Genomic DNA, 53,896 nt, shown 5'->3' with positions numbered 1-53,896 from the left:
TTGAGCGTCTCGACCAGAGAGATCAGCGCCGCCTTCGTCGCACCGTACACGGCCAGGCCGGCCTCGGCGTAGACGCCGGTGATCGACGACAGCGCAACCACTTTCGCACCGCGGCCTGGGGCGGCGGTCGCGGCCTTGCGCAGCAGCGGCAACGATGCCTGGATCAGGGCGAAGGGGGTCTCGAAGTTGACGGACACCGTCTTGCCGAAGCGCCGCATCGGGAACTCGGCGATGGTGCCGGCGGTGCCGACGCCGGCGTTGAGCACGAGCGCCCGCATGCTGCCGAACGTCTCCTCGTGCGCCGCGACGACGCGTGCCGCGGTGTCCGGGTCGCCGAGGTCGGCGGCGACGACCCGGACCTCGGGCGCACCGGCGTCGCGCAGGCCGGCGGCCACCGCGTCGAGCCGCGCCTCGTCGCGCGCGGTGAGGGTCAGACCGTAGCCCTGCTCCGCGAGGCGGGTGGCGACACCGAGCCCGATGCCGCGGGATGCGCCGGTGACCAGGGCGCTGGGGTTCACGAGATCGGTTGTCACGCTGCGCCTCCCCGCAGTGCCTCCAGGCCGGCGGCCGCGAAGACCGGTACGGCCTCCCCTGCCCGGTCGAAGCCGTCGCCGACGGTCGCCCCCACGCGCCAGCGGTGGTTGATGCCCTCGGCGATGACGGCGAGCTTGAAGTTCGCCAGGCCCATGTAGAAGTTCCAGTGGGCGAGTTCGCGGCCCGTCGCCACCGCGTAGCGCTGTGCGAGGTCGTCGGCCGACGGCAGGCGCGGGCTCGTCCACGCGGCGGATTCGCCGAGCACCTGATCGAGCGCGGGGTTGCGGTACACGCACATCAGGGCGACGTCGGTGAGCGGGTCACCGAGCGTGGACAGTTCCCAATCCACCACCGCCGCAATCTTTCCGGCATCGGCCGGATCGAGAATGGTGTTGTCGATCCGGTAGTCGCCGTGCACGATCGACGCCGCCGACGACGCGGGGATCGCGTCGGCGAGGGCGGCGTGGAGCCGATCGAGGTCGTCGAGGTCGCGAGTCTTGACCCGGTCCCACTGGCCGGCCCACAACTTCACCTGCCGGGTGACGTACCCGTCGGGGCGGCCGAGGTTTCCGAGGCCGACGGCCTCGTAGTCCACCGAGTGCAGGGCGGCGAGCACGCGGACGAGCTCGCCGGTGCACGATTCGATCTCGTCGTCGCTCAGGGTGGCGAGGTCCTCGGTCGTGCGGATCACCCGCCCGGTGACGTGCTCGACGACGGTGAACGGCGCGCCCATCACGGAGTCGTCCTCGCACAGGACGACGGTCTGCGCGACCGGCACGCCGCAACCCTGCAGCGCCGACGTGATGCGGAACTCGCGGGCGACGTCGTGTGCGGACGGGGTGAGCCCCGCCGTCGGCGGCCGGCGCAGCACCCACCGCGACGTGTCGTCGAAGATCGCGTACGTCAGATTCGACTTGCCGCCGGAGATGAGTTCGGCGCGCAGTTCGCCGTCGAGGGCGATGCCCGAGTCCTCCAGGTAGCGGTGCAGGGCACTCAGGTCGAGTCCCTCGTGCTGTGCGGTCTTCATGCCCGGCTCTCCTTCGCGGCGGCGGCCTTCTTCGCGGCGCCGACGGCGCGCTTGGCGATGGCCCAGCGGTGCACCTCGGAAGGCCCGTCGTAGATGCGGAACGGGCGGACCTCGCGGGCGAGCCGCGCGACGGGCAGGTCGGCGGAGACGCCGAGGCCGCCGCACATCTGCATCGACCGGTCGACGATGCGGAACACCGCCTCGGCCGCGAAGGTCTTGGCGATGGACGTGGAGTTGGACGCGTGCGAGCCCTGGTCGAGTTCCCAGCACGCCTGCGTCAGCAGGGCACGGGTGGCGGCGATGTCGATCTCGTTGTCGGCGACCATCTTCTGGATCATGCCGAGGTCGCCGAGCTTGCCGCCGAAGCCTTCCCGCTCGGCGACGCGGGCGACGGCGATGTCGTGGCCGCGGCGCGCCGCGCCGAGCCAGCGCATCACGTGCGTCATGCGGGCGGGCCCGAGCCGTACCTGCGCGTAGGCGAAGCCCTGGTCGACCTCACCGAGGACGGCGGAATCCGGCACGAACAGGTCCTCGAAGAACACCTCGCAGTGACCGCCGATCATGGCGCGGTCGATGGTGTCGATGTGCCGGCCGACGGTCAGGCCCGGGGTGTCGGCGGGGGCGAGGAACATCGTGGCGCCGCCGCGCTGTCCGGGTTCGCCGGAGGTGCGGGCCATGATGATGAAGAATCCGGCGCCGTCGGCCCCGGTGATGAAGTACTTGCGGCCGTTGATCTTCCAGCCGCCGGGGACCTTCTCGGCGCGGGTGGTGAGCGCGTTGGGATCGGACCCGGCGCCGGGTGCCGGTTCGGTCATCGCGAATCCGGACCGCACGTCGCCGTGGGCGAGCGGCGCGAGGAACTGCTCCTTCTGTTCCGGGCTGGCGATGTGCGCGAGCATGTGCACGTTGCCCTCGTCGGGGGCGGCGATGTTGAGTGCGATGGGCCCGAACAGCGAGTAGCCCGCCGCCTCGAACACCGGGGCGCGGTCGACCATGCCGAGTCCGTGGCCGCCGTACTCGACGGGCGCGTGCGGCGCGAAGACGCCGGCGTCCTTGGCCGCCTGCTGCAGCTTCACCCGCAGGTCGTCGCCCCCGGCGGCGGTGATGTCACCGTTGTGGGCGTCCTCGACGGGCAGCACGTGCTCCCGGACGAACTCCTCGGTCCTCGCCACCAGTGCCTGGACGTGTTCCGGGTACGACAGATCGACAGCCATCGCGATTCCTCCTCCTCACCCCGACCGATCGATCGCTCGGTTACGACAACCGTGACACACCCCACCCCGCGCGGTCAACCCGGACGATCTACCGGGCGCCCACACCGCAGTCCCTACCGGGCGCCCACACCGCAGTCCCTACCGGGCGCCCACGGCGCAGTCCCTACCGGGCGCCCACGGCGCAGTCCCTACCGGGCGCCCACGGCGCAGTCCCTACCGTGCGCCCACGGCGCAGTCCCTACCGTGCGCCCACGGCGCAGTCCCTACCGTGCGCCCACGGCGCAGCGCGCGATGGCGAGGTAGCGGTGGACGACCTCGTCGGGAGCAAGCGGCCCGTCCGGTCGGTACCACCCGGCGACGGCGACGCACATGGTGGTCACCGCCCGGCTCGCGTCCTCCGGGAACTCGGTACCGAACTCCCCGCTCGTCACCCCGTCCCGGACGATCTCGTCGAGCATCCGCTGCTGCTCGTCGCGCAACGCGATGTAGGCCTTCCTGCTGTCCGGTTCCATGCTGCGCATCTCGGTGGAGGCGACGAAAGCCTGATTGCGCCGGAACATGTGGAACCGCAGCAGGGACTCGACGACCGCGTCGAACCGCTCGGAGGCCGTGGGGCCGGCCTCCGCCAGGGCCTGCCGGCTGCGGTCGAGCAGATCGCCCATCACCGCCGTCGTCAGCGAGACCAGCAGCGCCTGCTTCGACGGGTAGTGGTGGTACAGGCCCGGCACCGACAGCCCGGCCCGGGCGGCGATCTCCCGGATCGAGGTGCCGTCGTAACCGCGCTCGGCGAACGCCTCGAGGGCGGCCTCGAGCGGCTTGGGCAGGGTCGACGGCCCGTACTGCCGCCACGATCCCGATTCGACGGCTTCCTCACGCGTTTCCATGGCATCACCGTAGGCGACCCCGGCGGGCCGGCCGAACGTCACCGCCGGCCGGCCCGTCACCGGATCGCGGTGCCGGTGCCGGCTCCCGTCAGTAGTCGTCGTCGCCGTAGAGCACCATGCCGCGCAGGTTTCGGCCCTCGTGCATGTCGGCATAGCCGTCGTTGATGTCCTCGAGCCGGTATGTCTTGGTGACCAGCTTGTCGAGCTCGAGCTGTCCGCTGCGGTAGAGGTCGAGCAGCTTCGGGATCTGCGAGCGCGGGCCGATACCACCGAAGATCGCGCCCTGCAGGCGCTTCTGCAGCAGGGTCAGCTCGAACAGGCTCAGCGTCACCTGGGTGTCGGCGGCGCTGCCCATGCCCACCACGACCACCTGGCCGCCCTTGCCGGTCAGCGCCATCGACGGGGCGATGATGTCCCCGTGGATCTCACCGACGGTGATGATCGTGACGTCGGCCATCGCACCCCAGGTGATCTCGCCGATCACCGGCAGCGCCTCCTCGATCGAGGCGAACGTGTGGGTCGCCCCGAACTTCTTGGCCTGATCCCGCTTGAACTCCACCGGGTCGATGGCGACGACGTGCCGGGCACCCGCGTGCGCGGCCCCCTGCACCGCGTTGATGCCCACGCCGCCGATGCCGATCACGACGACGGAGTCGCCCACCTTGGTGCCGCCGATCGCCGTCGCGGAGCCCCAGCCCGTGGCAACGCCACAGCCGAGCAGGGCGGCCTTGTCGAGCGGGATGTCGTCCTCGATCTTGATGACCGAGGCCTCGTGCACGGTGACGTAGGGCGCGAACGTGCCGAGCAGGCACATCTGGATGACCGGATCACCATTGAGGGTCACCCGGTGCGTCTTGTCGGCGATGGCCTGCCCGGTGAGGAGGTTCGCCCCCTCGTCGCAGATGTTCTGCAGGCCCTTCGCGCACGCGCGGCATCGCCCGCACGCGGGGATGAAGGCGAGCACGACGTGGTCGCCCTCCCGGATGTTGGCCACTCCCGGCCCGACCTTGGTGACCACGCCGGCGCCCTCGTGCCCGCCGAGGACGGGGAAGGACGCCATCGGCGTCGCGCCGGAGCGTAGATGTTCGTCGGAGTGGCACAGTCCGGACGCGGCCAGACGCACCTGCACTTCACCGGCGACCGGGTCTCCGAGGTCGATCTCCTCGATCTCCCATGGCTGATTGAGCCCTTTGATCACCGCAGCCTTGGTCTTCACGAACCCTCCCACCGGATCCACTGTGAACTGTGTCACCATGAGTAGAGCAGGACGAGCGTCCGCATGGACGACTTTGAGGATCTCCCCGGGACGCGAGTTACCTGATACCGTGGGTAACGGAAATGTCCTCATGGAGGTACACGATGATCCACATCCGCCACACCGCCGTTGCGGAGGTTCCCCTCGAGGTGGCGTTCGCCTACCTCGACGATCACCGCACGGTCCCCGAATGGATGTACGGCGTCAACCGCTTCGTGCCGGTGGGACCGCAGGTCAACGGCCTCGGCGCGGTCTTCGACGCGACCATGCAGATCGGACCGAGGGGCCTCGACTCCCGCCTCGCGATCGTCGACTGGGAACTCGACCGCAGGATCGTTCTCGACTCCATCGCGGGGTTCCGCACCGCCTCGTCGTGGGAACTCGCCGACCTCGGCGACGGGCGGATCCGCCTCGACGTCGACTTCGGGTACCAACTTCCCGGCGGCCTGGCCGGACGGGCGCTCGGCAAGCTCATCGAACCGGTGGTGGGCACCGCGATCCGCCAGACCGAGCAGGCGCTGCGCTCGAACCTCGGCCGCGTCGCCTGAGCGACGCGCCACCTGCGCAAGGATCCGATCAGCGGGAGGATGCGTACCCTCGCACGGCGATCGGCACGGACACGGCAAGGATCACCGCCGTCCAGGCGAAGGCCGCGACGACCGGATGCTGCATGGGCCAGGCCGCGTCGGCGGCGACCGTCGTCCCGGATCCGAACAACTGCCGCAGGGCCGCGACCACGGCGCTGACGGGGTTCCATTCGGCGATCGTCGCGACCACGGCCGGCATCGTCTCGGTGGGGACGAAGACGTTGGAGAACATGACCGCCCCGAAGATCAGCGGCGCCACCTGCTGCAGCATCTGCTCGTCGCGGATCGAGGCGCCGAGCACGATCCCGAGCCACGCGAGCGCGAACCGGAACGCGAGCAGCAGCAGCACGGCAAGCGCCACGTCGGCGGGGGTGGCCTCGACCCGCCATCCCGCGAGAAATCCCACGGCGGCCATCGTCGCCAGCGCCGAGGCGCCGGTCACCGTCTCCGCGAGTGCGAGGCCCGCCGGCACCGCGACCGGCGGGACGGGCAGGGCCCGCAGCCGGTCCGTCAGGCCGCTGCGGAGGTCGGCGTTCACGGTCGACGCGGTGACGACGATCCCCATGGCCGCGACGAGGACGAGGACTCCGGGCGTCAGGTACGACCGGTAGGCGGCAGCGTCGGATCCGCCGGCGAGCGCGCCGCCGAATACGAAGCCGAACAGCAGCATCATTCCCAGCGGTGCCGCGAGGGTCACCGCGAGCAGGCCGGGCGCGTTCCGGTACGTCGCGGCCACCCGCAGGAACAGAATCCAGGCACCCGCCGCCGGCGAGACGGTGCGGGTGGCGGTGGGGGCAGTCATGCGGGAATCCCTTCGGTCGGGCGACCGGTAAGTGCGAGGAAAGCGTCGTCCAAGGTGGCGCGCCGGCGGCCGATGTCCTGCACCGCGATGCCCTCCGCGTCGAGGGCGCGCAGGATCGGCAGCAGGGCGGCCGGCTCGCCGTCGAATCCGAACGTCAGCCGCAGCGGCGCATTCTCGTCCCGGGCCGGCGAGTCGACGGGTCTTCCGCCGAATCGCTCGACGATCGCGGCGACGTCGCCCCGCCGGTGCGGATCGAGCACGACGACGTCGAGGCCGCTGCCCACGGTGCGGGCTATCGCGTCCGGCGTCCCGGTGGCGACGACCCGACCGGCGTCGAGGATGGTGACCGTGTCCGCCAGCCGCTCGGCCTCGTCGAGGTACTGGGTCGTGAGCACGACGGTGGTGCCTTCCTCCACGAAAGACCGTACATACCGGTAGATCTCGTTGCGGCTGCGGGGATCGAGGCCGGTGGTGGGCTCGTCGAGGAAGAGCACCGCGGGACGGACGACCATGCCCGCGACGATGTCGAGCCGCCTTCGCATGCCGCCGGAGTACGTGTGCACCTGCCGGGCCGCGGCGTCGGTCAGGTCGAAGCGCTCGAGCAGGTCGTCTGCGTGCCGGCGGGCGCCCCGGGCGCTATACCCGTTCAGGCGGGCAACCATCGTCAGGTTCTGGGTGCCGGTGAGGCGGGGGTCGACCGCGTGGTACTGGCCGACGAAGCCGATGTTGCGCTTGACGTGAGCAGCCTCGCGGACGGTGTCGTGACCGAGGATCCTGGCGCTGCCGGAGGTCGGTCGCAGCAGGGTCGCCAGCATCCGCACGGTCGTGGTCTTGCCGGACCCGTTGGGGCCGAGCAGCGCGTGCACCCGACCGGCGGGCACCTCCAGGTTCAGCCCGTCGAGCACGAGATGGCTGCCGTACCGCCTGGTGAGCGCCTCGGTTTCCAGAACCGTCATTCCGACCTCCACGATTGGGAACATCGTTCGCAATTACACCGTACGCGTCTGCGAACGTCGTTCGCAACTGTCCGGGTAGTGCATGCTGGCACCCATGCCGCATGCCGAACCCCCGACCTCGCTGTGGTTGCGTGCCGACGACCCCAGGCCCGGGCCGCGCCCTGCCCATACGCTCGAGCAGCTCGCCGAGGCGTGCGTCGGCCTCGCCGACGCAGACGGGCTGCGTGCCGTTTCGATGCGGCGCGTCGCGCAGGAACTCGGGACGGCGGCCGCCTCGCTCTACCGCTACGTCGCAGGCAAGGACGATCTCGTCGCTCTCATGGTCGACCGCGTCGCCGCGGAGTACCGGTACCCGCCCCTGACCGGGGACGTGCGGACCGACGTCCTCGACCTCGCGGAACAGGCCCGGCAGCTGCACCGTCGGCATCCGTGGTTGAGCGTCGCGGGCACGACGACACTGGGTCCGCACTCGATGCGATACCTCGACCACATGGTCGGCGCCCTCGCACCGACCGGCCTCGACGCCACCGCGACCATGATGGGAATCGCCCTGCTCTCAGGCTGGGTCACCACCTTCGCCGCGCAGGAGGCGGCGGGGTTGTCCGCCCCCACCGCCGGTGGCGGCGCCGAGCACATCACCGCCATGCTGGCCCACGGCGACTACCCCCACCTGGCCGGCCTGCTCGCTTCCGCGGGCGGGAACGCCGGCGCCACACCCGTCGACAACGATGCCGCGTTCCGGGCCGGGATCGAGGCACTGCTGTTCGGCATCGCGCCGCACCCGTGAGCGAGCCCGCTCGCTTCGGGCGACAAATCCTTGGAGAACAAGGGAATTCACGCGCCCTTCCGGAATCCGCCCACACAGTTGCGCGGGCGGATCCCGGAGACGCGAGCAACTCCGCTAGGTTCACCGGCGGAGGTGCCGCCGGATGACTGACGATCGCCGCATGATCCACGTGTGCCACGACGGCGTGGCGCACGTGGACCGCCAGGCCGCCTTCGCCTACGTCGCCGATCACCGCACGGTCCCGGAGTGGATGTTCGGAGTCACCCGCTTCGAGCCCGTGGGTGATCGGGTCCGCGGCGTGGGCGCGCGCTTCGACGCGAGCATGCGGATCGGGCCGGCCACCTTCGACTCCCGGCTCGAGATCGTCGAGTGGGAAGACAACCACCGGATCGTGCTGAGCTCGATCTCCGGCTTCCGCACCCTGTCGTCGTGGCAGTTCGACGATCTGGGCGACGGTCGCATGCGTCTCGCCGTCGACTTCGGCTACCGGCTGCCCGGCGGCGCGGCCGGTCGCGCGGCGGGGCTGCTCATCGAGCCGCTGGTGGGCACGATCGTCCGCCGGACCGAGCACGCGCTGCGGGAGCAGGTCAGCCGGATCTCCTGACCCGCCGCGCGTCCGGTCAGAAGTTGCCGCGCGCCGCCTGCTCGCGCTCGATCGCCTCGAACAGGGCCTTGAAGTTGCCCTTGCCGAAGCCGAGCGAACCGTGCCGCTCGATCAGCTCGAAGAACACCGTCGGGCGATCGGTGATCGGCTTGGTGAAGATCTGCAGGAGGTAACCGTCCTCGTCCCGGTCCACGAGGATGCCACGCTTCTGCAGTTCCTCGATCGGCACCCGCACGTTCCCGATCCGCGCGCGCAGCTCGGGGTCCTCGTAGTAGGCGTCGGGCGTGGCGAGGAACTCCACGCCCTCCTCGCGGAGCCGGTCGACGGCGGTGAGGATGTCGTTGGTGGCCAGCGCCAGGTGCTGCGCGCCGGGACCACGGTAGAAATCGAGGTACTCGTCGATCTGCGAGCGCTTCTTCGCGACGGCCGGCTCGTTGAGCGGGAACTTGACGCGGTGGTTGCCGTTGCAGACCACCTTGCTCATCAGGGCCGAGTAGTCGGTGGCGATGTCGTCACCGATGAACTCGGCCATGTTGGTGAAGCCCATGACGCGGTTGTAGAAGCCGACCCACTCGTCCATGTGGCCGAGCTCGACGTTGCCGACCACGTGGTCGAGGGCCTGGAAGATCCGCTTGGGCGCGCCGTCGCGCTTGCGGTAGGTCGACGACTTCTCCACGTAGCCGGGCAGATACGGGCCCGTGTAGCGGGACCGGTCGACGAGCGTGTGGCGCGTCTCGCCGTAGGTGGCGATCGCGGCGAGCCGCACCGTGCCGTACTCGTCGCTGATCTCGTACGGCTCCTCGAGGACCGTCGCGCCCTGGGCCCGGGCATGCGCGATGCACTTGTCGACGTCGGGCACCTGCAGCGCGATGTCCACGACGCCGTCGCCGTGCCGGCGATGATGCTCGACGAGCGGGCTGTCCGGATCGACCGCACCCTTGACCACGAACCGCACCGCCCCGCTGCGCAGGACGTAGGCGTGGTGGTCGCGGTTGCCGGTGGTGGGACCGGAGTAGGCGATCAGTTCCATCCCGAACGCGGACTGGTAGTAGTGCGCGGCCTGGGTGGCGTTGCCCACCACCCACACCACCGCGTCCCAGCCGCTGACGGGGAACGGGTCCCGCTCGGCGTCGTACTCGACGAGGCCGACGAGCTGCCGCAGTTCCTCGGGGTTCAGCTGGGCGAGCTTCTCGCTGTCGGTGAGGGTGAACTCGAGAGTCATGGCAATTCCTCCTGCCGCCGGACGCGGCGCCATCGGTGTGTCGTGTGTCACCAGGAAAAACCCCGTCGCGGCGACGGTGCAATCTCGCCTCTCCCAGCTGATCGACCTGACTGGAAAAGGCGGGATGCCGGGCGAGCCGCTATACAATCGGCACAGTTTCCGCCGCCTCTTCGGAAGGAACGGCCATGCGTGACGCCGTGCAGCTGGACGAGTTGGATTTCGCGCTCCTGGACACGCTGCACACGGATCCGAAGATCGGCGCCCTGGAGCTGTCCCGGAGGTTGCGGGTGGCGCGCGCGACGGTCTCGGCACGGCTGCGCCGGCTCGAGGAGTCCGGGATCATCGCCGGCTACGAACCGCGGCTGGACCTGGCGGCCGCCGGATTCGAGGTCCAGGCCTTCGTGACGATGGAGATCGTCCAGGGCGCGCTCGAAGCGATCACCGATGTCCTCGAAGCGATTCCGGGGGTGCTCGAGGCGTTCGCGACGACCGGCGCCGGCGACATTCTGTGCCGGATCGCCGCGGACTCCCACCTCGGTCTGCAGCAGACGCTGATCGAACTGAACCGGTCGTCGATCGTCGCCCGGTCGACCAGCGTCATGGTGCTGTCGGAGGTGGTGCGGTACCGGGCCATGCCGCTGCTCCGCACGCTGCAGCCGGGCAAAACCGCCAAAGCGCCCGCCTACCGTCGGTAGAGCTGAAGGTCGGCGCGCTCGCCCCCGCCCGCCGAAAACGTCGAAACAGCTCTGCACACTGCACAGAAAAACGACGGGCGGCTGCGCTACAGCTCTTCAGCCTGACCAGTAGTGCAGGCCGCACTTGCGCCCCCTCTGTAACCACGGTCACAGTCTTCTTCATTCGCCCGCTCCCCGGGCATCGCACCGTCCCGACTCCCGAGAGAAGACATGAAGAACCTGCTGACCCGTTTCGAGGACAAGGCCCCCGAGATCGTCTTCGAGTGGCACGACACCGAGACCACCGCCCGCGGCTGGGTCGTCATCAACTCCCTGCGCGGCGGCGCGGCCGGTGGCGGCACGCGGATGCGCCGCGGCCTCGACCGCCGCGAGGTCGAGTCGCTGGCGAAGACGATGGAGGTCAAGTTCACCGTCTCCGGTCCGGCCATCGGCGGCGCCAAGTCCGGCATCGACTTCGACCCCTCCGATCCCCGCAAGGACGGCGTGCTGCGGCGCTGGTTCCGGGCGGTCGCGCCGCTGCTGCGCGCCTACTACGGCACCGGCGGCGACCTGAACGTCGACGAGATGACCGAGGTGGTGCCGCTCACCGAGAGCAACGGGCTGTGGCATCCGCAGGAGGGCGTCGTCAACGGGCACTTCGCGGCGGACGACCGCGAACGCGTCCAGCGGGTCGGGCAGCTGCGGCTCGGTGTCGCGAAGGTCGTCGAGGACACCCGGTTCACCCCGGCACCGGATGCGAAGTACACGGTGGCCGATCTGATCACGGGCTGGGGCGTCGCCGAGTCGGTGCGCCACCACTACCGCATCTACGGCGACCCCGCCGGCAATCACGGGCTCGGGGGCAAGCGGGTGATCGTCCAGGGCTGGGGCAACGTCGGCGCGGCCGCGGCCTACTACCTGGCCCAGGCCGGGGCTCGCGTGGTCGGCATCATCGACCGCGACGGCGGCATCCTCGACACGGCCGGTCTCGACTTCGACGAGGTGCGCACGCTGCTGCTGAACAAGGACGGCAACGCGCTCCGCAGCGACCGGATGCGTCCCTTCACCGAGGTGCACGACGCGATCTGGGACCTCGGCGCCGAGATCTTCCTCCCCTGCGCGGCCTCCCGCCTGGTCACCCGCGAACAGGTCGACCGTATGGTCGCGGCCGGCCTCGAGGTGATCGCCAGCGGAGCGAACGTGCCCTTCGCCGACGACGAGATCTTCTACGGCCCCACCTACGAGCACGCGGACAAGTCCGTCTCCGTGATCCCCGACTTCATCGCCAACAGCGGCATGGCCCGCGCCTTCGCCCAGCTCATGGAGGGTGACGTGGAGGTCTCGGACGCGGCGATCTTCGGCGACGTCTCGGACACCGTCGCGGGTGCGCTGCAGCGCTGCCACGACCGCTGCGCCGACCATACGGGCGTCGCGGCCACCGCGTTCGAGATCGCCCTCGACCAGCTGGTGCCGGCCGGGGAGCGCATCGATGACTGACACCTTGGCCACCACGCCGGCCACCACCACCGAGCCGGCGCCGCGGGCGATGCTGCACCAGGCGATGCGGCCGCGACAGCTGGTGATGATGAGTCTCGGCGGCGCGATCGGCGCGGGACTGTTCGTCGGCTCCGGCGCCGGCATCGCCGTCGCGGGCCCGGCCATCCTCGTCTCGTTCCTCGCCGCCGCGGCTCTCGTCGTCCTCATCATGCGGATGATGGGCGAGATGGCGGCCGCGAACCCCGCCAGCGGCGCCTTCTCCGTGCACGCGGAGAACGCCCTCGGCTCCGTCGCCGGCCGCACCATCGGCTGGCTGTACTGGATCCAGGTGGTCATCGTGATCGCGGCGGAGGCGACCGGCGCCGCCGCCATCACCGCCGCCTCGATTCCCGGGATCCCGCAGTGGGCCGCGGCACTGTTCTTCATGGTGGTGCTCACCGGCGTGAACCTCGTCGGCGTACGCCGGTTCGGCGAGGTCGAATTCTGGTTCGCGGCACTGAAGATCGTCGCCATCGTCGCCTTCCTCGCGATCGGCGTCGCGATGATCGCGGGATGGGTGCCCGCCTTCGACAGCACCGGGTTCGCGAACCTCACCGCGCACGGCGGCTTCGCGCCGACCGGTATCGCCGGTATCGCCGCGGGCCTGCTCATCGTGGTGTTCGCGTTCGGCGGCACCGAGATCATCGCCATCGCGGCCGCCGAGACCTCCGATCCGCGCCGCAACGTCGGCCGCGCGGTGCGCACGCTGATCTGGCGCATCCTGGTCTTCTACATCGGCTCGGTGCTGATCATGGTGACGGTGCTGCCGTGGACGTCCGAGGATCTCGTCACGGGCCCGTTCGTCGCGGTGCTGAACGCCGGCGCCGTGCCGGGGGCGGCCGCCGTGATGACCGTGATCGTGGTGGTGGCGCTGCTGTCCTCGCTCAACGCGATGCTCTTCAGCGCCTCACGGATGATCTACTCCCTCTCGCAACGCGGTTCGGCCTACCCCGCGTTCGGCCGGGTGGCCGCCAACGGGGTGCCCCGCAACGCGGTCCTCGCCTCGGTCGCGTTCGGATTCGTCACCGTCGCACTCAACTACGTGCGTCCCGACAAGGTGTTGCCGCTGCTGCTCAACGCCGTGGGCTCGACCATCCTCGTTCTGTGGACGTTCGTGGCGGTCTCGCACCTCGTGCTGCGCCGGCGGGCCCGGCGCGACGGCACCGAAGACGCCCTGCCGCTGAAGATGTGGGGCTTCCCGTACCTGTCGTACGCGACCCTCGGCCTGCTCGCCGGCATCGCCGTGCTCGCGCTGTTCGACACGGCCGCCCGCACCCAGCTCATCGCGACGGGCGCACTCACCGCCACGATCGCGGGCGCGTGCTGGCTTCTGCACCGCCGGCAGACGGTCCGGCAGCCGTAGCCGACCGCACAGACGACGACGCCGTGCGTCCTCCCGCAGGGGGGAGGGACGCACGGCGTCGTCGTGGATCGGTCCCCGCCGTCAGTCCTTCGGACCACCGGCGACGTAGATGACCTGACCCGACACGAATCCCGCACCCTCGCTCGCGAGGAACGAGGCGGTGTGCGCGATGTCGTCGGGCTTTCCGGTGCGGGCGACGGGGATCTGCGAGGCCGCGGCGGCCTTGAAGTCCTCGAACGACATGCCCATCCGCTCGGCCGTCGCAGCGGTCATCTCGGTCTCGATGAAGCCGGGGGCGATCGCGTTGGCGGTGACGCCGTACTTGCCGAGCTCGATCGCGAGGGTCTTGGTGAAGCCCTGCATGCCGGCCTTGGCGGCGGAGTAGTTGACCTGACCGCGGTTGCCCAGCGCGGAGGTGCTCGACAGGTTGACGATGCGGCCGAACTTGGCCTCCACCATGTACTTCTGCGTCGCCCGGGACATGAGGAACGCGCCCCGCAGGTGCACGTTCATCACGGCGTCCCAGTCGTCGACGGTCATCTTGAACAGCAGGTTGTCGCGGGTGATGCCGGCGTTGTTGATCAGCACCGTGGGATCGCCCAGCTCGTTCGCGACCCTCTCCACAGCCGCGGCGACGGACTGCTCGTCGGCGACGTTCGCACCCACCGCGAGGGCCTTGCCGCCGGCCGCCTCGATGGCCGAGACGGTGTCGCCGCATGCGGACTCGTCGAGGTCCAGGACCGCGACCTGGAATCCGTCCTGCGCCAGCCGCTTGGCGACTGCGGCGCCGATGCCGCGCGCGGCCCCGGTGACGATGGCGGTGCGGGTGACTGTTTCGCTCACTGCTTACCTCCGTGCTGTTGTGGTTGGAAACTTCAGTTGATGGTCAGGCCGCCGTCGACCGCAATCGTCTGGCCGGTGACGTAGCCGGCGGCCTCCGAGGTGAGCCACACGGCGGTGGCGGCGATCTCCGCGGGATCACCGGTGCGGCCCAGGACGATTCGCGGCTTCATGCTGTCGAGGTAGCCGGGCTGGTACTCGTCGGTCATCTCGGTCTCGAAGAATCCCGGCGCGATGGCATTGACGCGGATGCCCTTGCGTGCCCCCCACTGCTGGGCCAGGTCCCGGGTCAGGCCGATCACGCCGGCCTTGCTGGCGGCGTAGGCGGCCTGCGGCAGTCCCGCGGTGGTGAGGCCCAGGACGGAGGAGATGTTGACGATGGAGCTGCCGGGCTGCATGACGCGCCCGGCGGCCTGCGCGGCCCAATAGGAGCCGTTCAGGTTGATGTCGATGACGCGCCGGAACTGCTCCGGGGTCTCCTTGGTGGCCGGGACGGCCGTGCCGATGCCGGCGTTGTTGATGAGGATGTCGACCTTGCCGAAGTGCTCGACCGCGGCATCGACCATCCGTTGCGCCTGCTCGGGCTCGGCGATGTCGGTCTCGACGCTCAGCGCGCGGCGGCCGGCGGCGCGGACGAGTTCGGCGGTCCGCTCGAGCCGGTCGGCGCGACGGGCCGCGAGCACGACGTCGGCCCCGGCCTCCGCGAGAGCCTGGGCGAAGGCGACGCCGAGGCCCGAGGAGGCGCCGGTGACGATCGCGACGCGGTCGTCGAGGCGGAACTTGTCGAGCACGGACATGTGTGTAGTCTCCTCCGATAGTCGATACCTATGCGAATTGTATAGTTGAATTCGCGCTCGAGTTCAAGACTTGATATTCGAAAAAGGCGCGGCCACAAGCCCTTTCGGGCCCGCGACCGCGCCTCATCCGACTTCCCGGTCCGAGGGGGACGATCAGCTCAGGCGCTCGAGCACCATTGCCATGCCCTGACCGCCGCCGACGCACATGGTCTCCACGCCGAACTGCTTGTCGTGGGTCTGCAGGTTGTTGAGCAGGGTGGCGGTGATCCGCGCGCCGGTCATGCCGAACGGGTGACCGAGGGCGATCGCACCACCGGAGACGTTCAGCTTGTCCTCGTCGATGCCGAGCTCGCGGGCGGAGCCGAGCACCTGCACGGCGAACGCCTCGTTGATCTCGAACAGGTCGATGTCGGAGATGGTCTTGCCGGCGTGGGCGAGCGCCTTCTTCACGGCCTCGATCGGGCCCAGACCCATGATCTCCGGCGACAGGCCGGACACGCCGGTCGAGACGATCCGCGCCAGCGGGGTCAGCCCGAGCTCCCTGGCCTTGGTGTCGGACATGATCACCAGGGCCGCGGCGCCGTCGTTGAGCGGGCAGGCGTTGCCGGCGGTGATGGTGCCGTCGGGGCGGAAGACCGGCTTCAGCTGGCTCACGGCCTCGTAGGTGGTGCCGGGCCGCGGCCCGTCGTCGGTGGTCACGACGGTGCCGTCGGGCAGGGTGACGGGGCTGATCTCGCGCTCGAAGAAGCCCGACTTGATGGCTTCCTCGGCCCGGTTCTGCGACCGCACACCCCACCGGTCCTGGTCCTCGCGGGAGATGCCGGTGAGCGAGGCGACGTTCTCCGCGGTCTGGCCCATCGCGATGTAGACGTCGGGCAGCAGGGCCTCGCTGCGCGGGTCGGTCCACGCGGTGCCGCCCTCGGCGAGCGTGGCGGTGCGGGCCTCGGCGTCGGCGAAGAGCGGGTTCTTGGTGTTCGGCAGGCCGTCGGCGTTGCCGGTGACGAAGCTGGAGACGGACTCGACACCGGCGGAGATGAACACGTCCCCCTCGCCGGCCTTGATCGCGTGCAGCGCCATGCGGGTGGTCTGCAGCGACGACGAGCAGTAGCGGTTGACGGTCACGCCGGGCAGGAAGTCGTAGCCCAGCTGCACGGCGACGACGCGGGCGATGTTGAACCCGGACTGGCCGGCGGGCTGGCCGCAGCCGAGCATCAGGTCGTCGATCTGGGCCGGGTCCAGCTCCGGCACCTTCGCCAGGGCGGCCGCGACCATCTGGGTGGCCAGGTCGTCCGGACGCACCGTCCTGAGCGACCCCTTCATCGCCCGCCCGATGGGAGAACGGGCGGCGGACACAATCACAGCTTCGGGCATCACGTGCTCCTTGTTTTGTGTTGACGCTTCGAGTCTCTACAGGCCCAGATCGCGGCCGATGAGTTCCTTCATGATCTCGTTGGTGCCGGCCCAGATCTTGGTGACGCGGGCGTCCTTCCATGCACGAGCCACACGGTACTCGTTCATGAAGCCGTAGCCACCGTGGATCTGCACGCACGCGTCCAGGACCTCGGACTGCGTCTGCGCGGTCCACCACTTGGCCTTGGCCGCGTCCACGGCGGTGAGCTTGCCGTCGGCGTGGGCCTCGACGGCCTGATCGACGTAGGCCTCGGCCACCTCGATCTTGGTGATCAGCTCGGCGAGCAGGAACTTGTTGTACTGCATGGCGCCGATGGCCTGGCCGAACGCCTTGCGCTCCTTCGCGTACTCGATGGTCTCGAGCAGGATGTGCTTGGCGTGGTGCACGTTGTTGACCGCGGACCCGAGCCGCTCCTGCGGCAGCATCTTCATCATCGAGATGAAGCCCATGCCCTCCTCGCCGATGAGGTTGGCGTGCGGGACGCGGACGTCCTTGAAGAACAACTCTGCGGTGTCGGCCTCGGGCTGGCCGACCTTGTCGAGCTTGCGACCGTTCTCGAAGCCCTCCATGCCGCGCTCGACGGCGAACAGGGAGATGCCCTTCGCGCCCTTCGACGGGTCGGTGCGGGCCGCGACGACGACGAGGTCGCAGTTGTAACCGTTGGTGATGAAGGTCTTGGCGCCGTTGAGGATCCAGTCGTCACCGTCGCGCACGGCGGTGGTCTTCAGGTTGGCGAGGTCGGAACCGCCGGAAGGCTCGGTCATACCGATGGCGCAGATGAGCTCACCGGTGGCGCAGCGCGGCAGCCAGCGCTCACGCTGCTCCTCGTTGCCCAGGTGGACGATGTAGGGAACGGTGATGTCCGAGTGGATGCCCATCGACGACGACAGCGCCATGTTCGCGCGGGCGAACTCCTCGCCGAGGATGGCGTTGAAGCGGTAGTCGTTCGCCTCCATGCCACCGAAGCGCTCCGGGATCTCGAGTCCCAGGAAGCCGGCCTTACCGGCCTCGATCCAGATGTCACGGGGAATCTCGTGACGTTCGATGAGCTCCTCCGCACGGGGCATGACGAACCGGTTCACGAACTCGCGCGCCGACTCGCGGAACGCCTCGTGATCGGGGCCGTACAGGGTGCGTTGCATCAACCGCTCCTCAAATCTGTAAGCATCTGCTTATTTTCTAAGCGTGCGCTTATAGTGAACCGCGGCCGCTATCTTGTCAACCAGGGCCGTAGCAGGAACGGGAGCAGGACGTGAGCACATCGAGGGACGCGGTGATCAGCGGATCGAAGGCCGCGGCCCGCCTACGCGAGGCGGCCGTCGAGGTGTTCGCCGAGAACGGCTACGGCGGCACCACCACCAGGCTGATCGCCGCCCGCCTCGACATGAGCCCGGCCGCGATGTATCCCCACTACAAGTCCAAGGAAGAGCTGCTCTACGCGATCAGCTACGAGGGCCACGACCTGGCCCTCGAGGTCGTGCGCGACGCCGACCTCCCCGGCGAGGACGCCACCACTCGGCTGGCCAACGTCATCGGCCGGTTCGCCGAGTGGCAGGCCGAGCACCATCGCCGCGCCCGCGTCGTCCAGTACGAGCTCACCGCCCTGACGCCCGAGCACTACCGCGTCATCACCGGCCTGCGGCGGCGCACCACCCAGGTCGTCCGCACCATCGTCGACGCCGGCGTCGCCTCGGGTGAGTTCACCGTCCCCGACACCGAGGGCGTCACCCTTGCCCTGATGTCGCTGTGCGTCGACATCTGCCGCTGGTACCCCTCCGGCCGCTACCACGAGCCCCACGCCCTCGCGCACCTCTACTCCGATCTCGCCCTCCGGCTCGTGGGCGCCGTCCGCTAGCATCTGTCCCCACACGACGGATCGGGGGGTCCATGGGTGGGGGGCAATGTTCGCGCGGCCGTCGGTCGTCCGCGCCCGCAATCGACGTCGCGTGCGACCGGGAAGCGAGCGAACGAGAGCGACGACGACACCTGCGCACTCGCGGATGGATCGTCGCCCTCGTCGCGGCGGCGGTCAGCGCGTGCACCGCCGTCACGCCCGCGGCACCCACGGAACCACCCGCCACCACCACGACGACACGCACACCCCGCATCGTCGACGAATCCGACCGCCCCCCAGTCACGTTCGACCCCTGCCTCGACATCCCCGACCGAGTGCTCGTCGAGGCAGGCTACGACCCGAGGTCGGAGGAGATCAGCGACTTCGCCGCGACGCACTTCACCTTCCTCGGGTGCAGCTATCACGGCACGCTGCGCATCCCCGGCGTTCTCCGTCGCTACGGACTCAATCTCAACTCCGGCAACATCACCTTCGCCGAGGTGCAGGAGAAGGTCGCCGAGTACGCCACTCCCATCGAGATCAACGGACGACGCGCCCTCCTCGAGGTCGACCCGAGCTTGCGTCAGTCGTGTGCCGTCACTGTGGAGACGTCGTACGGGGTTCTCATCATCTCCCGTGTCTATCTCCCCGACCACGGCAATGGAGTCCCCGAAGTGGAGTGGTGCGCCGGACTCGAGGACACCTCCTCTCGGATCTCGGCCCTCATCGACGACAGATCGAAAGGACCAGCGTGAACAGGCCACTGCGACTCGCACCGCACACGATCGACGAGATCGTCGCACTCTGCGACAGCATGCTCGCCATCCTTGGCGAAGCCATCGTGCGATCCGAGGACTTGACCAGAGCCGGAAGCTTCGGGGGGTTCGAATCCGCCGAGGCACTGCGGCAAGGTTTCCTCACCAAGGCCAGAGGCACCCCCGAGTCCGCCTACGAGCGTCTCACCCAGTTCCACGAGGTGCTCTCCCGCATGCGCGATACGTTCGCCGCCGGTGGACAGGGCTTCCTCGACGCCGACTACGACTGGGCCCGGCAACTCGGCACCACCGACTCCGCGTGAACCGCCGCCACTGCGCATCACTCCGAAACCCGGAGAATTCCACGAGTCGTGCTGTATCCGCGCGGGCGCCAGTCGTCCGCGAACACAATTGGGGGAGCGCATGACTGGAAAAGTCGCGGATGGCTGATGCCGTTCGTTCCTCGGCACGACTCGCCACGAGACCGCACGGTCCGCTACGATGCTGCGCACTACCACGGAATCGGGGGGACTCCATGGACACGTCACTTGATGTTTCGCACGGCACCGGAAGACGCACGGCGCAGCACGTCGCGACCGTGAGCGAAAGCACCGAATAGGGTGCCGGAGAACGAGAATCCCGTCGCAGCGATGCTCGAACCGCTGCTCGAGCATCGGGTACCGGAGCGGGTCGGCGCGCTGGCGGACTGGCACACCAGACTGGTGGCACGGCTCGAAGGCAGCTTCGATCCCGACTACGCCACCGCATTCGAGAACTTCCACAGCATGGAGCACGACGCCATCTATCGAGACGTCCAGAGAATGGACCCGGGCGCGATGCGAAGCCTGGCGGAGAGCTGGCGCAAGATCGCGACCGACATGAGCGTCGGTTTCATCTTCGGAACCCAGATGATCTGCAACAAGATTGCCGAGGGGTGGGATGGTGACGCGGCGCGCCGCGCCGTGGCGGCGACCCGCTCCTTCGCGAGGTCGACCGAACAACTCGTGACCGCGCTGCTTGCGGTGTCGACCAAACTCGCTGCGGCATCGGAGGTCGCTTCGGCTGTGCGGAACAACGTGCCACCACCGCCGGCGCAGATTCCGATGCCGTTGGGCGTGGTGGTGCCCCAGGACACGGCCGAGTTCGCGCGGGCGGCGGAGGCGGCGCACGCCGAGGCGGTACGCGTCATGGAATCGCTCTACGTCCCGCATTACCGTGAATCCGGCACGGCGGTTCCGGTCCTGCCGTCGCCGCACGAGGCGACGGCAGGATCCGGTCCGGTCGGGGCAGACCTGTCGCGCCACCCCTCGGGCAGCGCGGAGGGCCGGGGCGGCGGCATCGGCCCCTCGGCCTCGGTGGCCGGCGCCGACGACGGGCAGGTCACGGACGCTCCGTCCCGCGGCACCTCCGCGACAGACGGGGAAGCAGACCCGGGCGGCCCCGCGCCGGGCGCCGGCGAGCCTGCAGCCACCACCCCGGCCGCGACGACGACGGCCGGCGCGACGTCGGGCCCGGAGCGGTACCCGGGTTCGGGTGGACCTCCGGGCGGACCCGGTGGTCCAACGTCCGGAGGCGCCGGCGGTGGAAGCGGCGGCTCCGGCGCTGCCGGTCCCGGCGGGCTCGGACCCGTGGGTGGCCTACCGGTCGCGAACGGTACGACGAACCCGGCGACGTCGGGCGCCGGCGCCCGCGCCGGGTCGGCCCGTCCGGGCGGCATGTACCCGGGCATGCTGGGCGCCCCGGCGCGTCCTGCGCGCGACGACGAGGCCGCCCGCACGGTGCCCAGTTATCTGGTGGGCACCGACAACGGGAACGAGCTCGTCGGTCCGATGCCGCTCACCGCGCCGCCGGTGCTGGGGGTCGATCCGGCATGAGGTGGCGGCTCACCCCCGACCGGTTCCTGGCCCTGTGGACCGCGACGGGACTCGACGAGATTCCGTTTCCTCTGCGCTACCGCTCCACCGCGCTGTGGGAGGACGAGCACGCCGCGAACCTCGAGGCGGCCCACCGGTGGCGGCGCACGAATCCCGACGAGCGGCTCACCGCGGCGATAGCGACGATGCGATACGCGGAGGTCGCCGTCGAGGTATACGGGCAGTTCTCGGAGGGCTCCGAGTTGCGGCTGCGGGGATGCATCAGGCACGACTCCGCCGTTCTGGCGCGGCAGGATCCGGGACGTGCCGGCGATCTCGTCGTGACGGCGACCGCGGCGCACACACTGGCGGAGGCGGTCGTACAGTGCCTACCCGGCGCGCCCCCGGGTACGGCGCCGGCGCTGTCGGCACCCACCGCGGAAGTGGCGGAGTTCGCGCGCCCGACGCAGGTGCTCCGGACCGCGCAGGCGCCCCCGGCCGTCCGGTTGCGGCGGCTACTGACCGATCCGCGGTCCGGGACGGGCAGCGTGCGGGTGCTGTGCTCACCGGACGGTCTGAACTTCACGCCGGTCACCGATCTCGGCTGGTTCGACGTCGCAGGCGACGGGCGGTACCTGTTCCGGACCGGCCACCACACCCACGTCTGCCCGGCCACCCCGGAGCTGCTGCGCGACGAGCTGGCCTACGCGGTCGACGAGGCGCGCGAGAAGCGGGGTCGCGTCGGCGCAGCCGGTTTACGCTGGGTGCATGGCTGAACGGGATCGAACGGTCGACGGCAAACCGCAGAACGCCCGCCCGCGCGACGCCCTGGGGCGCCCGTTGCCCTACGGCGAGGAGGGAGTCGAACGGGTCCCGGAGGACCTGCAGCTCGAGCCCGACGAGGCGATCACCGAGGCGCAGCGGCTGCTCGACCACGGGTATCCGTTCCATGCGCACGAGGTGCTGGAAGGCACGTGGAAGTCGGCGCCGGCCGACGAGCGGACGCTGTGGCAGGGCTTGGCGCAGCTCACCGTGGGGCTGACGCATCTGCTGCGGGACAATCCGGCCGGGGCCGCGTCGCTGCTACGGCAGGGGGAGGCTCGGATCCGCCATTACGAGGACGAGCCGCCGCACGGGCTGGACATAGACGGCCTCGCGGCATGGGCGGAACACCTGTTGACGGAGATCGCGCGCGGCGAGCCGATCCCGGCGCCGCCGATACCGCGGCTGCGGCTGCCCTGATGCCCGTGCTCCCGATGTTCCCGCTGGGAACCGCGCTGCTTCCGGGCGACGCCCTTCCACTCCACGTGTTCGAACCGAGGTATCGCGAGCTGGTCCGGGACTGCCTCGCAGATCCGGACGGGCCGCGGTTCGGCGTGGTGCTCATCGAGCGAGGCCACGAGGTGGGTGGGGGCGAGACCCGCCACGACGTCGGCACGGTCGCGCGGATCGTGATGGACACCGAACTCGACGACGGTCGCTACTTCCTGGAATGCATCGGCGAGGAACGCATCCGGGTGATCGACTGGCTACCGGACGACCCGTATCCGCGGGCGGAGGTCGAGCCGTGGCCGGACATGGAGTCCGGTCCGGTGGACTTCTCCGGCCTGAGCGTGGGGCTCGGCCGGCTGTACGGTCTGCTCGACCGCCTGTCGGGCGGCCGGATCGAACCCCCGAGCATCACCGAACTGCCCGACGAGCCGGGTGCCCGGCTGTTCGCGCTGGCACGCTTCGTCCCTATGGGTGAGGCCGACCGGCTGCAGGTACTCACGGCGCACGGACCCACCGAACGATTGGCCGTGCTGACCGAATGCATCTCGAACGCTGTCCAACTCGCGCAGTGGCGCCTCGACAGTACGTAAGGGCGAGGGCGAACCGCCTCGCGGACAGCGCATGACCTCCCTCGACCGCACCCGCGCGTCTGCCGGTCAACCGCTGCCGCACCCCGTCGGTCGCCAGGACGACCGCGCACGTCGCCGACGGTTGCATCCCGACAGCCGGGAACGAACACACGACGATCCGGGTATCTGCGCGGCCCAGAAAAGCTCAATCCCCATGCGGAACACATCAACTGGTATGGTTCTGCCGTCGATAGGGGGGATCGAACAATGTCGAAATGGGGCGTCGTTGTCCTTCAGCTGGCCAAGGTGGCGTTGTGGTACGTGGGGGGCTTGCTGGCCATCGGTGGAATATCCGCAGCAGCGAGCCTGCTGAGGCCGGACCTTCCGGATTCCGGCTGGGCGCCACCACCACCGATCACGACGACACGCACCGAGTCGCCCACTGCCGCAACACCACCGCGCGAACTCCCCCCGGGTTTCCCGTCGATGGAGCGCGCTCCGCTCCCGCCGGAGGTTCCCGAAGGGCAACCGCAACCGGTACCGACACGGTTCGGGCTCACGTACACCACTCCAGCCGGCTGGTTCGGGCAGGGCCAATCGGTCATGGGCTGGAGAAGCCGGGACGGTGCAGCGATGATGATCGGTTCGGCATCCGCTTTCGGGAAGGAGTACTGCGAGGCGGACGACATGTCGATGCTGGCCGCAGTGGGGATCACGGGGCGCCCAGCGGGCGACCTCCTGACCGTCGCTGCTCACGAAGTCCGGGCGGTCGAATGGATGTACTCCGACGACGGACGACTGCCGACGATCAACTATTCGGACCCCGTCCATTTCGAGATTGCCGGAAACCCGGCAGTCCGGATCACGGCTCTGGTGTCCGACATCCCACCCACCGACGAATGTGACCCGCCGGCAGCGCGGTTGGACGTCGTGGCCACCACCGGCCTTGCAACAGCGGAGGTCGCGGTCTTCGTCGTCCGGGCGGATCGCGGTGTGGCCGGACAGCTCGACGACAGCTCTATCGATGATCTCGTCGCGTCGCTGAGGAGATCGTGATGTCCGGGACGCACGAGGAATTCTCCGCCACCACACGCCGGATAGCCGGCGCTGCCGTCGCCGTGCAGGAGATCGGACACGATGTTGTGCGGGCGAACCGGTATCTCGCCGTCCACGGTGAGCCGAACGGCAATTTCGACGGTGTGCTGTTGCAGACGATCCGGGCCGGGTTCCAGGCGGTTCTCCCGTCGGCACAGTCTCGATACTTCCAGGTTGCCGATCTCTGCCTGAAGACCAGCATCGAACTGAACCGGTGCGCGTGGATGTACGACGACACCGAGGCACGGAATTACGAACGGCTCAATGCCAACATGCTCTTCCCGGAGTCGGTCGACGCATTCGATCCCGACACACCGGCGCCCGGTCCGGCGCGGCCGTATCCCGGCACCTTCCCGCATGGCGGTCCGGACCGGATCGAACTCGGTCACCCCGAAACCCTCCCCGAGGACGTCCGCCAGGTCGTCGCGGATGCAGCCGGTTGGCTCGGCGATGTCGACGAGGCGATCGACATGCTGACCGGGTGGAGCCCGATCGCGCAGGTCGTCGAACCGCTGGGCGGAAACTGGAACGAACTCGAGCGCCTCGGCGACGCCTATCGCATCGCCGGGGAGGCGGTAGAGACCAGCGGCGGGAACCTCGCCGCCGTCGTCCGGACCCTGGATCCCCACTGGGGCGGGCAGGCCGCCCGGGCGTTCACGGACTACGCCGACCGCATCGTCGATGCCCTCCGATGGGAGGGACCGGTCGGACGCGTCATCAAGGAGACGTGCTACCTGGTTGCGGAGAAGATCCGGGAGGGGATCGTCACGGCGGTTCGGTCACTGAAGGAGATGCTCGAAGAAGAAGTGGCATTCGACGACGCGTTGCAGAAGTTGAAGTTCCTGCTGAAGAAGACTCCGTTCGTCGGTACGGCCGCACAGATCGTCACGATCACCAAAATCGTTCAGAACACGATGGAATTCGTCGACGATGTAGTGGACCGGATCCGCGAGCTCGCCGACGCATTGAAGGAATTCCTCGACGCACTGTCGTCGCCGGCGGACGTCCTGAAGGATCGGGTCGAGCAGAAGCTGGCGCCGCTGACCGAGGCGCACGAGCGCACCGAGCACAGGGCGGAGGTGGCCATCGACCTCGCCGGCGTCGCAGACGTGAGCGGCCCCGTGAACAAGCCCTCCAGCGCGTATTCGGTCGGTGAGGACCCGTGGGCGGATGCGATATGAGGGAAGTACCGCCGCACCTCGACAGTCCACTGCGGCGAATCCACCAGGCCGTGACCGACTTCGAAGCTGCCGTGATCCGCGCACGAGGGTTCGCCGGCGCCGACCGGGACCGACGCATCGAGGTCGACGATGCGTTGATGGAACAACTCGCAGCGACCGCGGAAGCGTCCCCCGAGTTGCGGCTGTATGCGTCGAGAGTCGCTGCCGGACAGTGCCGGTGGTCCGAGATCGAGGTGACGGCGCGTCCGGTTCCGCCGGAGGTGGCCGAACTCAAGACGAATCCGCGGCTCCGGTGGTTCCCGGAACCGCCGCGTACCTCGACTGCGGAAGGGCAGGAATGGGAGTCCTACCGGATCCCCTGGCAGTAGCTCCCCTACCCGTGGTGGCCGCGGCGGTGTGTCCTTCGGGCTGTCCTGGCAGCCCGAAGGACACACCGGCCGTGTCAGCGGCCGATGAGTGCGAGGCGTTCGATCTCGGCGAAGTCGGTGCCGGCGGCCTCCGGCCGGGAGCGGCCGACCAGCGAGCCCACATAGGCCAGCAGGAATCCCGCCGGCACGGACACGAGGGCCGGGATCGTGAGCGGGAAGATCGGGTCGATCCCGTGGATCAGCCCGGTGGGTCCCAGGATGTTGGGACTGATCGCCACCAACCCGAGGCTCACTGCGAGGCCGCCGACCAGGGCCCAGGTCGCGCCGACGCGGTTGAATCCGCGCCAGTAGATGCTCAGCAGCAGCACAGGCAGGCTGGTGCTCGCGGCGACGGCGAACGCGACGTTGGCGAGGAAGCCGAGGTTGAAGCCCTTGGCCCCGAGCGCGAGGAACATGGCGACGACGGCGATGCCGAGCAGTGACAGCCGGGCCACCTTCAATTGCTGTTCACCGGTGGCCTTTCCGCCCTTGACGACGTGAGTGTAGAGGTCGTGCGCGAACGCTCCGGAGGTGGCGATGGCGACGCCGGCGAGGACCGCGAGGATCGTGGCGAGGGTGATGCCGATGATCACGGCCTCGAGGGCAGGACCGCCGAGGGCGCCGGCGAGCTGAACGACGGCGAGGTTACCCTGTGGATGCGCGGCGGCGATGGCGTCGGATCCGAGGGCGCGGATCGCGCCGTATCCGACGAACGGCAGCACCACGTAGAAGGCGCTGAAGATCCACAGTGCGACCACACCGGATTTGCGGGCGGCGCGGGCGTCCTTGACGGTGAGGAACCGGACCATCACGTGCGGCAGACCCATCACGCCGAGGGCAAGGGCGAGCTGCTGGGAGATGATGTCGAAGGTCTTGGTGGTGTTCTGCGGGTGCGACGACGTGACCGAGTCCGGCAGCGGCTCGACGACGTGCAGCGGGCTCGGCCCGTACTTCGCGAGCACCAGGAACAGGATGAGAGCGGTGCCGGTCAGCAGCAGCCCGGTCTTGAGCACCTGCACCCAGGTGGTGGCGAGCATGCCGCCGAACATGGTGTAGACGACCATGAGCAGCCCGAGGACGATGACGGCGACCCAGAACTTGATGCCCAGCAGGGCCTGCACGAGCAGTCCCGCGCCGACGAACTGGATCACCATGTACATCGCGGAGATGACGATCGTGGTGACGGCGAGAGCGGCGCGCAGTCCGCGGCCGTCGAACCGGGCGGCGACGGCGTCGGCGAGGGTGAAGCGGCCGAGGTTGCGCAGCGGTTCGGCAATGATGAGCAGCACCAGCAGGTACGCCAGAGGCACCGCGGTGGCGTAGTAGAAGCCACTGAACCCGGCGATCCCGATCATGCCGGTGATACCGAGAAACGAAGCGGCCGAGACGTAGTCGCCGGAGATGGCCAGTCCGTTGCCGACGGGCCCGACCTGCCCCTCGGCGACGTAGTGCGAGTCCGTGGAGGTGTTGCGCTTGGCGGCCAGGTAGGTGATGCCGAGGGTGACACCGATGATGGCGACGACGATCGCGACGCTGAGTCCCATGCCGGTCACCGCCCTTCCAGCGCGGCAAGGTGCGCATCGACGACTGCATCCATGCGGCGCGCCCAGCGGGTGTAGATCTGCGCGACGACGAGGATCGCGGCGAAGACGGCGAACCCGACCCAGTACGCGATGCCGAGTCCGCCGAGGCGGCCGGACAAGACCGTGGTGGAGGTTGTCAGGACGATGTAGCCCATGAACACCGCGAGCAGGACGGCTGCGGAGCCGAGCGACAGGCGTCGGCGTTGCCGAGCAAGGGCGAGGACGGCGTCGAGACCGGCGTCGTCCGGCCGGGTCGTGCCGCCGCCGGCGGCCGTGGAGATGTCGAGCGACATGATCACCTCAATGGGGTGTGAAGGGATCAATCAATCAATGCTTTGATTGATTGGCTGCCCTACCGTAAGTGAGGGTCATCACAAAGCGCAAGTACTCCGGCGCCGCGACTCAGTCGCGGGTGTGGATATCGAGGTCGTCGGCCGCGGTGGCGAGCTTCTCCAGCAGGCCGATCAGGATGGTCTGCTCGGGCTTGGTCAGCACGCTCGTCCAGGTCCGTTCGCGCTTGTTGTGCGCCGCGTAGGTGCTGGTGATCGCGTCGACGCCGGCCTGGGTCAGACTCAGCTCGACCGAGCGCCGGTCGCGCTCAGAGCGCCGCCGGGTCACGAGGCCGTCCCGTTCCAGCGTGTTGACCAGCGCGGACACGGCGGCGCGGCTCATACCGGAGAGCTGGGCGACCCGCTTGGCATCGCTCGGCCCGGACAACCACAGCATGAACAGCACCCGGAAGCCGGGCCAGCTCCAGCCCTGCGGGCGGTGCACGGTGGACTCGAGGTCGTAGACGAGTGCACTCGCGACCCGGGTCAGTTCGAGCACGAGCCGCATCGACTGGGGATCGACCTCGGGCATGACGCGCGTCGTCTTGCGCACGGCGAAGTCGACAAAGCTCAGAAAGTCCAGGTTGTCCACGTCGTCCGCAGGCTCGCTCACCCCGCCAGCGTAGAGGTGGCGCCGCATGCACCGTGCCGAAGTGGTCAAAGGCTTGCGCATCCGGTGTGACGCCACTTACATTGGTCACAGATTCGTTCAAACCTTTTACTAACTGGGGTGGTTCCATATGACCGCACTGTCCTTCGCTTCCTCCGCCGATCTGGGCGAGAAGGAGCAGACCCTCGAGATTCTCGCCGACGGGGTGTACGCGCTGACCGCCGAGGGCGATCCCAACCTCGGGGCTGTCGAGGGCGAGGACTTCCTCGTGTGCTTCGAGGCGCTCGCCACCCCGGTCGCGGCGCGCGACTGGCTGGCCAAGCTGCGTGAGCACACCGACAAGCCCGTGCGCTACCTCGTGCTCTCGCACTACCACGCGGTGCGGGTGCTGGGAGCGTCCGCCTTCGACGCCGACACCATCGTCGCGCACGAGAACACCTACAACCTCATCGCCGAGCGCGGCCGGGAGGACTGGGAGTCCGAGTTCGGCCGCATGCCGCGCCTGGCCAAGGGTGCCGACTCCGTGCCCGGCCTGACCTGGCCGACACTGACGTTCAGCGACCGGCTCACCATCGACCTCGGTGGCGACCGCGGCAACCTGGTACTCCAGCACCTCGGCCGCGGCCACACCGAGGGCGACATCGTCGCGTGGCTGCCGCAGCAGAAGATCCTGTTCGCCGGCGATCTCGTCGAGGCGCAGGCCGCGCTGTACACGGGCGATGCGTTCCACCGCGACTGGTCCACCGGCACACTCGACCGGATCAAGGCGCTCGGCGCCGAGGCGCTCGTCGGCGGGCGCGGCGCGGTCAGCCGCGGCCGCGAGGAGGTCGACGCCGCCATCGAGCAGACCCGGCACTTCCTGAACGTGATGCTCACCGAGGTAGAGACCGTGCAGCGGCGTGGCGGCACATTGAAGGAGGCGTTCGAGGCGACGCACGCGGCACTGTTCGACCGCTATGGGCACTGGCCGATCTTCGAGCACTGCCTGCCGTTCGACGTCTCCCGGGTGTGGGACGAACTGTCCGGCATCGAACGGCCCGTGATCTGGACCGCCGAGCGCGACCACGAGGTCTGGGCCCAGCTCCAGAGCTGACCCCACCACGGTACGAGAAGGAAATGTGATGACAGTGCGGAACATTCACAACGGCACCGTCGCGGTGCTCGGGAACGGACCCGTCGGGCAGACCACCGCCCTGCTGCTCGCCCGGTGGGGCATTCGCGTGATCGTCCTGGACGCTCGCCCCGAACGCGACCCGATCGGCTCGAAGGCGATCTGCCAGCAACGCGACGTGCTCGAAGTGTGGGCCGCCGTCGGTGTCGGCGAGCAGGTCGCCGCGGAGGGCGTCACGTGGGACACCGCGAGCACCTTCTACCGCGACAAGAAGCTGTTCACCCAACCGTTCGTCGACAACGGCCGCTCCGCGTTCCCGCCGTTCGTCAACATCTCCCAGGCCCGCACGGAGCAGCTGCTCGACGAGCGCATCGCCGAGGAACCGCTCATCGAGGTCCGGTGGGGTCACCATGTCGACGGTATCGACCAGGACGACGCCGGCGTACGCGTGCTGTGCACGACCCCGGACGGTCCCGCCGTCGTGCCCGTCGCCTACGCGGTCGCGACGATGGGGGCGCGGGCCGACGGGTTCCGCACGCACCTCGGGCTGGACTTCGCGGGTCGCACGTTCGACGACAAGTTCCTCATCTGCGACATCAAGGCCGACATCCCCGACTGGGCACACGAGCGCAGGTTCTACTTCGATCCCGAGTGGAATCCCGGACGCCAGGTGCTCATCCACCCGTGCCCGGATTCGACGTTCCGCATCGACTGGCAGGTCCCCGGCGACTACGACCTCGAGGCCGAAACGGAGAGCGGCGCCCTCGACCGCCGGATCCGCCGGATCATCGGCGCCGAGCTGCCCTACGAGATCGTGTGGAAGTCCGTGTACCGCTTCCATGCTCGTCTCGTCGACCGGATGCGCGTGGGCCGCGTCCTCGTCGCCGGCGACTGCGCTCATCTCGTGTCGCCGTTCGGTGCGCGCGGCCTGAACTCCGGGGTCGGCGACGCCGAGAACGCCGCGTGGAAGCTCGCGTTCGTGCTGCGCGGCTGGGCCGACGAGTCGCTCCTGGACACCTACGACCTGGAGCGGCGGGCCGCGGCGCGCGAGAACATCGAGGTCACCTCCGCGACAATGGATTTCCTGGTGCCGCAGACCGACGAGCAGCGCGCACACCGCCTGCGTATCCTCGAGGCGGCGGCCGACGACGCCGACGCCCGCGCCCAGGTCGACTCGGGCCGCCTCGCGGAACCGTTCTGGTATGCCGACTCGCCACTGACCACCGCGGACCCGGCCCGTCCCTTCGCTGGTCGGCCCGCCAGGGGTGTTGCTCCACAGCCTGTTCCGGGCGTTCTGCTGCCGGACATGCCGGTCGCGGTGTGCGGTCGGGCCACGCGCCTGCGTGCGCTGGCCCGGGCGGGAATCCTGCTCCTGCACGGCCGCGACGTCGACGCGACCACGCTGCGCACGCTCGCGCTGGACGCCACGAGCGCGCCGGTTCGGATCCACGCCCTCGACGACATCGACGCGACCGGCGCGCTCGCCGAAAGCCTTTCCGCGGCAGCGCACGAGGTGTGGGTTGTCCGGCCCGACGCGCACATCGCCGCGGTCGTCGACACCGCGGACCCGGCCGTGCTGACCGATGCGATCCGCACCGCCACCGGACGGCGGGTCGTGGCCCCGCTGGTGGCCGCGGTGTGACACAGAGGTGGTACGCGCTCCCCGGTCACGGAACCGGGGAGCGCGTCCGCGGTCAGCGCCGGGTGCGGCGTTCCCGCTCCGACAGACCTCCCCACACACCGTGCCGCTCCCTGCTGAGCATCGCGTGGGTTCGGCACTCCGTCAGCACCGGGCAGCTCGCGCAGATCCGCTTCGCGGCGGCCTCGCGCCGGCGCCGGACGTGCGATGGTTCGTCGTCCGGGGCGAAGAAGTAGAATTCACCGGCGGATCGGCAGCTACCGCGGAACCGCCAGCCGAGGGCCGGCCGGGTGTGCTCGCTCAGCAGGCTCACCCAACGATCACCACGTCCAGGGTCCGCGGACCGTGCACACCCTCGACTCGTTCGAGTTCGATGTCGGAGGTTGCGGACGGGCCGCTGATCATGGTGGTGGGCCGCTCCGGCACCAGCCGGGCCAGTGCCTCCGGGACCCCGACCTCGACGTCGGCGAGCGGCACCACGCACACGTGCAGGTCCGGCACCAGGGTCAGCGCACGCCGCCCCTGGCCCGGGCTTCCGTCGAGGAAGATCGTGCCGGTCTCGGCGCACGTGACGGCGGAGGCGGTAACGACGCCGTCGAGTGCGCCGAGGTCCGGCGCGGGGATCTCGGCCGAGTCCACCACCACGTCACCGTCGAACCGCGCCAGCCACGAGGGATCCAGTCCGGCGGGAATCCCCACGCGCCGCACACCCCTCTCCGCGAGGACCCGTGCGAGCACGTCGGGCAGGTCGCCGGGCGTGCACTCGTGGACGTGTGCCTTGTAGTCGACGAGCCGGTCCACGAGCAGTTCCCGGCGCTGCGCGTCGGGCAGGGTGCGTCCGGTGCGATAGTCGCGCGGAACCTGCACGGGCTCCGGCGGAGCCAGGGTCAGGGCGTCACGGATCCGGCCGAGGATGACATCCCGGGTGCTCACTGCTGTCGTCCCTTCTCGCGAGCCTGCGCCAGCGCGGCCCGCCCCTCGTCCGAGTTCCACCATTGCCGGAACGTCTGTTTCGGTGGTGCCGGAATATCACGCGCCTCGGTCCAGCCTCCCAGCGGCCCGGGCAGCGTCGTGATCTTCCCCTTCCTCCCGGCGAGGAGCCGGCCGAGTCCGGCGGCCTTCTGCGCGGCCGTCCACCGGCGCGACGACGACATCGCCAGCGAGGCCGCCTTCATCGCCGCGGCCTCGACCCCGAACGGCGCGTGCTCGACCTTCTGGTGCCGCAGTTCGACCAGCAGCGACGGGATGTCGATCTTGACCGGGCACGCGTCGAAACATGCTCCGCACAGGCTCGACGCGAACGGCAGGGTCGCGTTGGGGTCACCCGGTGTGTCCATGCCGGCGAGTTGCGGGCTGAGCACGGCGCCGATCGGCCCGGGATACGTCGAGCCGTAGGCGTGCCCGCCGGTGCGCTCGTACACCGGGCACACGTTAAGGCAGGCCGAGCACCGGATGCAGTGCAGCGCTTCGCGTCCCACCCCGTCGGCGAGCGCGGCGGTGCGGCCGTTGTCGAGCAGCACGAGGTGGAACTCCTGCGGTCCGTCGCCGGGGGTGACGCCGGTCCACATCGACGTGTACGGGTTCATCCGCTCCCCCGTCGACGACCGCGGCAGCAGTTGCAGGAACACCTCGAGGTCCCGGAAGGTGGGCAGCAGCTTCTCGATGCCCATCACCGTGATGAGGGTCTGCGGCAGGGTCAGGCACATGCGACCGTTGCCCTCGGATTCGACGACGGCGAGCGTGCCGGTCTCGGCGATCCCGAAGTTCGCGCCCGACACCGCGACCGGCACGGTCATGAACTTCCGGCGCAGGAACTTGCGGGCCGCGGCCGCGAGATGTGCCGGGTTGTCGTCGAGATCGGGTTCGACATCGGGCATCTCGCGCAGGAAGATCTCGCGGATCTCGGCACGGTTGCGGTGGATGGCGGGGACGAGGATGTGCGACGGCTTGTCGTGACCCAGCTGGACGATGAGTTCGGCGAGATCGGTCTCGTAGGCCGTGATCCCCTGGTCCTCGAGATGCTCGTTGAGCCCGATTTCCTGCGTGGCCATCGACTTGACCTTGATGACCTCGTCCGAGCCGGTCTTGCGGACCAGGTCGGTGACGATGGCGTTGGCCTCGGTGGCGTCGGCCGCCCAGTGCACGACGCCACCGCGGGCGACGACCGCCGCCTCGAGCTCGATGAGCAGTTCCGGCAGCCGGCCGAGCACGTCGCGCTTGACGGCGGCGCCGGCGTCGCGGAGCTGCTGCCAGTCGGGCAGTTCGTCGGTCACGTTCAGCCGCTTGGCCCGGATGGTGTGGGTGGCCTTGCCGATGTTGCGGCGCAGCTGGGTGTTCGCGAGTTCGTGATGCGCTGCGGCGGGGAATTTCTCGGTGCCGCGCAGATTTCCGGAGCCGCGCGGGGGGACGGCGGGCATGCCGAGGACGGTCATGCGGGCACTCCCTTCGGCGCGACGGCCGGTTCGACGGAGGCGAGGATCTCCGCGAGGTGGATGGTGCGGGCCCCGGTGCGCAGGCGCGAGAGCCCACCGCCGATGTGCATCAGGCACGACGAGTCGCCGGCGCTGCAGTATTCGGCGCCGGTCGCGGTGATGTTGCACAGCTTGTCCGCGAGCATCGCGGTGGAGGTCTCGGCGTTCTTGATCGCGAACGTGCCGCCGAATCCGCAGCAGGAGTCGGCCTCGGGCAGTTCGACGAGGTCGATCTCGCGGACCGCCCGCAGCAGTTGCAGCGGTCTGTCGCCGACGCGCAGCATGCGCAGCGAATGGCAGGTGGGGTGATAGGTGACCCGGTGCGGGAAGTAGGCGCCGACGTCGGTGACGCCGAGGACGTCGACGAGGAACTCGGACAGCTCGTACGTCTTCGCCTTCACCGTGTCGACGCGGCCGCACAGCGCCGGCGAGCCGTAGCGGGCGGCGACGATCTCGTGCTGGTGCCGCACGGAACCGACGCAGGACCCGGACGGCGCGACGATCGCGTCGATGTGGGTGTCGCCGAAGGTGTCGGCGTAGTTCTCGACGAGGGGCAGCGCGTCGGGTTGGTAGCCGGTGTTGACGTGCATCTGGCCGCAGCAGGTCTGGCCTTCGGGGAAGACGACGTCGTGGCCGAGCCGGGTGAGGAGCAGGGCGGTGGCCGAGACGGCACCGGGGAACATCGTGTCCCCGAGGCACGTCGCGAACAGGGCGATTCGCATGTGGATCTCCGCATCGGGTCTGTGTGGTCAGACCACAGTAACGCATGGTCGGTGCGGTGCGTCACCCCCTCGGCCGAAATTCCCCCGGATCCCTCCGGCACTCGATTGTGACCGGGGTCATGGTGTACGGTCCTGTGGTCTGACCACAGAACCCGCCGCGGTCCGCGGCGCAAACCGGGAGTTTCATGTGGAAACCGAACTGCTGGCGGTGACGTACACGCCGTCGACCACCGCCGTCGCCGGCAACCTCACCGCGACGGCCCTGCTGGGCCTGGTCCCCCTGCTGACGTTCTTCGTGCTGCTCGCCGGCCTCAAGCTCAAGGCCTGGTACTCCGGGCTCGGCGCGCTCGCCGTCGCACTCGTCGTCGCCGTCGTCGGCTTCGGCATGCCGGCGCCGCTGGCCGGACTGTCCGCGCTGCAGGGCATCACGTTCGGCCTGTTCCCGGTCATGTGGATCGTGGTGACCGCAATCTGGTTCTACGAACTCACCGTTGTCAGTGGACGTTTCGAGGACTTGCGGCACGTGTTCAACTCGGTCGGTCACGGCGACATGCGCATCCAGGCGATGCTCATCGCATTCTGCTTCGGCGGCATGCTCGAGGCCCTCGCCGGATTCGGCGCACCGGTCGCCATCACCGGCGCGATGCTCATCGCGATCGGAATGCCCCCGATCCGCGCCGCCGTCACCGTGCTCGTCGCGAACACCGCACCGGTTGCGTTCGGCGCCATGGCAATTCCGATCACCACCGCCGGCAACCTCACCGGCATCCCGTCGACCGAGATCGCGGCCGTCGTCGGCCGGCAGACGCCGGTCCTGGCGTGGTTCGTGCCGTTGCTGTTACTGCTGCTGGTCGACGGCCGGCGCGGCGTCCGGCAGGTGTGGCCGATCGCGCTGGTCACCGGTTTCGCCTTCGCGGTCGCCCAGTACTGGTGCTCGAGCAACTTCTCGTACGAACTCACCGACGTCGTCGCGTCCCTCGTCGGGCTCGCCGCCGCCGTCCTCATGCTGCGGTTCTGGCGGCCCACCACGCCCGAGGACCAGCATTCGCACGTCACGGCCGAACCGATCGGCGCCGTGCGCACGGCAATGGCCCTGTTCCCGTACCTGCTCGTCATCGTGGTGTTCGGCATCGCCAAGCTGTGGACCCTCGGCCTCGACGTGCCGAAGTGGCTGTCGGGCACCGACATCAAGATCGAGTGGCCCGGGCTGTACGGGAATCTGCTCACCGCGAGCGGGGATCCGTCGACCGGGGCGATCTACACGCTGCCGTGGCTGTCGAATCCCGGCACACTCCTGCTGCTCTCGGGGATCATCGTCGGCGTCGTGTACACGGTGCGCAGCGGCGACGGGCGGTTCCCGATGACCGTCCGGCTCACCTTCCGCACCTTCGGCGAAACACTGTGGAAGATGCGGCTTTCCATCGCCACAGTGGCGACGGTGCTCGGACTGGCGTACGTGATGAACCACTCCGGGCAGACCGTCGCGATCGGTACGTGGCTCGCCGGCACCGGCGCGATCTTCGCGTTGCTGTCGCCGATCCTCGGCTGGCTGGGTACCGCCGTCACCGGCTCGGACACCTCGGCGAACGCGCTGTTCGCGCGGCTGCAGCAGACAGCGGGCCAGGCCGCGGGTATCGATCCGACACTGCTGGTCGCGGCGAACACCTCCGGCGGTGTCGTCGGCAAGCTGATCAGCCCGCAGAACCTCACCATCGCGGCGACCGCAGTCGCCCGGCCGGGCAGCGAGCCGCTGCTGCTGCGCAAGGTCGTCGGCTACAGCGTCGGGATGCTCGCGCTGTTGTGTGTGCTGGTGTATCTCCAGTCGACTCCGGTGCTGTCGTGGATGCTGCCGTGAGCCGGCACTACCGGGGCGGGTGCAGCCCGGTCAGCTCGTAGTGCAGTGTGGGCGTGCGCATGACCTTGTGGGCGGCACGCACCAGGTAGCGCTGCAGCACCGGATACTTGCGGTCGATCGCGCGACTCGGCGCCCGACAGCAGCCGGGCGGTGGCCTCGACCGCGGATCCGGTGACCCGCCCCCGCCACGTGCACGGGCTGATGCGTACCTCGGGAAAGTTCTTCAACCGCTTGTTCTTCGATGCCCGCCCGGGCGTACGGAAATAGGCGCGATCGCCCCGCACCGCGATGTTGACGGGGGTGTCGACCCAGCTGCCGTCCCGTTTCCGGGTCTGCAGCAGCACCACCTTCTCAGCGACGAACGGTTCGAGCTCGGGAGGAATCGGTTCGGTCATGACTGCTCCTCACGAGGATCACTGTCTCCCAGGATCCGCGCGTTCGGTGCGACCGGCAAACGGCATAGGCTCGCACCATGTCGCAGTCCGAGCCCCGCGCATGGGAGACCGTGTTGAACCACCTCGAGCAGCAACTGGTCTCGGGACACCTCGCCCCCGGCCAGCGGTTGCCCGGGGAACGCGTCCTGGCCGCCGAGCTCGGGGTGGGCCGTTCGTCGGTGCGGGAGGCACTGCGCGTGATGGAAGCGCTCGGGTTGCTCACCGCGCAGACCGGCTCCGGGCCCACCGCGGGCGCGATGATCGTCTCGCGGCCCACCGGCGGCATGTCCATGCTCATGCGCCTGCAGGTGGCAGCGCAGAATTTCCCGGTGTCGGACGTGGTGCAGACCCGTCTCGTCCTCGAGACCGAGGTGATGCGCGCGCTGGCCGCGAGCGACCCCACCCCGGACCTGTCGCACGCCGAGCAGCTGCTCGACGCGATGGACGACGCGACGCTCGCCGCACACGAATTCCTGGTGCTCGACGCCCGGTTCCACATCGCGATGGCGGACGCGGCCGGAAACCAGGTGATCGCGGCGATGATGACGGGCCTGCGCGACTCGATCGAAAGCTACGTGCTCGCCGGCGCCCCTCTGACCACCTGGCCCACGACGTGCACCCGGCTGCGCTGCGAGCACCGCGGGCTGCTCGAAGCCGTTCGGGCGGGCGATCCCGAGCTGGCCCGCGCCCGTATCGTCGAGCACATTCGCGGCTACTACGCGGAGAGCCTGGGGCGCCCGGACGCCCCTGAACGCGAGCACCCCCGACCTCGTGTATAGTTGGCGATGCAACGCGGGGTGGAGCAGCTCGGTAGCTCGCTGGGCTCATAACCCAGAGGTCGCAGGTTCAAATCCTGTCCCCGCTACCACCACCGGCCCGGACTCTCACGAGTCCGGGCCGGTTTCGTTGTCCCGTGCGAACCCTGTGGGCCGAGCGAATGTATCGCTCATCTCGACAGCGGTAGCGACCGATACATTCGCTCCGAGCCACGGCGGGCAGGCGAGTACATTCCCGCTGTGTACGGAACAGTCGGGCGACCGCGGAGTGTGCGATGAGCGAGGACGACCCGGGCGGGCGACCGGCGCAGCGTGAGAACGCCGGCCGGCGTGCTCCCCGCTGGCTGCGGCCGGCGATCTTGTACGTGCTATTCGCCGTCGCCGCCTACCAGCTCTCGGGTTGGCTGTTCCACAACCTGCGCGGGTTCCTGGGCCTGCTGTTCCTGGCGTGGTTGCTGAGCATCACCCTCGAGCCGGTCGTCGACTGGCTCGAACGCGTCGGCATGCGGCGCGGCGCCGCCACCGGCCTGGTGCTCTTCTCTCTGCTGGCCTTCGCGATCGGGTTCGTCGCGCTGTTCGGCACCCTGCTCGTCGAGCAGCTGGGCCAGCTGTTGAAGGCCCTGCCGGACGCCCTCACCGCGGTCACCGAATGGGCCAACCGCGTCTTCGACACGAATTTCGCCACCGGTCCGGAGCTCCTCCGCCTGACCCCGGAGACCGTCCGGGAACTGGTCCAGCGGTTCACCCCCGGGGTCGTGGGGGTGGTGTCGTCTGTGGTGGGAGTGGTCTTCCAGGCCATGACGATGCTGCTGTTCGTGTTCTACATGTCGGCCGAGGGACCGGCGATGCGCCGCACGATCTCGAGCTGGTTCCCGGCCCGGCAGCAGCAGGTGATCTCGACGGTGTGGGAGACCTCCGTCGAGAAGGCCGGCGGATACGTCGTCTCGCGGCTCATCCTGGGTGCGGTCAGCGCCGTGGGCACCGGCATCTTCCTGATGGCGATCGGTGTGCCGTACTGGCTGCCGCTCGCGCTGTGGACCGGGGTCGTGTCGCAGTTCGTGCCCACCCTCGGGACGTATCTCGCGATCGCGCTGCCGGCGATCATCGCCGCGGCCAACCAGCCGATCGACGGGCTGTGGGTGGTGTTGTTCGGCACTGCCTATCAGCAGGTCGAGAACTACGTGCTGCACCCGCGGATCACGTCGAAGACCGTGTCGATCCACCCGGCCGTCGCATTCGGTTCGGTGATCGTCGGCGCGTCGCTGTTCGGTGCGATCGGGGCGCTGGTGTCGGTCCCCGTCGTCGCCGTGCTGCAGGCGTTGGTCGAAACATACGGACGCCGCTACGAACTCGTCGTCGACCCCACCGGCAGGACGAAGCCCGAGCCGGAACCCCGCGACGACGAGGACGGCTGAACGTTACTGCCGCGGCACCCGGCCCATGAGATAGAACTCGGGATTGGGCATCATCCCGGTCACGCTGGCCATCTTGTTGCTCAGGCCGAAGAACGCGGTGATCGCGGCGATGTCCCAGGCGTCCTCGTCGGTGAAGCCGTGGGCGTGCAGGGCCGCGAAGTCGGCGTCGTCGACGTCGTAGGCACGCTCGTTGACCTTGGTGGCGAAGTCGAGCATCGCGCGCTGCCGCGGTTCGATGTCGGCGGTGCGGTAGTTGACCGCCACCTGGTCGGCCACCGTCGGCTTCTTCTCGTAGATCCGCAGGATCGCGCCGTGCGCCACGACGCAGTACAGGCAGTTGTTGGCGGCGGAGATCGTGGTGACGATCATCTCCCGGTCGCCCTTGGTCAGGCCGGAGTCCTCCCGCAACATGATCGCGTCGTGGTACGCGAAGAAGGCCCGCCACTCGGCGGGACGTCGCGCGAAGGTGAGGAACACGTTGGGCACGAACCCCGACTTCTCCTGCACTTCGAGGACGCGCTCTGCGATGTCCCCGGGCAGATCCTTCAGTTCCATGGCGGGAAAGCGCGTGCTCACAAGGTCTCCTGGGCCGGTCGGGACAACGGACCCTGAAGTTAACCGGAATTAACCGAGTTGTCCAGAACGCCGCGCCACGGCGGTCACCGGTCGAACCACGCCTGCGCGTCGAGACGGAAGCCCTCCGCGCCGGCGACCGTGCGCAGATCGGCTTCGAGCTGCCGCAGGCGCTCGGAGCCCAACGTCCGGCCCCACCGGCCACGGAGTTCGTCGAAGATCACCGCGGAGCGCCGGAGGCAGTCGAGGCCTCGGTCGGTGAGGACGACGGTCTTCGCGCGCGCATCGGACGGATCCGCCTCCCGCCGCACGTACCCGAGTTGCTCGAGCCGATCCACCGTCTTGCCCGCCGCCTGTTTGGACACGCCGAGACGGCGGCCGATCTCGCTGGCCGAGGCACCGGCGGTTCCGATGGCCTGCATCGCGAAGCCGTGCGCGGGGCGCACGTCCGGATGCCCCTCCTCGGCGAGCTGCCGATGCAGAGCGTCGACCAGGGCACGGAATCCCGCGAACAGCAGGAGTGGCAGCTCGTAGCCGGGGCCTTGCGCGGATTCGACAACTTGGTTTACCGTTCCGTCAACCATGTTGTCTATCTTAACGGAGGACGGTTCGATGCCCACCACCTTCACCCGCCACAGCCCCGAGACCGCGCCGCCCGCAGCCCGGCCGATCATGTCGGCGATCGGACGAGAGTTCGGATTCGTGCCCGACCCCGTCGCGCTCATGGCCGAATCCCCCGAACTGCTGTCGGCCTTCACCCGCGCCAACGCACTGTTCGAGCGCAGCAGCCTCGGCGAGATCGAACGGGAGGTGCTGGTGCTGACGATCGCCACCCGCAACGAATGCCACGTGTGTGTCGCCCTGCACAGCGCGAAGCTCACCAGGATGGGCGCACCCGGGGACCTCGTCGACGCACTGCGCACCGGCCGGGCCCTCGCCGACGAACGACTCGAGGTCCTGCGGAGGTTCACCCTGGCGGTACTCGATTCGGCCGGTGCGGTGCCCGACGACCGGTGGGCCGAGTTCACCGCGGCGGGGTTCACGGCGCGCAACGCCCTCGAGGTGGTCCTCGGCGTCGGCACCTTCACCCTCTCGACGCTCGCCAACCGACTCACCGCCGCCGAGCTGGACCCGCCGCTCGCGCTGTTCGCGTGGCGACGCGAGGAGGTCGCCCCGTAAACGCAGACGGCCGAATGTCACACGGGTTCAGTCAGATCGAACCCGTGTGACATTCGGCCCGTCAGGGGAGGAAGGGTCAGACGATGAGCTTCGCGGCGGTCGCGGCCAGAACGTCGTCGACACTCACGCCGGGCGCGGTCTCGACGAGCTTCAGGCCGTCGTCGGTGACGTCGATGACCGCCATGTCGGTGATGATCCGCTGGACGCAGTGCTTGCCGGTGAGCGGCAGGGTGCACTCCTCGAAGATCTTGGGCTCGCCCTTCTTGGTGACGTGCTCCATCATCACGATGACGCGCTTGGCGCCGTGGACGAGGTCCATCGCGCCGCCCATGCCCTTGACCATCGCGCCGGGGATCATCCAGTTGGCGATGTCGCCCTTGGCGGAGACCTGCATCGCGCCGAGGACGGCGACGTCGATCTGTCCGCCGCGGATCATGCCGAAGGACTCCGCCGAGTCGAAGAACGAGGCCCCGGGGATGACCGTGATGGTCTCCTTGCCGGCGTTGATGAGCTCGGGATCGAGCTCGTCCTCGGTCGGATACGGCCCGACACCGAGCACGCCGTTCTCCGAGTGCAGGATCACCTCGACGTCCGGGTCGAGGTAGTTGGGCACCAGGGTCGGCATGCCGATGCCGAGGTTGACGTACTGGCCGTCCGAGAGTTCCGCGGCCACGCGCGCGGCCATCTGCTCACGGGTGAGCTTCTGGATGGTGGTGGCTGCCTGGGTCATGAACGGACCGTCCGATTCTCGATGCCGACAGTGACGGGGCCGACGTGCACGACGCGCTGGACGTGGATGCCGGCGGTATGGATCTCGTTGGGGTCGAGCTCGCCGGGTTCGACGAGGTGCTCGACCTGCGCGATGGTGATGCGGCCCGACGTGGCGGCGGGCGGGTTGAAGTTGCGGGCGCTCGTGCGGTAGACGAGGTTGCCGTGCCGGTCGCCCTTCCAGGCGTGGACCAGGGCGTAGTCGGCGACGATTCCGCGTTCCATGACGTAGGTCTCGCCGTCGAACTCGCGGGTCTCCTTCGGCGGGGACGCGACGGCGATACCGCCCTTGCCGTCGTAGCGCAGCGGCAGGCCCCCCTCCTCGACCTGGGTGCCGACACCCGCGGGGGTGAAGAAGGCGGGGATGCCGGCGCCGCCGGCGCGCAGCCGCTCCGCGAGGGTGCCCTGCGGGGTCAGCTCCACCTCGAGCTCGCCGGAGAGGTACTGCCGCGCGAACTCCTTGTTGGAGCCGACGTAGGAGGAGATGGTGCGGCGGATGCGGCCCTTCTCCAGCAGCACCCCGAGGCCGAAGCCGTCGGTGCCGCAGTTGTTGCTGACCGTCTCGAGGTCGGTGGCGCCCTGCTCGAGCAGCGCGTTGATCAGGATTTCCGGAACGCCGACCAGACCGAATCCGCCCACGGCGATGGTGACGCCGTTCGGGATGTCGGCTACGGCCTCGGCGGCGGTGGCAACGACTTTGTCCATGCCTCTACGATAGCGGCAGTTGTGCGTAATGTGAACCCCCGTCCGTGATACGAACCATTTCGAGACTGTTTCATTTTGGAATATTGATTCGGCCAGGACGACCCACTAGCCTCGTACGCATAGCGTCCTTCCGTCCATATCGCGAACACGCATCGAACACCGAGGTCCCATGCTTCACCTGCCACCCCGCTTCGCCCGCCCCGACGGCGTGCACCCGCCGCTCGACTTCCCCGACTACCGGACCACCGCGCTGCGACGCCCGGCGCAGCCGCTCACGCTCGTCCCACAGCGGCTCGGCGAGCTCACCGGGCCGGTCTTCGGCGAGGACCGCGTGCAGGAGGGGGACGCCGACCTGAGCATCGCCAACGGCGGCGAGGCCGCCGGCCAGCGCATCATCGTGCACGGCCGCGTCCTCGACGGCGACGGCAAGCCCGTCCCCCACGCGCTGCTCGAGGTGTGGCAGGCCAACGCCGCCGGCCGCTACCGGCACGTCGACGACAACTGGCCCGCCCCGCTGGACCCGTTCTTCAACGGCGTCGGCCGCTGCGTCACCGACGCGGCGGGCCGATACCGGTTCACCACCGTCAAGCCCGGGGCCTACCCGTGGCGCAACCACCACAACGCCTGGCGTCCCGCCCACATCCACTTCTCGTTGTTCGGCACGGCGTTCACGCAGCGGCTCGTCACCCAGATGTACTTCCCCGACGACCCGATGTTCTTCCAGGACCCCATCTACAACGCGGTGCCCGCCGAGGCGCGGCACCGGATGGTCAGCGTCTTCGACTACGACGCCACCGTCGACAACTGGGCCCTCGGCTTCCGCTTCGACATCGTCCTGCGCGGACGCGAGGCCACCCCCTTCGAGAACGAGGAGGACGACGATGAGTGAGTTCGCTCCTCGTTACCCCGTCACCCCGGGCGACCAGAGCACCGCCGCCTTCGGTCCCACACCGTCGCAGACCGTCGGTCCGTACTGGAAGATCGGCCTCGAGTGGGCCGACGGCGCGGACGTCGTCCCCGCCGACACCCCCGGCCGGATCACCGTGCGCATCACCGTGATCGACGGGAACCGCGAGCCGATCGCCGACGCCATGGTCGAGACCTGGCAGGCCGACGCCGAGGGCCGGTTCGGCGCCGAGGGCTTCCGCGGCTTCGCCCGCGGCGCCGCCGACGGCACCGGCACCGCCGCGATCCACACGGTCAAGCCCGGCGCCCACGAGTCCGACACCGAGGCCGACGAGGCGCCGCACCTGAACGTCGGGATCTTCGCGCGCGGCATGCTCGACCGCCTCTGCACCCGCATGTACTTCCCGGAGGACCTCGCCGCGCACGCCTCCGACCCGGTGCTCACCGCACTACCGGAGTCGCAGCGGCACAAGCTGATCGCCGACAAGTCCGACGACGGCTACGCCTGGACCGTGTACGTTCAGGACCTCGATCCGAACGGTGTGGAGACGCCGTTCTTCGCGATCTAGACGGGAGCGTGCCTTGACCGTGCCGGCGCAGTCCGACAATACCCGCGGTGCCCTCTTCGACCCTGTGTTCGGGGCCGGCGACCTCGCACCGCTGCTGTCCGACCGGGCGTGGATCGCCGCCCTGCTCGACGTCGAGGTGGCGATCACGCGCGCCGCCGAGAAGCACGGTCGCGCCACCGCCGCCGACGTCACGGCCGTCGCCGCGGCGGCCGGGGAACTCACCCGCGAACTGGACCCGGCCGAACTGGGCCGGCTCTCCGCGGCCGGGGGCAATCCGGTGATCCCCCTGGTGAAGATCCTGCGGGAGCGCGCGCAGGCCCCTGCCGCCGCGGTGCACGTCGGGGCCACGAGCCAGGACGTACTCGACACCGCGCTGATGTTGCTGGCGCACAAGGCCGGCCGGCTCGTCGTCGCCGAGTTGCGCGGCGCCGCCGAGGCGACGGCACGCCTGGCCCGCCGGCACCGTGACACCCCGATGGTCGCGCGCACCCTCGGGCAGCAGGCGCTGCCCACCACGTTCGGGGCCCTCGCCGCGACGTGGCTCGTCGCGCTCGACGACGCCACCGCCTCGCTCGACCGCGCCCTCGTCTCGCTGCCCGCCCAATACGGCGGCGCAGCAGGCACTCTCGCCGCAGTGCACCCGGACGGCCTCGCGTTCGCGGACACCCTGGCGGACCTGCTCGGGCTGGCCAGGCCCCTCGTGCCGTGGCACACCGCGCGTACCCCCGTGACCGGGCTCGCGGTCGCCCTGGGGGTCGCCGCGGGCGCGGTCGCCAAGCCCGCCACCGACGTCGTCCTCATGGCCGCAACCGAACTCGGCGAGGTCAGCGAGGACGCGCCGGGCGGATCGTCGGCGATGCCGCACAAGCGCAATCCGGTCGCGGCGATCACCGCCCGGGCGGCCGCGCGGCGCGTGCCCGGCCTCGTCGCGACCGCCCTCGCGTCGACGGACCACGAGTTCGCCCGCGCCGCGGGCGCCTGGCATGCCGAGTGGGAGACGCTCACCGACCTGCTCCGGTTGACCGGCGGTGCGGCCCATCAGCTTTCGGTCAGCCTGACCGGGCTGCACGTCCACGCCGACGCGTTGACCCGCAACCTCGAACTCACCGGCGGGGCGATCCTCGCGGAGAAGGTCGCCGCGGCGCTGTCCGAGCACACCGGCTCGGCGCGCGAGATCGTCACCGCGGCGGCCCGCACCGGCACTCCGCTCGACCGCGATCCCGGCATCGTCGAGCACCTCGGCGCCGACCGGGTCCGCGCCCTGCTCGACCCCACCCGCTACCTCGGCCACGCCGGCGACCTCGTCGACCGTGCCCTGGCCCACCACGACACCACCGCCGACCGGCCCCTTGGAGGACAGGCATGACCGTCACGCTCAACTACGAACAGCACGGCGACCCCACCGCTCCCCCGGTGGTGCTGCTCGGGTCGCTCGGCTCCGACCTGTCGATGTGGGCGCCGCAGATCACCGCGCTGTCCCCGATCGCCAACGTCGTCGCCGTCGACCACCGCGGGCACGGCAAGTCCCCCGTCGTCGCCGGTCCCTACACGATGGCCGATCTCGGCGGTGACGTCGTCGCGCTGCTCGACTCGCTCGGCCTCGGCTCGGTGCACTTCGTGGGCCTGTCGCTCGGCGGCGCCGTCGGCCAGTGGCTCGCCGCGCACCACCCCGAACGCGTCCGCACCCTGACCCTGCTGTGCACGTCCGCCGCCTTCGCCCCGGCCCAGCCGTGGCTCGACCGCGCCGCCACGGTCCGCGCCGGCGGGCTGGCGTCCATCGCCGAGTCCATCGTCGGCCGCTGGTTCACCCCGGGCCTCGCCGAACGCGACCCCGTCCTGGTCGCACGGCACGTCGAGATGGTGGCGGGCACCAGCGACGAGGGCTACGCCGCGTGCTGTGAGGCGCTGGCCACGTGGGACGGGCGCCCCGACCTCGCCCGCATCGTCGCGCCGACCCTCGTCGTCGCCGGCGAGCAGGATCCGGCCACCCCGCCGGCCGTCATGGAGCAGATCGCCGACGGCATCGCCGGCGCCGCCTTCCACGTCGTCGACCCGGGCGCGCACCTGGCCAACGTCGAACAGGCGGGCCGGATCACCGCCCTGATCCGCGAGCACATCGCCCGCGCCATCCCGGCCGGGGCGCAGCGCACCGCCGCCTTCGAACAGGGCATGCGGGTGCGGCGCTCGGTGCTCGGCGACGCGCACGTCGACCGGGCGATGTCGGCGGCCACCGAGTTCACCGAGCCGTTCCAGGACTTCATCACCCGCACCGCGTGGGGCGACGTCTGGTCCCGGCCCGGACTGGACCATCACACCCGCCGGCTGCTGACGCTGGCGATCCTCACCGCCGTCGGCAACGAGCACGAACTCGACATGCACATCCGGGCGGCCCTGCGCGCCGGTCTCGACCCCGACGAGCTCGTGGAAGTATTCCTGCACACCGCGATCTACGCGGGAGTGCCGAACAGCAACCGGGCGTTCGCGCTCGGCAGGCAGGCGCTCGCAGACGGCGAGGGGAGCACCACACCATGACGATCACCGACGGCGACCCGATCGCGGCGACCGCAGCGTCGCCGGACTACGTGCAGTCGCTCGCGCGCGGACTGTCCGTCATCAAGGCGTTCGACGCCGAACACCCCCGGCGCACCCTCAGCGAGGTGGCCAGGGCCACCGACCTGACCCGGGCCACCGCGCGACGGTTCCTGCTCACGCTGGTCGAGCTCGGATACGTACGTACGGACGGCTCCCAGTTCTGGCTGACCCCGCGCGTGCTCGAGCTCGGCTACAGCTACCTGTCGAGCCTGACGCTGCCGGAGGTGGCACGCCCGCACCTCGAGGCGCTGGCGAAGAACGTCCACGAGTCGACGTCGGTGTCGGTGCTCGACGGTGGCGACGTCGTCTACGTCGCGCGGGTTCCGGTCAGCCGCATCATGACCGTCTCCATCACCATCGGCACGCGCTTTCCCGCGCACGCCACCTCGATGGGGCGCGTCCTGCTCGCCGGGCTCTCCCCCGCCGAACTCGACGCCTACCTCGCCACCGCGACGCTCGAGCCGCTCACCTCCCGCACCCTGATCACGGCCGACGGGTTGCGCGCCGAGCTCGACCGGATCCGGCGCGACGGCTACTGCATCGTCGACCAGGAACTCGAGGAGGGGCTCCGCTCGCTGGCCGCGCCCATCCGCGACGCCTCCGGCGGCGTCGTCGCCGCCGTGAACATCTCCACCCAGGCCGCCCGCTACAGCCTCGACGCCGTGCGGAGCGAACTCGTGCCCGCCGTGATCGAGACGGCAGCGGCGATCTCGGCCGATCTCGCCCGGACCCAGAAGCACTGACCCCGAATATCGACAAGGAAACTGCCATGCGCGACGTAGTGATCTGCGAACCCCTCCGTACCCCCGTCGGCCGCTTCGGTGGCGTCCTGAAGGACGTCGCACCGGAAGACCTCGCCGCCACCGTGATTCGCGAGCTCGTCGCCCGCACCGGTATCTCCGGCTCCGACGTCGACGACGTGATCCTCGGCCAGGCCTCGCCCAACGGGGAAGCTCCCGCCCTCGGCCGCGTCGCCGCCCTCAACGCCGGTCTCGGCGTGGAGGTTCCGGGCCAGCAGGTCGACCGTCGCTGCGGCTCGGGGCTGCAGGCCGTCCTGCAGGCCGTCATGCAGGTCCAGTCCGGCGGCAGCGACCTGATCCTCGCGGGTGGTGCCGAGTCCATGAGCCAGGCCGAGTTCTACGCCACCGGCATGCGCTGGGGTGTCAAGGGTGAGTCCGTGGCCCTGTCCGACCGTCTGGCCCGCGCCCGGGTCACCGCCGGCGGCCGCGACTTCCCCGTGCCGGGCGGCATGATCGAAACGGCCGAGAACCTGCGCGCCGAGTTCGCCATCAGCCGCGCCGACCAGGACGCCCTGGCGGTCCAGTCGCACCAGCGCGCCGTGGCCGCGCAGAAGGACGGCGTGTTCGCGCAGGAGATCGTCCCGGTGGCCGTGCCCCAGCGCAAGGGTGATCCGCTCGTCGTCGACACCGACGAGCATCCGCGCGCCGACACCAGCGTCGAATCCCTCGCCAAGTTGCGCCCGATCCGCGGCAGGATCGACCCGGAGTCGACCGTCACTGCCGGCAACGCCAGCGGTCAGAACGACGGTGCCGCGCTGGCGATCGTCACCACCGCCGAGAAGGCCGCGCAGCTGGGCCTGCGCCCGCTGGCCCGGCTGGCGAGCTGGGCGGTGGCCGGGGTGCCGCCGCGCACCATGGGCATCGGCCCGGTCCCGGCCACGGAGAAGGCCCTCGGCCGCCTCGGCCTGAGCCTGGCGGACATGGACGTGATCGAGCTCAACGAGGCGTTCGCCGCGCAGACCCTCGCCGTGACCCGCAGCTGGGGCCTCGAGCCCGACGACGCGCGCCTGAACCCCCACGGGTCGGGCATCTCGCTCGGCCACCCCGTCGGCGCGACCGGCGGCCGCATCCTCGCCACCCTGCTGCGCGAGCTCGACCGCCGCGAGGGCCGCTACGGCCTCGAGACGATGTGCATCGGCGGCGGCCAGGGCCTGGCCGCGGTGTTCGAGAGGGCGTAAACGCCCGTGTGTCCTTCGGGCTGTTCCAGCAGCCCGAAGGACACACCGGCCGCGTCAGCGGCCTGCGGGCACGGCCGCCGGTGCCGACTTCGAGAGGGTCTTCGGAGCGGTGATCCAGCCGAGCACCGCGATGAGGACCAGGGCGGCCAGGACCGGAACGCACGCCACCAGCACGATGGTGCCGGTCGGGACGCCGAGGCCGATGAGCGCGCCGCCCACCACCGGGCCGACGACCGAGCCGAGCCGTCCCATGGACGCGGACCAGCCGACCGCGGTCGTCGCAGTCCCCTGCGGGTACATCGACACCGACAGCGCGGTCTGACCGATCATGCCGGCCTGGATGCCGAGACCCACGCCGCCGAACACGATCAGTAAGAGCACCTTGTCGGGACCGAGGAACGCGGACACGACGAGGAAGACGATCGCCAGCGACGTGGTGACCAGGAGCACCGACGACATCCGGAACCGCAGCGCACCGATCATGAGGACCGCCGCACCGACGATGCTGCCGACCCCGAGCGCGGCCGAGCCCAACGGTGCCAGCCCAGCCGAGAACCCGTAGCTCGTCAGCAGCGTCGGCAACCACGACGAGAAGACGTAGTACACGGTGAACATCAGGAACGAGAAGCCCCACAGCAGCAGCGTGCGGCTCCGCAGCCCCGGATCGAACAGGCGCGCGACGGACGCCTCGCGCACCGCCGACGCGGTCGCGGCGGCGGCCGGCGCGGGCTCGCCGACGGCGGCGCGTCCGTCGGGGAGGCCGATCCACAGCAGCGGCAACAGGACGGCCGAGGCCGCGGCGCCGACGAGGAACACCGATTCCCAGCCGAACGCGCCGATCAGGCGCGTGCCCAGCACCCCGGCGATCAGCGCACCGAGGGAGATGCCCATGGTGACGAACACGGCGATCGACTGCCGCAGCCGGGCGGGATTGAGGGCCGTCGCGTGGGAGACGGCCGCCGGCAGGACCGCACCGAGGCCGAGGCCGGTCAGCACGCGCAGGGCGGTGAGTTCGGTGATCGTCGACGCGAACGCGGTCAGCAGCGAGCCGACGGTGAACACCACCACCGCGGCCAGCACGACGCGCCGGGCGCCGAACCGTGCGACGATCCGGCCGCAGGCGAGGTAACCGAGTGCCACGCCGACGCTGGTCAGGGACAGTGCGGGGGTGAAGTGGGACGGGGCGACGTCCCAGTCCTTCGCGAGCGCCGGGACCGACAGGCCCAGGGCGATCGTGTCGTAACCGTCGAGGACGACGGCGACGAAGGTCAGGACGAGGACGGGCCAGTTCGGCGCTGCCTCGTCGGTTCGGGAAGTGGACGATGTGGTGTTGGGTCCGCGCATGGTGGCGTCCTCGGGTCGGTCGATGCCCTGCCAGGGGCGTCGAATCAGAAGGTTACGCGTCCGCCGTCGCGGCCGCCGAGATGATTCCCTGTGCTTCGACCTCGACGCTGAGGCCGTCCTCGACCAGGGCCGACACCGCGACCAGGGTCGAGCACGGGAAATCGCCGCGGAACATCTCGGCGCGGGCCCGCCCGACGGCGGCCTTGGCTCCGATGTCCGTGACGTAGATGCGCAGCGCGAGGATGTCGTCGACCTGCGCGCCGCAGGCTTCCACCAGCGCGCGGGTGCGTCGGAACGCCTCCCGCGCCTGGCGGTAGACGTCGGCACCGCCGACGGGACCGTCGGGGGTGCCGGCGTGCATGCCGGAGACGAAGAAGTGCCGGCCGACGACGCGGGCGTTGCTGAACATGTCCGGCCGCGGCGGCTCCGGGACGGCCGGGTGTCCCACCCGGGTCATCGGAGCACCGCGCCGCGACGTTCGTCGGATTCGCGGGTCAGCCGCTCCCGCACCGGCACGAAGTCGTAAGTCGGGTAGCACTCGGTGCGGAACACGCCCCACGCGCGGCGCTCGAGTTCGACGTTGACGGCGGCCAGCCGATCGGCGGGCAGCCGCAAGGTCACGATCTGCCCGATCCCCATCGCGACCACCCACGAGACGACCTCGCACCCCTCGGGCGGGAACCCGTGCCACCAGTCCGCGTCGTCGAGCCGGCCCTGCAACTGTTCGAGGTTCCGGCTCTGATCGTGCCGCAGGACCACGGTGAGCATCATGGTCCCGCCGCTCACGCCGGCACTCCCGCGAGCACCGCCGCCTGCTGCTTCGCGTCGGCCCGGTAGATCCGGCGGATCCGGGAGACACCGAGGTCGTGCTGGTAGAGGTGTTCCTCGACGTCGGCATCCGCGGCCAGCGCCTCCAGGACGGCACGGTCCTGTTCGAGCACCTCCCAGTGCCGTTCCTCGAGCCGGGTCCGGTACAGGAAGCGCCACGCCTCCCGTTCCCAGCCCGACACCCGCCGGGTGCGCCAGTGGAAGATGGCGGAGTGGTCCCGGTCGATCGGGGTGCACATGCCGACGATGCCGAACACGCCGCCGGGACCGGCATTGGGAGCGTAGGGGATCTCGAGGTCCACGTAGTCCATCGATCCGCGCACGAACTCGACCCAGTCGAAGTTCACGCCGCGCTGGTCGGTCTTCTCGAAGAAGAACCCGCGGTCGGTCTCGCGGATCCGGAACCGCGCCGAGGTGTCGCCGCCGAACATCGAGTGCGAGTTGCGGTGCAGGAAGGCCCCGTGCATCGGGTCGAGCACGTTGTCCATGTAGAAGCGCCACGGCCCGGCCCACTCCGCGTAGTTGGGGAACCACGACACCTCCTCGTCCGCGAGCCGGTCCGGCAGGACGAACGGCGTCGGCACGGAGTCGTGGGTCAGGGGCACGAACGCGAAGATCGTGTCGGCGGCCTCGACCACCGACAGCGAGGCGGTCGCGCGTTTGCCCTCGAGCGCGCACCCGGGCATGCCGGGCACGGAGACGACGGTGCCGGTTCCGTCGACCTGCACGCCGTGGTACAGGCAGGCGACGCGGTCACCGAGATGCTGCCCCACCGACAGCGGGGCGCTGCGGTGCGGGCACCGGTCCTCGAGCATGTGGACCGCGCCCCGGGCGTCGCGGAACAGCAGCCAGTCCACACCGAGGCGGGTGACCTTGACCATCGCGCCCGGTTCGACCATGCGCGACGGAAGGATCGGGTACCAGCGGTCGCGCAGGCCGGTCGCCGCGATCTCGTCGGCGTCCATCGGCCGGCGGGTGCCGACGGCGAACCGCGGTCCGGCCGGGCGCGGGGCGCCGCTGGTGGTGGTCTGTGCAGTCTCGAAGGTGGTCATGTCATCTCCCCAGTCGTCGCATTTCGGCGCGGAAGGTGTCCTCGGTCCAGGGCCGGCCGTCGGGGCCGTGCAGGCCCAGGCCGTTGAGTCCCTCGACGACACCGGGCAGGTCGTGGGTGCCGGTCCCGAAGATCTCCATGAGTGACCCGGCGAGCTTGTCCTCGTAGGGGGTCAGCGGATCGGGATGGGTCTGTCGTGGTTCCAGGTACGGTTCTGTGAATCGTGCCGTCGCAGTGCGGTTCACGCGAGAACTCCTTCGATGTGGGGGGTGGGGGCGGCGAGCCCGGACCGGTAGCGGGCGGCGAGTCCCTCGGCGATGGCGGCGAAGGCGCTCGCCCATTCCGTGAAGGACTCGGGCCGGGTGAGGTGGACGGGCGCCGGACATCCGTCGACGACGACGAAGACTCCGTTGTCGATCTCGCCCGCGAGCCGCTGCGGTACGGACAGATCGGTGTCGTCGCCGAGAGCGGAGGCCACCACCAGCGTGGGGACGGTGATCCGGCCGAGGAGGCCGGCGACGGCGTCGACGTCGCACGCGGGATCGGCCAGGATCAGGCTGCGCAGCAGGTCGCCGTGACGATCGGCCGCGCGCAGGGCGGGTTCGGCGTCGGCGCCCGCGGCGTACAGGTGCACCGCGCGGCCGTCGCGCAGCGCGGCGGCGGCCTGCCCGTCGGTCCACCAGGCCGCCTCGGCGCGAATCCGCGGGGTCATCGGGCACCTCCCGTCGGCACGTGCACCGGTGGCACGAACGGTCCGGGCTGCGGGTCGAGGGCGGTCACGTCGACCTCGACCAGCGCGGGCCGGCGCGTCGCGATCGCCTCCCCGAACGCGGACTCGAAGACGCCGGGCCGCTGCACGAGGGTGTACGGCATGCCCATCGAGGCGGCGAGCAGATCGAACCGCGGCGTGTGCAGGTCCACCCCGGACCGACGGAATCCGTTGGCCTCCTGCATGTTCCGGAGAACGCCGTAGCCGCCGTCGTTGAACACCAGCACGACGCACCAGGCGTCGGACCCGGCGAGCGAGGCCAGCTCGCCGAGGTGCACGGCCAGACCCCCATCCCCGGCCATCACGACCGTCGGAACGTCCCGGCGGGCATGGGCCGCGCCGAGCCCCATGGCGAGGCCCTGCCCGATGCCGCCGCCGAGCGGGAAGATGTTGGTCTCGCGCTCGTAGAACGGCAGCAGGCGGTTGCCCCACTGGCTGGACGGGATCGTCACGTCGCGGGCGACCACCGACCGGCGGGGCAGCACGCGGCGCATGCCCTCGCAGATCTCGGCGTAGCCGCCGATGTATGCGGTGAGCGCGGCCCGGCTGCGCTTCCGTGCCGCCTGAACCCGGGCCGCCCACTCGTCGCGCCGGACGGTGCCGTCGAGCGCGTCGAGGATGCCGCGCAGTGCCGTGCGGGCGTCGGCGACGATTCCGACCGTGGCCGGATACACCCGGCCGATCGCGGCGGGATCGATGTCGATCTGCACCTGCGTCGCAGGCAGCGTGAGGTGGTAGCTCTTGGTCTCGTTGGACCGGAAGTGGGTTCCGACGGCGAGCAGGACGTCGGCGTCGGCGAGGAGCCCGGCGACCTCGGGGGACGCCGCGAAGTTCCCGACGACGAGGTCGTCGTCCTCGGACACGATGCCCCGTCCGGAGTTGCTGGTGAGAATCCCCGCCCCGAGCCGGTGGGCGAGGGCGCGCAGTTCGTCGCCGGCGCCGGCGGCGCCCCCACCGAGCCACAGCAGGGGCCGCTCGGCGGAGGCGAGCACCGCGGCGGCGCGCTCCAGCGCAGCAGCATTGGGGGCCGGTGGCTGTGCGATCCGGGCCTCCGCCGCTCGCTGTTCGTCCGGCGACGCCAGATACTGCAGGTCGGTGGGCCATTCGACGCTGGCGGGTCCCTGCGGTGCCGACAGGATGCGGGCGATCGCGGCCTCGAGTTCCGCCTCGGCGTCCTTGGCGTCGGTGATCGTCGCCGCGTACCGGGAGACGGCGTCGAGCATCTGCCGTTGCCGGGGAAATTCGTGGATCACGCCGCGGCTCGACGCGGCCGGTTCGGGCGTGAGGTATTCGCTTTCGATCTGGCCGGTCACGTGCAGGACGCGGCTGCCGGCAGTGAGGGCCTCGATCATTGATCCGGCGGCGTTGCCGGCGCCGGTGCCGGTGCTCGTCAGCGCCACGCCGATGCGGCCCGAGGCGCGGGCGTACCCGTCCGCGGCGTTGACCGCGGCGGCCTCGTGCCGCACCTCGACGAAGTTCAGGTCGCGGGCGACGGCCTCGACGAGGGGAAGGTTGTGGATGCTGACGACGCCGAACGCGGTGTCGATGCCGTGCCGGCGCATGACCGACACGAGGACGTCGCCGCCGGTGGCGCGCCGACCCGGCGCGGATGAGGGGGTGTCCATGTTTCCTCCGATGCAGATGACCACTGGCGGGTCAGACGTAGCGCCCGACACCGCCGCCGACGTCGACGGTCGCGCCGGTCACGTAGCTGTTGCGGGGTGAGAGCAGGGTGGTGACGGGGAAGGCGACCTCGTCCGCGATTCCGAAGCGGCCCAGTCCGATCCCGCGGTCGGCGGCGATCTCGGCGCTCCACTCGTCGAAGGCGCGGCCGTCGCCGGATTCGGCGTGGCGGCGCTGCCACTGACCGGTGTCGACGAGGCCGAGCAGCACGGAGTTGACGCGGATGCCGTCGGGTGCGAGTTCCCCGGACAGGGACTGCGCCAGGTTGAGCAGTCCGGCACGGGCCGCCGAGGTGACGGCGAGCCGCAACTCGGGTTGCCGCGCGAGGATCGCGTTGACGATCACCACGGAGGCCGCATCGGACTTCGCGAGCGCCGTCCGTGCCGCGCGGATCAGATGCAGCGCGCCGAAGATCTTGAGTTCGAACTCGTCCCGGATCTGCTCGTCGGTGGTGTCGGTGAGCGTCGACATCAGCGAGCGCCCGGCGTTGCACACCACCCCGTCGATCCCCCCGAACCGGTCGACGACCGCATCGGCGAAGGCCTGC

The 53,896-nt window shown here is 69.9% G+C and carries 59 protein-coding genes, 1 tRNA gene and 1 pseudogene (2 of these 61 only partly in view); 29 read left to right on the top strand and 32 right to left on the bottom strand.

Annotation, left to right across the window (positions count from 1 at the left end; genetic code table 11):
• The 5 genes from A4U64_RS00570 to A4U64_RS00550 all read right to left on the bottom strand — a co-directional run.
• A protein-coding gene (locus tag A4U64_RS00570) for an SDR family NAD(P)-dependent oxidoreductase (RefSeq protein WP_006939955.1) crosses the window boundary here: on the bottom strand, positions 1 to 533 show its 5' portion. The gene continues 220 nt to the left of window position 1, outside the view; only the first 533 of its 753 coding nucleotides appear in the window; the start codon lies at positions 531 to 533; its stop codon lies off the left edge, out of view.
• The gene (locus tag A4U64_RS00565; RefSeq protein ID WP_029546452.1) at positions 530 to 1,561 is read right to left on the bottom strand and encodes a phosphotransferase family protein; all 1,032 of its coding nucleotides are present in this window, start codon (positions 1,559 to 1,561) and stop codon (positions 530 to 532) included. The genes A4U64_RS00570 and A4U64_RS00565 overlap by 4 nt, the downstream gene beginning before the upstream one ends.
• On the bottom strand, positions 1,558 to 2,775 hold the full coding sequence (locus A4U64_RS00560; protein WP_043798040.1) for an acyl-CoA dehydrogenase family protein: 1,218 nt from the start codon (positions 2,773 to 2,775) through the stop codon (positions 1,558 to 1,560). Before A4U64_RS00560 ends, A4U64_RS00565 begins: the two co-directional genes overlap by 4 nt.
• A 263-nt stretch (positions 2,776 to 3,038) precedes the next feature.
• Positions 3,039 to 3,659, bottom strand: coding sequence for a TetR/AcrR family transcriptional regulator (locus A4U64_RS00555; RefSeq protein WP_065923369.1), 621 nt, complete (start codon positions 3,657 to 3,659; stop codon positions 3,039 to 3,041).
• An 88-nt stretch (positions 3,660 to 3,747) separates the two neighbouring features.
• A complete protein-coding gene (locus A4U64_RS00550; protein WP_065923368.1) occupies positions 3,748 to 4,875 on the bottom strand; it encodes an NDMA-dependent alcohol dehydrogenase in 1,128 nt (375 codons plus the stop codon).
• Between the two features lie 143 nt (positions 4,876 to 5,018).
• On the opposite strand from A4U64_RS00550, the gene A4U64_RS00545 reads away from it, so the two are divergent.
• Positions 5,019 to 5,462: an SRPBCC family protein gene (locus A4U64_RS00545; RefSeq protein ID WP_006940694.1), complete on the top strand. Its 444-nt coding sequence runs from the start codon at positions 5,019 to 5,021 to the stop codon at positions 5,460 to 5,462.
• A gap of 28 nt (positions 5,463 to 5,490) precedes the next feature.
• Here A4U64_RS00545 and A4U64_RS00540 read toward each other — a convergent pair whose 3' ends face one another.
• Complete coding sequence (locus A4U64_RS00540) at positions 5,491 to 6,303, bottom strand: ABC transporter permease (protein ID WP_050036026.1); 813 nt, start codon at positions 6,301 to 6,303, stop codon at positions 5,491 to 5,493.
• Positions 6,300 to 7,259 (bottom strand): daunorubicin resistance protein DrrA family ABC transporter ATP-binding protein, encoded by a 960-nt coding sequence (locus tag A4U64_RS00535; protein WP_044476185.1) that lies wholly within the window; start codon positions 7,257 to 7,259, stop codon positions 6,300 to 6,302. Before A4U64_RS00535 ends, A4U64_RS00540 begins: the two co-directional genes overlap by 4 nt.
• A gap of 94 nt (positions 7,260 to 7,353) precedes the next feature.
• Here A4U64_RS00535 and A4U64_RS00530 point away from each other — a divergent pair, with 94 nt between their 5' ends.
• Positions 7,354 to 8,046: a TetR/AcrR family transcriptional regulator gene (locus A4U64_RS00530; RefSeq protein ID WP_232334140.1), complete on the top strand. Its 693-nt coding sequence runs from the start codon at positions 7,354 to 7,356 to the stop codon at positions 8,044 to 8,046.
• A gap of 160 nt (positions 8,047 to 8,206) precedes the next feature.
• Positions 8,207 to 8,650 carry an SRPBCC family protein gene (locus A4U64_RS00525; protein ID WP_006940686.1) on the top strand — a complete coding sequence of 148 codons (444 nt, stop codon included), beginning with the start codon at positions 8,207 to 8,209 and terminating at the stop codon, positions 8,648 to 8,650.
• Between the two features lie 16 nt (positions 8,651 to 8,666).
• Here the strand turns inward: A4U64_RS00525 and hppD are convergent, their stop codons facing one another.
• Positions 8,667 to 9,872 (bottom strand): 4-hydroxyphenylpyruvate dioxygenase, encoded by a 1,206-nt coding sequence (gene hppD, locus A4U64_RS00520; protein ID WP_006940681.1) that lies wholly within the window; start codon positions 9,870 to 9,872, stop codon positions 8,667 to 8,669.
• 185 nt (positions 9,873 to 10,057) lie between these two features.
• Between hppD and A4U64_RS00515 the strand changes: the two genes are divergently transcribed.
• The 3 genes from A4U64_RS00515 to A4U64_RS00505 all read left to right on the top strand — a co-directional run bounded on the left by A4U64_RS00515 (position 10,058) and on the right by A4U64_RS00505 (position 13,445).
• Positions 10,058 to 10,567 (top strand): Lrp/AsnC family transcriptional regulator, encoded by a 510-nt coding sequence (locus A4U64_RS00515; protein WP_006940680.1) that lies wholly within the window; start codon positions 10,058 to 10,060, stop codon positions 10,565 to 10,567.
• 210 nt (positions 10,568 to 10,777) lie between these two features.
• Complete coding sequence (locus A4U64_RS00510; protein WP_006940679.1) at positions 10,778 to 12,043, top strand: Glu/Leu/Phe/Val dehydrogenase dimerization domain-containing protein; 1,266 nt, start codon at positions 10,778 to 10,780, stop codon at positions 12,041 to 12,043.
• Entirely contained in the window at positions 12,036 to 13,445 is a 1,410-nt protein-coding gene (locus A4U64_RS00505; protein ID WP_006940674.1) for an amino acid permease, read from the top strand. Before A4U64_RS00510 ends, A4U64_RS00505 begins: the two co-directional genes overlap by 8 nt.
• 81 nt (positions 13,446 to 13,526) lie before the next feature.
• Here A4U64_RS00505 and fabG read toward each other — a convergent pair whose 3' ends face one another.
• The 4 genes from fabG to A4U64_RS00485 form a co-directional block, all read right to left on the bottom strand.
• The gene (fabG, locus tag A4U64_RS00500; RefSeq protein ID WP_043797319.1) at positions 13,527 to 14,288 is read right to left on the bottom strand and encodes a 3-oxoacyl-ACP reductase FabG; all 762 of its coding nucleotides are present in this window, start codon (positions 14,286 to 14,288) and stop codon (positions 13,527 to 13,529) included.
• A gap of 32 nt (positions 14,289 to 14,320) precedes the next feature.
• Entirely contained in the window at positions 14,321 to 15,082 is a 762-nt protein-coding gene (locus A4U64_RS00495; RefSeq protein ID WP_043797318.1) for an SDR family NAD(P)-dependent oxidoreductase, read from the bottom strand.
• A gap of 153 nt (positions 15,083 to 15,235) precedes the next feature.
• A complete protein-coding gene (locus tag A4U64_RS00490; RefSeq protein ID WP_065921967.1) occupies positions 15,236 to 16,453 on the bottom strand; it encodes an acetyl-CoA C-acetyltransferase in 1,218 nt (405 codons plus the stop codon).
• Positions 16,454 to 16,489: 36 nt separating this feature from the next.
• Positions 16,490 to 17,635 carry an acyl-CoA dehydrogenase family protein gene (locus A4U64_RS00485; RefSeq protein ID WP_006940667.1) on the bottom strand — a complete coding sequence of 382 codons (1,146 nt, stop codon included), beginning with the start codon at positions 17,633 to 17,635 and terminating at the stop codon, positions 16,490 to 16,492.
• Between the two features lie 110 nt (positions 17,636 to 17,745).
• On the opposite strand from A4U64_RS00485, the gene A4U64_RS00480 reads away from it, so the two are divergent.
• The 10 genes from A4U64_RS00480 (at position 17,746) to A4U64_RS00435 (ending at position 25,420) form a co-directional block, all read left to right on the top strand.
• Positions 17,746 to 18,348, top strand: coding sequence for a TetR/AcrR family transcriptional regulator (locus tag A4U64_RS00480; RefSeq protein WP_029546461.1), 603 nt, complete (start codon positions 17,746 to 17,748; stop codon positions 18,346 to 18,348).
• Positions 18,349 to 18,380: 32 nt separating this feature from the next.
• Positions 18,381 to 19,082, top strand: coding sequence for a DUF3558 domain-containing protein (locus A4U64_RS00475; protein ID WP_084648574.1), 702 nt, complete (start codon positions 18,381 to 18,383; stop codon positions 19,080 to 19,082).
• The gene (locus A4U64_RS00470) at positions 19,079 to 19,405 is read left to right on the top strand and encodes a hypothetical protein (protein WP_065921966.1); all 327 of its coding nucleotides are present in this window, start codon (positions 19,079 to 19,081) and stop codon (positions 19,403 to 19,405) included. Before A4U64_RS00475 ends, A4U64_RS00470 begins: the two co-directional genes overlap by 4 nt.
• A 327-nt stretch (positions 19,406 to 19,732) precedes the next feature.
• Complete coding sequence (locus tag A4U64_RS00465) at positions 19,733 to 20,956, top strand: hypothetical protein (protein ID WP_065923365.1); 1,224 nt, start codon at positions 19,733 to 19,735, stop codon at positions 20,954 to 20,956.
• On the top strand, positions 20,953 to 21,711 hold the full coding sequence (locus tag A4U64_RS00460; RefSeq protein ID WP_065921965.1) for an ESX secretion-associated protein EspG: 759 nt from the start codon (positions 20,953 to 20,955) through the stop codon (positions 21,709 to 21,711). The genes A4U64_RS00465 and A4U64_RS00460 overlap by 4 nt, the downstream gene beginning before the upstream one ends.
• Positions 21,704 to 22,177 (top strand): DUF309 domain-containing protein, encoded by a 474-nt coding sequence (locus A4U64_RS00455; RefSeq protein ID WP_006940659.1) that lies wholly within the window; start codon positions 21,704 to 21,706, stop codon positions 22,175 to 22,177. Before A4U64_RS00460 ends, A4U64_RS00455 begins: the two co-directional genes overlap by 8 nt.
• On the top strand, positions 22,177 to 22,797 hold the full coding sequence (locus A4U64_RS00450) for an LON peptidase substrate-binding domain-containing protein (RefSeq protein ID WP_029546465.1): 621 nt from the start codon (positions 22,177 to 22,179) through the stop codon (positions 22,795 to 22,797). The genes A4U64_RS00455 and A4U64_RS00450 overlap by 1 nt, the downstream gene beginning before the upstream one ends.
• A 612-nt stretch (positions 22,798 to 23,409) precedes the next feature.
• On the top strand, positions 23,410 to 23,832 hold the full coding sequence (locus A4U64_RS00445) for a hypothetical protein (RefSeq protein WP_065921964.1): 423 nt from the start codon (positions 23,410 to 23,412) through the stop codon (positions 23,830 to 23,832).
• Positions 23,832 to 25,052, top strand: a complete 1,221-nt coding sequence (locus A4U64_RS00440; protein WP_065921963.1) for a WXG100 family type VII secretion target — start codon at positions 23,832 to 23,834, stop codon at positions 25,050 to 25,052. The genes A4U64_RS00445 and A4U64_RS00440 overlap by 1 nt, the downstream gene beginning before the upstream one ends.
• Before the next feature lie 50 nt (positions 25,053 to 25,102).
• Positions 25,103 to 25,420 (top strand): hypothetical protein, encoded by a 318-nt coding sequence (locus A4U64_RS00435; protein WP_232334139.1) that lies wholly within the window; start codon positions 25,103 to 25,105, stop codon positions 25,418 to 25,420.
• Positions 25,421 to 25,494: 74 nt separating this feature from the next.
• Here A4U64_RS00435 and A4U64_RS00430 read toward each other — a convergent pair whose 3' ends face one another.
• The 3 genes from A4U64_RS00430 to A4U64_RS00420 all read right to left on the bottom strand — a co-directional run bounded on the left by A4U64_RS00430 (position 25,495) and on the right by A4U64_RS00420 (position 28,011).
• Positions 25,495 to 27,003: a solute symporter family protein gene (locus A4U64_RS00430; RefSeq protein WP_065923364.1), complete on the bottom strand. Its 1,509-nt coding sequence runs from the start codon at positions 27,001 to 27,003 to the stop codon at positions 25,495 to 25,497.
• A 5-nt stretch (positions 27,004 to 27,008) separates the two neighbouring features.
• The gene (locus A4U64_RS00425; RefSeq protein WP_006940653.1) at positions 27,009 to 27,335 is read right to left on the bottom strand and encodes a DUF485 domain-containing protein; all 327 of its coding nucleotides are present in this window, start codon (positions 27,333 to 27,335) and stop codon (positions 27,009 to 27,011) included.
• Positions 27,336 to 27,444: 109 nt separating this feature from the next.
• On the bottom strand, positions 27,445 to 28,011 hold the full coding sequence (locus tag A4U64_RS00420; RefSeq protein WP_037201204.1) for a MarR family winged helix-turn-helix transcriptional regulator: 567 nt from the start codon (positions 28,009 to 28,011) through the stop codon (positions 27,445 to 27,447).
• 100 nt (positions 28,012 to 28,111) lie between these two features.
• On the opposite strand from A4U64_RS00420, the gene A4U64_RS00415 reads away from it, so the two are divergent.
• The gene (locus A4U64_RS00415; protein WP_065921962.1) at positions 28,112 to 29,074 is read left to right on the top strand and encodes an MBL fold metallo-hydrolase; all 963 of its coding nucleotides are present in this window, start codon (positions 28,112 to 28,114) and stop codon (positions 29,072 to 29,074) included.
• A gap of 28 nt (positions 29,075 to 29,102) precedes the next feature.
• On the top strand, positions 29,103 to 30,734 hold the full coding sequence (locus A4U64_RS00410; protein WP_065921961.1) for an FAD-dependent monooxygenase: 1,632 nt from the start codon (positions 29,103 to 29,105) through the stop codon (positions 30,732 to 30,734).
• A gap of 52 nt (positions 30,735 to 30,786) precedes the next feature.
• Here the strand turns inward: A4U64_RS00410 and A4U64_RS00405 are convergent, their stop codons facing one another.
• Genes A4U64_RS00405 through A4U64_RS00390 form a run of 4 tightly spaced genes read right to left on the bottom strand, consistent with a single transcriptional unit; the run spans position 30,787 to position 33,924 of the window.
• Positions 30,787 to 31,044, bottom strand: coding sequence for a WhiB family transcriptional regulator (locus A4U64_RS00405; RefSeq protein WP_152103802.1), 258 nt, complete (start codon positions 31,042 to 31,044; stop codon positions 30,787 to 30,789).
• The gene (locus A4U64_RS00400) at positions 31,041 to 31,664 is read right to left on the bottom strand and encodes a LutC/YkgG family protein (protein WP_006940643.1); all 624 of its coding nucleotides are present in this window, start codon (positions 31,662 to 31,664) and stop codon (positions 31,041 to 31,043) included. Before A4U64_RS00400 ends, A4U64_RS00405 begins: the two co-directional genes overlap by 4 nt.
• The gene (locus A4U64_RS00395; RefSeq protein WP_065921960.1) at positions 31,661 to 33,163 is read right to left on the bottom strand and encodes a LutB/LldF family L-lactate oxidation iron-sulfur protein; all 1,503 of its coding nucleotides are present in this window, start codon (positions 33,161 to 33,163) and stop codon (positions 31,661 to 31,663) included. The genes A4U64_RS00400 and A4U64_RS00395 overlap by 4 nt, the downstream gene beginning before the upstream one ends.
• Positions 33,160 to 33,924 (bottom strand): (Fe-S)-binding protein, encoded by a 765-nt coding sequence (locus A4U64_RS00390; protein WP_050036037.1) that lies wholly within the window; start codon positions 33,922 to 33,924, stop codon positions 33,160 to 33,162. Before A4U64_RS00390 ends, A4U64_RS00395 begins: the two co-directional genes overlap by 4 nt.
• A gap of 187 nt (positions 33,925 to 34,111) precedes the next feature.
• Between A4U64_RS00390 and A4U64_RS00385 the strand changes: the two genes are divergently transcribed.
• The gene (locus A4U64_RS00385; RefSeq protein ID WP_006940638.1) at positions 34,112 to 35,779 is read left to right on the top strand and encodes an L-lactate permease; all 1,668 of its coding nucleotides are present in this window, start codon (positions 34,112 to 34,114) and stop codon (positions 35,777 to 35,779) included.
• A 7-nt stretch (positions 35,780 to 35,786) separates the two neighbouring features.
• On the opposite strand, the pseudogene A4U64_RS27515 reads toward A4U64_RS00385, so the two are convergent.
• A pseudogene (locus A4U64_RS27515) lies at positions 35,787 to 36,174 on the bottom strand (PPOX class F420-dependent oxidoreductase).
• Positions 36,175 to 36,251: 77 nt separating this feature from the next.
• Here A4U64_RS27515 and A4U64_RS00380 point away from each other — a divergent pair.
• The 3 genes from A4U64_RS00380 to A4U64_RS00370 all read left to right on the top strand — a co-directional run bounded on the left by A4U64_RS00380 (position 36,252) and on the right by A4U64_RS00370 (position 38,404).
• The gene (locus tag A4U64_RS00380; RefSeq protein ID WP_029546476.1) at positions 36,252 to 36,992 is read left to right on the top strand and encodes a FadR/GntR family transcriptional regulator; all 741 of its coding nucleotides are present in this window, start codon (positions 36,252 to 36,254) and stop codon (positions 36,990 to 36,992) included.
• Positions 36,993 to 37,004: 12 nt separating this feature from the next.
• A tRNA-Met gene (locus A4U64_RS00375) sits at positions 37,005 to 37,081 on the top strand.
• Between the two features lie 183 nt (positions 37,082 to 37,264).
• On the top strand, positions 37,265 to 38,404 hold the full coding sequence (locus A4U64_RS00370; protein WP_029546477.1) for an AI-2E family transporter: 1,140 nt from the start codon (positions 37,265 to 37,267) through the stop codon (positions 38,402 to 38,404).
• A 3-nt stretch (positions 38,405 to 38,407) separates the two neighbouring features.
• Here A4U64_RS00370 and A4U64_RS00365 read toward each other — a convergent pair whose 3' ends face one another.
• The gene (locus A4U64_RS00365; protein WP_037201207.1) at positions 38,408 to 38,959 is read right to left on the bottom strand and encodes a peroxidase-related enzyme; all 552 of its coding nucleotides are present in this window, start codon (positions 38,957 to 38,959) and stop codon (positions 38,408 to 38,410) included.
• A 104-nt stretch (positions 38,960 to 39,063) separates the two neighbouring features.
• Entirely contained in the window at positions 39,064 to 39,561 is a 498-nt protein-coding gene (locus tag A4U64_RS00360; protein WP_050036038.1) for a MarR family winged helix-turn-helix transcriptional regulator, read from the bottom strand.
• Positions 39,562 to 39,589: 28 nt separating this feature from the next.
• Here A4U64_RS00360 and A4U64_RS00355 point away from each other — a divergent pair, with 28 nt between their 5' ends.
• A complete protein-coding gene (locus A4U64_RS00355) occupies positions 39,590 to 40,156 on the top strand; it encodes a carboxymuconolactone decarboxylase family protein (RefSeq protein ID WP_029546480.1) in 567 nt (188 codons plus the stop codon).
• 76 nt (positions 40,157 to 40,232) lie between these two features.
• Here the strand turns inward: A4U64_RS00355 and A4U64_RS00350 are convergent, their stop codons facing one another.
• Positions 40,233 to 40,886, bottom strand: a complete 654-nt coding sequence (locus A4U64_RS00350; protein WP_029546481.1) for a CoA transferase subunit B — start codon at positions 40,884 to 40,886, stop codon at positions 40,233 to 40,235.
• Positions 40,883 to 41,629 carry a CoA transferase subunit A gene (locus A4U64_RS00345; protein ID WP_029546482.1) on the bottom strand — a complete coding sequence of 249 codons (747 nt, stop codon included), beginning with the start codon at positions 41,627 to 41,629 and terminating at the stop codon, positions 40,883 to 40,885. The genes A4U64_RS00350 and A4U64_RS00345 overlap by 4 nt, the downstream gene beginning before the upstream one ends.
• A 169-nt stretch (positions 41,630 to 41,798) precedes the next feature.
• Between A4U64_RS00345 and pcaH the strand changes: the two genes are divergently transcribed.
• The 6 genes from pcaH to A4U64_RS00315 are packed head-to-tail and all read left to right on the top strand — an operon-like array spanning position 41,799 to position 47,674.
• Positions 41,799 to 42,518, top strand: coding sequence for a protocatechuate 3,4-dioxygenase subunit beta (gene pcaH, locus A4U64_RS00340; RefSeq protein WP_029546483.1), 720 nt, complete (start codon positions 41,799 to 41,801; stop codon positions 42,516 to 42,518).
• Positions 42,511 to 43,104: a protocatechuate 3,4-dioxygenase subunit alpha gene (gene pcaG, locus A4U64_RS00335; RefSeq protein WP_065921959.1), complete on the top strand. Its 594-nt coding sequence runs from the start codon at positions 42,511 to 42,513 to the stop codon at positions 43,102 to 43,104. The genes pcaH and pcaG overlap by 8 nt, the downstream gene beginning before the upstream one ends.
• Before the next feature lie 13 nt (positions 43,105 to 43,117).
• Positions 43,118 to 44,470, top strand: a complete 1,353-nt coding sequence (locus tag A4U64_RS00330; RefSeq protein ID WP_065921958.1) for a lyase family protein — start codon at positions 43,118 to 43,120, stop codon at positions 44,468 to 44,470.
• Entirely contained in the window at positions 44,467 to 45,636 is a 1,170-nt protein-coding gene (gene pcaDC / locus A4U64_RS00325) for a bifunctional 3-oxoadipate enol-lactonase/4-carboxymuconolactone decarboxylase PcaDC (protein WP_065921957.1), read from the top strand. Before A4U64_RS00330 ends, pcaDC begins: the two co-directional genes overlap by 4 nt.
• A complete protein-coding gene (locus tag A4U64_RS00320; RefSeq protein WP_050036044.1) occupies positions 45,633 to 46,439 on the top strand; it encodes an IclR family transcriptional regulator in 807 nt (268 codons plus the stop codon). Before pcaDC ends, A4U64_RS00320 begins: the two co-directional genes overlap by 4 nt.
• 26 nt (positions 46,440 to 46,465) lie before the next feature.
• Positions 46,466 to 47,674, top strand: coding sequence for an acetyl-CoA C-acetyltransferase (locus A4U64_RS00315; protein WP_043802450.1), 1,209 nt, complete (start codon positions 46,466 to 46,468; stop codon positions 47,672 to 47,674).
• A 54-nt stretch (positions 47,675 to 47,728) separates the two neighbouring features.
• Here the strand turns inward: A4U64_RS00315 and A4U64_RS00310 are convergent, their stop codons facing one another.
• The 8 genes in view from A4U64_RS00310 to A4U64_RS00275 are tightly spaced (at most 52 nt apart) and all read right to left on the bottom strand, a layout consistent with a single transcriptional unit that may run on beyond the window.
• Entirely contained in the window at positions 47,729 to 49,018 is a 1,290-nt protein-coding gene (locus A4U64_RS00310; RefSeq protein ID WP_065921956.1) for an MFS transporter, read from the bottom strand.
• Positions 49,019 to 49,070: 52 nt separating this feature from the next.
• Positions 49,071 to 49,475, bottom strand: coding sequence for a RidA family protein (locus A4U64_RS00305; protein WP_029546490.1), 405 nt, complete (start codon positions 49,473 to 49,475; stop codon positions 49,071 to 49,073).
• Positions 49,472 to 49,789, bottom strand: a complete 318-nt coding sequence (locus A4U64_RS00300) for a hypothetical protein (RefSeq protein ID WP_043802519.1) — start codon at positions 49,787 to 49,789, stop codon at positions 49,472 to 49,474. The genes A4U64_RS00305 and A4U64_RS00300 overlap by 4 nt, the downstream gene beginning before the upstream one ends.
• An 11-nt stretch (positions 49,790 to 49,800) precedes the next feature.
• Positions 49,801 to 50,898, bottom strand: coding sequence for a Rieske 2Fe-2S domain-containing protein (locus A4U64_RS00295; RefSeq protein WP_029546492.1), 1,098 nt, complete (start codon positions 50,896 to 50,898; stop codon positions 49,801 to 49,803).
• 1 nt (position 50,899) lies between these two features.
• Positions 50,900 to 51,142, bottom strand: a complete 243-nt coding sequence (locus A4U64_RS00290) for a recombinase-like helix-turn-helix domain-containing protein (protein WP_029546493.1) — start codon at positions 51,140 to 51,142, stop codon at positions 50,900 to 50,902.
• Positions 51,139 to 51,609, bottom strand: coding sequence for an alpha/beta fold hydrolase (locus A4U64_RS00285; protein ID WP_050036047.1), 471 nt, complete (start codon positions 51,607 to 51,609; stop codon positions 51,139 to 51,141). Before A4U64_RS00285 ends, A4U64_RS00290 begins: the two co-directional genes overlap by 4 nt.
• Complete coding sequence (locus A4U64_RS00280) at positions 51,606 to 53,291, bottom strand: thiamine pyrophosphate-binding protein (RefSeq protein ID WP_043802458.1); 1,686 nt, start codon at positions 53,289 to 53,291, stop codon at positions 51,606 to 51,608. Before A4U64_RS00280 ends, A4U64_RS00285 begins: the two co-directional genes overlap by 4 nt.
• Positions 53,292 to 53,322: 31 nt before the next feature.
• A protein-coding gene (locus A4U64_RS00275) for an SDR family oxidoreductase (RefSeq protein ID WP_043802461.1) crosses the window boundary here: on the bottom strand, positions 53,323 to 53,896 show its 3' portion. The gene runs 212 nt beyond the window's last position; only the last 574 of its 786 coding nucleotides appear in the window; the start codon falls outside the window, past its right edge; it ends in the stop codon at positions 53,323 to 53,325.

It is taken from the genome of Rhodococcus sp. WB1 (assembly GCF_001700945.1).
In the GTDB taxonomy this organism is placed as follows: domain Bacteria; phylum Actinomycetota; class Actinomycetes; order Mycobacteriales; family Mycobacteriaceae; genus Rhodococcus; species Rhodococcus aetherivorans.
This window is presented reverse-complemented; position numbering and strand designations above follow the sequence as displayed.

Bases quoted from the DNA above. Each gene is read 5' to 3' on its own strand.
- A4U64_RS00540 (WP_050036026.1), bottom strand. From the start codon at position 6,303: ATGACTGCCCCCACCGCCACCCGCACCGTCTCGCCGGCGGCGGGTGCC.
- A4U64_RS00420 (WP_037201204.1), bottom strand. From the start codon at position 28,011: ATGCGGCGCCACCTCTACGCTGGCGGGGTGAGCGAGCCTGCGGACGAC.
- A4U64_RS00345 (WP_029546482.1), bottom strand. From the start codon at position 41,629: ATGGACAAAGTCGTTGCCACCGCCGCCGAGGCCGTAGCCGACATCCCG.
- pcaG (WP_065921959.1), top strand. From the start codon at position 42,511: ATGAGTGAGTTCGCTCCTCGTTACCCCGTCACCCCGGGCGACCAGAGC.
- A4U64_RS00320 (WP_050036044.1), top strand. From the start codon at position 45,633: ATGACGATCACCGACGGCGACCCGATCGCGGCGACCGCAGCGTCGCCG.
- A4U64_RS00395 (WP_065921960.1), bottom strand. From the start codon at position 33,163: ATGACCGTCCTCGGCATGCCCGCCGTCCCCCCGCGCGGCTCCGGAAAT.
- A4U64_RS00410 (WP_065921961.1), top strand. From the start codon at position 29,103: ATGACAGTGCGGAACATTCACAACGGCACCGTCGCGGTGCTCGGGAAC.
- A4U64_RS00370 (WP_029546477.1), top strand. From the start codon at position 37,265: ATGAGCGAGGACGACCCGGGCGGGCGACCGGCGCAGCGTGAGAACGCC.
- A4U64_RS00440 (WP_065921963.1), top strand. From the start codon at position 23,832: ATGTCCGGGACGCACGAGGAATTCTCCGCCACCACACGCCGGATAGCC.
- A4U64_RS00310 (WP_065921956.1), bottom strand. From the start codon at position 49,018: ATGCGCGGACCCAACACCACATCGTCCACTTCCCGAACCGACGAGGCA.
- hppD (WP_006940681.1), bottom strand. From the start codon at position 9,872: ATGACTCTCGAGTTCACCCTCACCGACAGCGAGAAGCTCGCCCAGCTG.
- A4U64_RS00295 (WP_029546492.1), bottom strand. From the start codon at position 50,898: ATGACCACCTTCGAGACTGCACAGACCACCACCAGCGGCGCCCCGCGC.
- A4U64_RS00365 (WP_037201207.1), bottom strand. From the start codon at position 38,959: ATGGAACTGAAGGATCTGCCCGGGGACATCGCAGAGCGCGTCCTCGAA.
- pcaH (WP_029546483.1), top strand. From the start codon at position 41,799: ATGCTTCACCTGCCACCCCGCTTCGCCCGCCCCGACGGCGTGCACCCG.
- A4U64_RS00430 (WP_065923364.1), bottom strand. From the start codon at position 27,003: ATGGGACTCAGCGTCGCGATCGTCGTCGCCATCATCGGTGTCACCCTC.
- A4U64_RS00380 (WP_029546476.1), top strand. From the start codon at position 36,252: ATGTCGCAGTCCGAGCCCCGCGCATGGGAGACCGTGTTGAACCACCTC.
- A4U64_RS00450 (WP_029546465.1), top strand. From the start codon at position 22,177: ATGCCCGTGCTCCCGATGTTCCCGCTGGGAACCGCGCTGCTTCCGGGC.
- A4U64_RS00315 (WP_043802450.1), top strand. From the start codon at position 46,466: ATGCGCGACGTAGTGATCTGCGAACCCCTCCGTACCCCCGTCGGCCGC.
- A4U64_RS00355 (WP_029546480.1), top strand. From the start codon at position 39,590: ATGCCCACCACCTTCACCCGCCACAGCCCCGAGACCGCGCCGCCCGCA.
- A4U64_RS00505 (WP_006940674.1), top strand. From the start codon at position 12,036: ATGACTGACACCTTGGCCACCACGCCGGCCACCACCACCGAGCCGGCG.
- A4U64_RS00350 (WP_029546481.1), bottom strand. From the start codon at position 40,886: ATGACCCAGGCAGCCACCACCATCCAGAAGCTCACCCGTGAGCAGATG.
- A4U64_RS00280 (WP_043802458.1), bottom strand. From the start codon at position 53,291: ATGGACACCCCCTCATCCGCGCCGGGTCGGCGCGCCACCGGCGGCGAC.
- A4U64_RS00415 (WP_065921962.1), top strand. From the start codon at position 28,112: ATGACCGCACTGTCCTTCGCTTCCTCCGCCGATCTGGGCGAGAAGGAG.
- A4U64_RS00285 (WP_050036047.1), bottom strand. From the start codon at position 51,609: ATGACCCCGCGGATTCGCGCCGAGGCGGCCTGGTGGACCGACGGGCAG.
- A4U64_RS00425 (WP_006940653.1), bottom strand. From the start codon at position 27,335: ATGTCGCTCGACATCTCCACGGCCGCCGGCGGCGGCACGACCCGGCCG.
- A4U64_RS00490 (WP_065921967.1), bottom strand. From the start codon at position 16,453: ATGCCCGAAGCTGTGATTGTGTCCGCCGCCCGTTCTCCCATCGGGCGG.
- A4U64_RS00360 (WP_050036038.1), bottom strand. From the start codon at position 39,561: ATGGTTGACGGAACGGTAAACCAAGTTGTCGAATCCGCGCAAGGCCCC.
- A4U64_RS00530 (WP_232334140.1), top strand. From the start codon at position 7,354: ATGCCGCATGCCGAACCCCCGACCTCGCTGTGGTTGCGTGCCGACGAC.
- A4U64_RS00475 (WP_084648574.1), top strand. From the start codon at position 18,381: ATGGGTGGGGGGCAATGTTCGCGCGGCCGTCGGTCGTCCGCGCCCGCA.
- A4U64_RS00545 (WP_006940694.1), top strand. From the start codon at position 5,019: ATGATCCACATCCGCCACACCGCCGTTGCGGAGGTTCCCCTCGAGGTG.
- A4U64_RS00445 (WP_065921964.1), top strand. From the start codon at position 23,410: ATGATGATCGGTTCGGCATCCGCTTTCGGGAAGGAGTACTGCGAGGCG.
- A4U64_RS00525 (WP_006940686.1), top strand. From the start codon at position 8,207: ATGATCCACGTGTGCCACGACGGCGTGGCGCACGTGGACCGCCAGGCC.
- A4U64_RS00515 (WP_006940680.1), top strand. From the start codon at position 10,058: ATGCGTGACGCCGTGCAGCTGGACGAGTTGGATTTCGCGCTCCTGGAC.
- A4U64_RS00495 (WP_043797318.1), bottom strand. From the start codon at position 15,082: ATGTCCGTGCTCGACAAGTTCCGCCTCGACGACCGCGTCGCGATCGTC.
- A4U64_RS00485 (WP_006940667.1), bottom strand. From the start codon at position 17,635: ATGCAACGCACCCTGTACGGCCCCGATCACGAGGCGTTCCGCGAGTCG.
- A4U64_RS00555 (WP_065923369.1), bottom strand. From the start codon at position 3,659: ATGGAAACGCGTGAGGAAGCCGTCGAATCGGGATCGTGGCGGCAGTAC.
- A4U64_RS00465 (WP_065923365.1), top strand. From the start codon at position 19,733: ATGCTCGAACCGCTGCTCGAGCATCGGGTACCGGAGCGGGTCGGCGCG.
- A4U64_RS00300 (WP_043802519.1), bottom strand. From the start codon at position 49,789: ATGATGCTCACCGTGGTCCTGCGGCACGATCAGAGCCGGAACCTCGAA.
- A4U64_RS00305 (WP_029546490.1), bottom strand. From the start codon at position 49,475: ATGACCCGGGTGGGACACCCGGCCGTCCCGGAGCCGCCGCGGCCGGAC.
- A4U64_RS00460 (WP_065921965.1), top strand. From the start codon at position 20,953: ATGAGGTGGCGGCTCACCCCCGACCGGTTCCTGGCCCTGTGGACCGCG.
- A4U64_RS00510 (WP_006940679.1), top strand. From the start codon at position 10,778: ATGAAGAACCTGCTGACCCGTTTCGAGGACAAGGCCCCCGAGATCGTC.
- A4U64_RS00535 (WP_044476185.1), bottom strand. From the start codon at position 7,259: ATGACGGTTCTGGAAACCGAGGCGCTCACCAGGCGGTACGGCAGCCAT.
- A4U64_RS00560 (WP_043798040.1), bottom strand. From the start codon at position 2,775: ATGGCTGTCGATCTGTCGTACCCGGAACACGTCCAGGCACTGGTGGCG.
- pcaDC (WP_065921957.1), top strand. From the start codon at position 44,467: ATGACCGTCACGCTCAACTACGAACAGCACGGCGACCCCACCGCTCCC.
- A4U64_RS00455 (WP_006940659.1), top strand. From the start codon at position 21,704: ATGGCTGAACGGGATCGAACGGTCGACGGCAAACCGCAGAACGCCCGC.
- A4U64_RS00390 (WP_050036037.1), bottom strand. From the start codon at position 33,924: ATGCGAATCGCCCTGTTCGCGACGTGCCTCGGGGACACGATGTTCCCC.
- A4U64_RS00565 (WP_029546452.1), bottom strand. From the start codon at position 1,561: ATGAAGACCGCACAGCACGAGGGACTCGACCTGAGTGCCCTGCACCGC.